The organism is Acidimicrobiales bacterium (genome assembly GCA_035533595.1).
GTDB lineage: Bacteria > Actinomycetota > Acidimicrobiia > Acidimicrobiales > Bog-793 > DATLTN01.
The window spans coordinates 1-57,671 of the sequence record DATLTN010000053.1 but is presented as its reverse complement, the minus strand read 5'-3'; the positions used below and the strand labels follow the sequence as shown (position 1 = coordinate 57,671).

The following is a 57,671-nucleotide window of genomic DNA, read 5'->3' as shown; positions in this document are numbered from 1 at the left end:
TCGGCCGAGCGCTGATGACCGAGCCGACGCTGCTCTTGCTCGATGAGCCGACCTCCAACCTGTCGCCAAACCTCGTGGATGAACTGCTCTTCGAAACGGTCCCGCAGCTCGCAAGCGAAGGGCGCACCATCGTCATCGTCGAGCAGAGCGTGGAAGCGGCGCTCAGTGTGGCCGACACTGCGTGCCTCATCGGTGGGGGCCGCATGCTCCGGGCCGGCGATGCGAAACACATGCTCGAGCTGGTGCGAACGCACGGCCTGCTCGCCGAATCGGTCGGCGTCGATCCCATGATCTCCGATGAGCCCCTCGAGGGCGGTACCCCGTAAGCGCGCTTGGTGGAGGTTGGTCCAGCGACCGAATCCCGCGTGCCGGCCGTCGGGTTCGGTGGGATTCGGGTTCACGCGGCCAGTGGGAGCGGCGTTGCGGTGACAGGCTGAGCGAGCCGTGCGGGCCTCCGTGGTGGAAGGGGATGCGCAACCACCGAAAGTCCTGCGGCGCCGGCGTCGCGGACACCCCGAAACCGCTCCTCACCCACTCCATGGAGTTTCTCAAGCGAAGGGGTAAGGTGGCTCGACGCTGGCACGACGCGCGAGCTACCCGGCCCCGGCCGCCCCGCAACGAGCGGGTGCGGAGGAGCCCCGACGCCCGCTCGTAGCGCCTCGGTCCTGGAGATCCAATCGAGGAAAGCGAGGCGCGGATGACCAGTGCCTACGAAGAAAAGGTGATTCCGGCACAGGAGCTCCTCGACGTCGCGCGGGCGGCAGCGAGCACCCCCGAGCGGCAGCGGACCTTCGTCCGGGAGCTCTCGGGCAAGTACTCCGACATCTACAAGAAGCTGATCGACGCGCCGCGCGTCATCCCGGCGAGCAGCAAACCCTGGGCCGGCGGCCCCCAGATGTACGGCAAGACCCTCATCGACCCGGACTCGGTCGACTTCACCCAGCTCTTCCACTGCCACTTCGAGCTGCTCGCGCCGGGCGCGAAGAGCCAGAAGCACGGCCACATGAACACCGCGGCCTTCTACATCCTCGAGGGCGACGGCTACGACGTCCACGACGGGAAGAAGTACCCCTGGCAGGCGGGCGACGTGTGCATCGTCGAGCCGGGCTGCGTGCACCAGCACTTCAACGCCGACGACGCCAACCCGGCGAAGATGCTGATCATGAAGTCCAAGCCGGTGTACCTCTTCGCCAACCTCGGCTTCCAGGGCTTCGTCGAGCGCGCCCCGAAGGAGCCGCTCCCCGGTTTCGAGGACTGGCTGCCCCAGGAAGTGATCGACCAGGGCGGGCCCGTGGACCACGGCTACTCGGGCGGCTGATCGCCACCGACGCAGCGATCAGGGGGCCGGGCAGCCCGGAAGGACTCGCGAAAGGGAATGCCGTGAAAGAAGGGGATCGATTCGACGGGACCGGACGCCAGGGGAGCGTCCACTATCAGCGGGCGCTCGCCGAGGCCGAGCTGATGAAGGTGCAGCGCCCGTCGTTGCAGAGCATCGTGCGCCCGGAGGACCAGGAGTGGGAGGACAGCCCGCAGGGCCGCCTCAAGCACCTGATCAACGACCACATGGGGACGACCGAGTACGCGCTCGACATGTACATCCAGGTGATCGAGCCCGGGGAGCACTCCGGCAAGCACCGTCACTTCTCCGAGGAGGTGATCTACGTGCTCGAAGGGGAGGGCTACGACCTGCACTGGGACCCCTCCTTCACCGTCGACGTGGACTACACCTGGAGCTGGGCGGACGAGCCGAAGAAGCTCGAGTGGAAAGCGGACGACTTCATCTGGATCCCGCCGTACGTGAACCACCAGCACTTCGCGGGGCCGAACGGGCGGGTGCGCTTCATCACCGCGACCGCGCGCTTCATCAAGGCCCTCGGCTTCGACGGACTGGAGCAGATCGAGTCCGTCTGAACGAGCCTTTCGACAAAGATGCGCGCGTCCGGACCGCGACATGTGGGTGAAGCGTCCGCGCGCTAGTCGTGAAGTGCCTGTCACAACTTTCACGCGATATCTGACCATTCACGCAGTGCCACCAGATGGTGGCCGAGATGCTCGACCTCGGCGGCCTCGACATGCTGCGTCACGGCAACCGCTTCCCCCGCGAGCTCTCCGGTGGGCAGTGCCAGCGGGTCGCGATCGCGCGGGTCCTCGTCGCCTCGCCGGCCATCGTGATCTGCGACGAGCCGGTGACGGCGCTCGATGTCTCGATCCAGGCGCAGATCCTCAACCTGCTCGCGGAGCTGCGGGAGCGGCTGCATCTCACCTACCTGTTGATCGCGCACGACCTGATGGTCGTGAAGACGCTCTCCCAGCGGGTGGGGACGATGTACCTCGGGCGGCTCTGCGAGGTCGCGCCGACCGCGACGATGTTCGAACGCTCCGCGCACCCCTACACCGCAGCGCTCCTCTCGGCGATCCCGCCGCGGCCGGGGATACCGACGACCGTCGGCCGCATCCGGCTGCAGGGGGAGCCCCCCTCACCGCTCGACCCGCCGAGCGGCTGCCGCTTCCGGACCCGCTGCCCGCTCGCCGCGCCGGTCTGCGCCGAGGTGACGCCCGCGCTCACCGACGTGGGGGAGGGGCACTCCGTGGCCTGTCACTTCCCCTTCGCGATCAACGAGCACGCGAAGGTGGCTCCGGCGCCCGCGGCGAGGAGCTGAGCGCCCCGCCCGCGGGCGCGCCCGGCTTCAGCCGCCGGTGAGGGCGCGCCAGAGCTTCGCGTACATCTCCTCCATGTCGTGGATGCCGTTCCAGCGGCTCCCGACCGCCGAGTGCGGGGTGAGCAGCACGTTCGGCCGGCCGAGCAGGGCATCGTCGGGGGCAGCCGGCTCCTCGTAGCCGACGTCGAGGGCGAAGCCCCCGAGGTGGCCGGAGTCGAGCGCCTCGAGCAGGGCGACGCGGTCGACGAGTTCGGCCCGCGCCACGTTCACGAGGACCGCGCCCGGCTTCATCGACGCGAGCGCGCGGGCGCCGATGAAGCCGCGCGTCGCAGGCGTGAGGGGGAGGTTCAGCGAGACGTAGTCCGCCGTCGGGAGGATCTCCTCGAGCGAGCCGTAGCTCGCGTGCAACGCCCACTCCTCGACGGCCTCCACGCGGTGGCGCTGGAAGTAGCGCACCCGCATCTCGAAGGCCGCCGCCCGGCGGGCGATCTCGCGGCCGATCTCGCCGAGGCCGACGATCGCGAGGGTGGCGCCGGCGAGGGTGCCGAGGCCGGGGATGCGGGCGAAGTTCGAGTTGCCGGTGTAGCGGCGGTCAAAGGGCGTCGGGTCGAAGCCCGCCGCGACGAGGCCCGCGGCGGTGACCACCCCACCGACCTCGGGGAGTCGCTTCGCGAGGGCGAGCATGAACGCCATCGCGTGCTCGGCGACAGCGACGTTCACGTGACGGCGCTGCACCTCGACGCGCACGCCGGCGCGCTGGCAGGCGACGAGGTCGACGTTGCTCGGCAGCGCGCCGAACTTGAGGACCGCCCGCAGCCGCGGCGCGACGGCGAGCTCGGCTTCCCCGACGAGGAGGCTCTCGACGACGATGGCGTCGGCGCGGGGGACCTTTTCTGCGAAGTCCTCCTGCCCCAAGGCGAAGAGCACCTCGGCGGGGAACAGGCCCGACAGGCGCGCCCGCAGGCCGTCGCGCCAGGCGAGGAAGTCGCGCACGTCGTGGCGGTACCACTCGACGACCGCGGCCTCGTGCTCGGCGCTCGTCGCCGGGTCGAGGATCACCGGCACCGTGCGCAGGATCGGGTCTTCCTCGACGACGATGCAGACGCTCACCGGTCTCCCCCCTGGCCTCGGGGGAGATCGTGCCCCGTGACGGTGGTCACGTGCGAGCCGGTGCCGCTTTGGAACGCCTCGGTAGGCTGGCCGTACTGCGCAGGCTACGACCCGAACCGTCGCGAGCGTGTCCGCCAGCGGGGAGGAAACACGTGACCGACGAGAACTGCGCTGAGGTCCTCGCACGCTCGCTCGTGACGGCGGGGGTGACGACGATGTTCGGTTACCCCGGGGACCCGACCATCGAGCTCATGGAACAGGCGCGCCGGCAGGGGATCGACGTCGTGCTCGCCCGCCGAGAGGGGACAGCGGCCTTCATGGCCGAGGGTCAGGCCGCGCTCACCGGCTCCCTCGGCGTCGCCTTCTCAACGCTCGGGCCGGGCTCGACGGCGCTCGTGAACGGGGTCGCCGCCGCGCAGCTCGACCGCGTCCCGATGCTCGCCCTCTCCGGTCAGATCGAGAGCGGCAGTGAGCAGTTCTTCACCCACCAGGTCGTCGATCACAAACTGCTCTTCTCGCCGATCACGAAGTGGTCGGGGCGTCTCGAGCCGCGCTCGGCGGCGACGGTGATCCGCAAGGCGATCCGCACCGCGACGGCCGAGCGGCCGGGCGCCGTCCACCTCACCTGCCCGAACGACTCCCTGACGGCCACCGCCCTCGACGGCGAGGTGCTGGCGGTCCCCCTCGGACGTGAGCGCCAGGCGACGGTCGTCGTCGAGCGCGCCGCAGGCGCGGCAGGCCCCCTCGAGCTCCTCGGAGGGGCGCGCCGCCCGATCGTGCTCGCCGGCATCTCCGCAGCCCGCGCCGAGGCGTCCGCGTCGCTCGTCGCCTTCGCCGAGGCGCTCGGCGCGCCCGTCGTGGTCGCGCCGATGGCCAAGGGCGTCTTTCCCGAGAGCCACCCGCTCTTCGCTGGCGTCAGCGACGTCGCCTGCAACAAGGTCGTGAAGGAGTTCATGGACGGTGCCGACCTGATCGTGGCCGTCGGCTTCGACCCGGTCGAGCTCGTGAAGCCCTGGACCTTCAAGGCGCCGGTGCTGCACCTCGACTCGACCCCGAACACCGATCAGATCTACGCCGCCCCCTGCGAGGTGACCGGCGACATCGCCGCGGTGCTCGACTGGTTGACGGCGGGTTGGCGCGGCGAGCCGCGCTGGAGCGACGGGGAGGTAGCGGCGCACCGCGAGCGCCTGCGGGCCGCGTACTACGCGGGGCGCACCAGTGGTCGCCTCAACCCGAGCGACGTCGTCGACCTCGTGCAGTCCGCCCTGCCGGCCGACACCGTGGTCACGACCGACGTCGGCTCGCACAAGTTCCTCGTCGCGCAGGGTTGGCGCACCGAGCGGCCGCGTTCGGTGCTCATGTCGAACGGCCTCTCGGCGATGGGCTTCGGCCTCCCGGCCGCGATCGCGGCGGCGATGACGGTGCCCGGGCACCAGGTCGTGGCGATGATCGGCGACGGCGGCTTCGCGATGACGGCCACCGAGCTGCGCCTCGCCGCCCGCCTCGGCCTCGGCCTCGTCTGCGTGGTCTTCACGGACGGGAGCCTCAACCGCATCGAGCTGAAGCAGATGGCGATCGGCTACCCGAGCACCGCGACCCAGCTCGAGGAGATGGACCTCGTCGCGCTCGCGGGTGGCCTCGCCTGCGACGGCGTGCGGGTCGACTCCGAGGGCGACCTCGAGAAGGTCCTCGGCGACCTCGGGGGGCTGACGCGCCCCCTCATCATCGAGGCCCAGATCGACCCCGCGCAGTACCTCGCGCAGTTTTGATCTGTCGCTCGAGTCGTTCCCGTAGCGAAAACTGCCAGCGTGTCCGCGATGCTTGCGGCGCCGCCGTTGCCCGTCTCGCCCGAGCCGCTGAGCGAGGTCCAACGCCTCGACCGCTCGACGTCGACTCCGCGCCGCGCAGGTCCTCCAGCGGCGCCACTCGAGGTTCACCAGGCATGCCGTCGCCGCCCCAAAGCAGAGCCTGGGCGAGTCGGGAGCGACGAACCGCACACGGTTAGGCAAGTTCATTTAGAATCTCCACGAATCATCACCTCGCGTGGTTGAACTGACGATGATCTCCTTCGGGAGGTTGACGACCGGGGTGGTGGACCCCGGGGCGATCACCCCAACACCGAGCTCTTCGAAGAGTCCGCCAGTACTCGGGCGGAGCGAAAGGAAGATCCATGAAGGACGGTTTCAAGGTCTTCGACGCGGACACCCACTGCTCGCTTCCGGCCGAGCAGCTCGAGCCGTACCTCTCACCGCGGGTGCGCGAGCTCGTGCCCGACCTCGACGGCCACCTCCGTGAGGTGAAGATTGGCCACGCCGGTGAGGTCTTCGAGGCGCCATTCCGGCACCGCTACAGCTTCAGCCGCACCGTCGGTGGATGGGGTGGCAGCAAGCCGCGCGTCCTCGGCGAGGGCGAGCCCCGCGAGCAGGAGCGCCATTTCCAGACCTTCATGGGCTCGCGCTTCCCGAGCTTCGGCGGCAACGAGTGGGCGGACATCCGCATCAAGGACATGGACGAGGAGGGTGTCGACGTCCACATGATGGTCGGCAACGGGGCAAACAACGCGGAGAACCCTGAGGTCGAGATGGAGTTCATCCGCGCCAACCACCGCTGCCTGAACGACATGTGCGGCCAGTACCCGAACCGCCTGAAGACGATGATCGTCGTCACCGCCCGCTCCATTAAGGAGTCAGTCGAAGAGATCGAGAAGTGGGGCGACGCGCCCTGGGCGGTGGCGATCCAGCCGCACATGCCGCTCGACTACCCGATCGACCACCCCGACATGGAGCCGCTGTGGAAGGCCGCCGAGGAGGCAGGCCTCGCCGTCGTGCACCACAGCTTCGCGACGGGCTACCCGGGCTACCGGGACCTGTGGGAGAGCCCCTTCATCGGCCGCAGCGCGAGCCACCCGTGGGCGGCGATGCGCTTCGTCGCCGCCGTGACGGGCTCGGGGATGATGGACCGCTACCCGAACCTCAACTTCGCGATCCTCGAGTCCGGCTTCGGTTGGCTCCCCTTCTGGAGCAAGCGCCTCGACGACCAGATGATCTACGTCGGCTACGTGAACGAGCAGCTGAAGATGAAGCCCAGCGAGTACCTGACGAGCGGTCGCTTCTTCGCGAGCATCGAGATGCACGAGGGCCCCGAGATGGCCAAGCACGTCATCGACCAGCTGGGCGAAGACGTGCTAATGCTCGGCACCGACTACCCGCACGCCGAATCCCGCTTCCCGGAGTCGACCTCGATCGTCCTCGGCTGGCAGGAGCAGGGCATCGCGGGCCCCGCGATGCGCAAGCTGATGTGGGACAACGCGGTCCGCTGCTTCGGCGAGCCGTGACCCGAGCGCGGTAGACGAACAGCCGGTGTCCGGCACCCATGCTGTTCGCTTGCCCGGGTGCGGGCCCCGCAGTTGAGGCAAGATCAGTCGTCGCAAAGGAGCGCGCACATGGCAGATTCCCCGGATCGCAAAGAGCTCATCGAGAAGGTCGCCCGCTCGTGCCGGATCCTCGGCAAGCTGGAGCTCACCCACGCCGCCCTCGGCCATGTGAGCTACCGGATGAGCGAGGACACCCTGCTTATCAAGGGCAAGGGACCCGACGAGGTCGGCCTCCGCTACACCACACCGGACGACGTCATCGAGGTCAACTTCAACGGCGACAAGGTCGCCGGGCCCGACGGCCTGCAACCGCCCTCGGAGAGCTTCATCCACATCTGGCTGATGAAGAAGAACCCGGACGTGAAATCCGTCATCCATGTGCACCCCGAGCACGCGGTGCTGCTCACGATCTGTGAAAAGGAGATCTTTCCGATCTACGCCGCCTATGGCTCAGGGGCGCGCCTCGCAATTGACGGCGTGCGCACCTACCAGCGGAGCATCACGATCTCCAACGACGCGCTCGGCGAGGACTTTGCGAGCTTCATGGGCGCCAGCAAGGTGGCACTGATGCGCGGTCACGGCGTGAGCGTCGTTGGCGACGGCGTGGAGGACGCAACGGTTCGCACCCTTGCGCTCAACGAACTCGTGACGATGATGTACAAGGCCTACCTGCTCGGTGACCCGCAGCCGATCCCCGCGCAGGACCTCGCGCTGATGAAGGAGCGCCAGAACGACACCGGCCCGCGCACGCGGGGTTCCGCGGGTGGCGAGGCGGGCATGCTCGCAGCGTTTCGCTACTACCGCAGCCTCGCCGGCGAGGATCTGGACTAGTTTTTGCGGATCACGAATTAAGTCCTGGCGTGGGAGCGAGAGGAAAAAAGCATCCCGGTAGACGGAGTCTCGCCACAGTTTCCGGACGGCCGAAGTTGGTCAGCTGAGTTGTAGGCCCGGTAATTGCGGTACCCGTGTATCGCGTTTGGAGCGCCAACGGTCACTCAACGGTGTCGCCACCGAGTGGGAGGAGAGCAATGGTCACGGCTTCAGAGAACGAGCGCCTCACACGTGTCGGCGCGGGGACACCGCTCGGCGAATTGATGCGGCGGTACTGGCAGCCCATCGCTCCCACGGCGATGCTCGACGATGACCCGGTGCGTAAGGTAAAGCTGCTCGGCGAGGAGCTTGTGCTCTACCGCGACCGCTCGGGCACGTTCGGGCTCATTAAGCCGCGGTGTGGGCACCGTCTTGTCCACATGCGCTTCGGAATTCCCGAGGAACATGGTCTCCGGTGTCCCTACCACGGCTGGTGCTATGACGAGTCCGGCCAATGCACGGAGACGCCACTTGAATCGCCGGGTAGCCGCCTCAAGGAACGGGTGAACATCGGTGGTTACCCAGTGCAAGAGCTCGGCGGACTGATTTTCGCATACCTCGGGCCGCTCCCGGCGCCGGTGCTCCCACGGTGGGACTTCCTTGTGTGGCCGAACGCAATCCGTCAGATCGGCCTCACGATCATCCCGTGCAACTGGCTGCAGTGTCACGAGAACTCCGCCGACCCCTACCACAATCCCTATCTACACGGCCATTTCTTCAAGTACATTCTTGAGCGCGAAGGAGCGCTTGAGGGCCGAGCACAGGACAGCGCTACACATCGTGCATACACGAGCATCCGTGGGGTCGAGGGCCATGATCACGTCGTGGTAGAGCGAGACCGTTACGGGTTTCGAAAGGGGATCCAGTTCACCGTGGAGAAGGGCGCGGAGAGCGATCGGGTCCAGTGGTTTCCTTACAACATCTTCCCTCACTACTCGCGCGGAGCTGGCGGTCTACGCACTCAAGTGAATATGCGAATTCCGCTCGACGACGAGCGGACCTACCACATTTCCTATGTGCTGTACCACGCGCCGGGAGTGCAGGCCCCGGTGCAGGACACCGTGCCGTATTATTGGCATCCGATCCACGACGAACACGGTAAGCCTGTGCTGGACTACGTCCTCGCTCAGGACATTGCGGCATGGTGGTCGCAGGGGCCGATCACTGATCGATCAAGAGAGAATCTTGGCGCGACCGACCTCGCGATCATCGAGTTTCGACGCCTCATCTCTGAGCAGATCGAGGCAGTGGAGCAAGGGCGCGATCCGCTCAACGTTTTTCGTGACGCCTCGAGTGTTCCGGACTGCATAGAGCTCGAGCCGCGCATCGGCTCCGCGAACGCGCCTCGCAACTCGCAGGTTGCCGGCTACCGGAACCAGTTTCACAGGGGGTACTACCGTGACGACGTGGATCGCTACGGCCCCGCGACCGAGCTCGCCTCACAGCTGATGCGTGCCGCGGAGGGATCACCCGTGCCCGCGACGCCCTGAGGCCCGTCCCCGAGCGGTGCGCTTCGCCCCGGACGGGGTCGGTGGCTTGCAATACGGTTGTCCTTCGATAAGGCTGCGATATTGTAACGATCTACCTACGATGTATCACTTCAAGGAGGGGGTTGCTGGTGTTCTCACGGCAGAGGAAGGATTCAAGCGGCGGGCCGCGCCTGCGGCGACAGGCCGTCATGGCACTCGGGGTTGGTGCTATGGCCGCCGCGATGCTCGCTGCGCCAATCGGCGCCGGCGCATCGGTGAGGCATTCGAAGCTGACGCCGCTACAGCAGGGAATGAAGTTCTACAAGGGCAAGACCATCACCTTGATCGAGCCCGGATCGACCGGGGGACCGTTCGACCTGTATGCCCGGGCCCTCGCTCCGTACCTCGGTGCCTACCTCCACGCGACGGTGAACGTCGAAGACATCACGACCGGCAACACGATCACCGGTCAGGACGCGATGGCTGCCGCTAAGCCTGACGGTCTGACGATCGGTATGCTCAACGTGCTGAATGACATCTCTCTGTCGGTCACCCACACCGCCGGTCTGAACTTCAACCCGGCACGACTAGCGTTTATCGCCCAAGCGGGGCAGAGCACGTCGGTCCTCGTCGCGAACCCGAGCTCGTCATTCAAGACCTTTTCCCAGGTGAAGAGCTCCGGTTCTCCGGTTTCGATCCTGACGGAGAACTCGGGGACCGACAACCTGATTCTCAGGGTCTGGATGGGCGTGCTCGGCGTGAAGACGAACTTTGTCTCGGGCTACATCAAGCTGACCGACCTTGTGCAGGGCTTCCTCCGCGGTGACGCGCCGGTTTCGCTGATCTCGCTGAGCAACTCGGGGGCGCTCATCGCCGCGCAGAAGGCGGTCCCGCTGGCTGTGACCGTCCAGCCGGCACCCGGCACCTTGTACCGAAGCAGCCTCACGCACTTGCCGACGTTGGCGTCGCTGCTCGCGCAGTATCCAGCGAAGAGCAAGCTGGCCACGTCACAGTACGACGCGATGCTCGCGATGAGCAAGGCGGGCGGCACTCCGCTCGTCACTCAGACCCGCGTGCCCAACGCCGAGGTTGTCGCCCTGCGGGCAGCCGCCAAGTTCACGTTCAAGGCGGGCGGCTTCAAGGCGCAGATGTTGAAGGACGGTCTGAACCCGACGTACAACGACCCGGTAACGGCGAAGCAGGCGTACATCACGAGCCTCGCCAAGGGCTCGACCATCGCGTGCTTCATCACGGCTAGCTGCTAGGTGCTGCAGAATCACGGGAGCTGAAGCCCCCGAGCACTGAGATGGAGGGCCGGAGCACCGCGTGATCGTGGTGTCCCGGCCCTCCGCATCTGTTACAACGCCGCTCAGCACGCTGCATCTCGTGGCACGCTGCAGGAACCGGTGATTAACTTGCATGGGCAATCGCCCAAGACCCGTCCCAGCTGAGCTGAGCTGGATTAGGGCCGTGTTCGAGCATCTGGGGAAGGCGTCTGCGGTATTCGCCGTCCCGACGTCAGGGCAAAGGGGATCCGAATCAACGTGCTGCACAACCTGATTAACGGTCTCACGGCGCTCGGAACCGGGCCCGGCGTTGCCTATCTCGTCGCCGGATCCCTGCTGGGCATGTTCCTCGGAGTCATTCCCGGTCTCGGCGGTCCCGTCGTCCTGAGCATCGTACTCGCGTTCATTTATCACATCGACCTCACGGGGACGCTCTCGCTGTTCCTGGCCACACAGGCTGGAAGTTACTTCAGCGCCTCAATTACCTCGATCCTGCTCAACACGCCCGCGCACCCAGAGGCTTTCGCCGTAACGTTCGACGGCTTTCCCATGGCTCAGCGGGGGGAGGCCGGCCGTGCTCTCGGAATCTCGGCGACCTCCACCTGCATCGGAGGGTTGATCGGTTGTGCGGTCCTTGTCGGCTTCATTCCTATTATCGACCAACTTCCGCTGCTCTTTCATCCGCCTGAGTACGTCGCACTGATCTCGATAGCACTGCTGCTCGTCGGGACCCTAGGTACCGACGCGGCGAGTAAGGCGCTGATCTCGGCCGGTATCGGGCTCTTACTCTCGACGATTGGCCCCGATCCTGTAACCGGCATTAATCGCTACACCTTCGGAATGGTCGGCCTATTTGGTGGCGTCGCCCTTGTCGCACTCTTTCTCGGACTGTTCGCAATTCCGCAGATGATGCTCGTTTTCGGAACTGCGACGACGATCGCCCGCCAGGACATGATGGGTCAGGAGATTGACAGTGCTGCGCCCGTCGAGCTGACGAAGGGGTTTGGCAAACAGGTGGTCCAGGGGATCATCGAGACGTTGCACCACCGTCTCGCGTTGCTTCGCGCGGCACTGATCGGGGTCATTACCGGCATCATTCCCGGGATCGGAGGCTTCGCAGCGAACTTCATGTCGTACGGCATTGCCCAGCAATCGAGTAAGAAGCGGGAGCTTTTCGGGACCGGCATTCCTGAGGGCATTATCGCGCCAGAAGGGTCCTCGCTCGCCAAGGAAGCGGGCGGGATGGTGCCGGTCCTCGGTCTGGGGATACCTGGCGGAGTGGGGAATGCGCTCTTTCTCGCCGCGCTGACCATCAAAGGGGTGAAGGTCGGGTACGGCTTCACCGCGAGCTATCCCACCCTCGCGTACGAGACCGTGTGGGTGATCGCCCTTGGCGGTCTCATCGGAACGATCGCGGGAGTGCTCACCGCGCCGCAGCTCGCGAAGGTGACCCGGGTCCCCGGTCCGGCACTAGTGCCGTTCATCATGTCGATCGCGATCGTCGGCGTTTATGTGGCCGACGTCTCGTTTTTCTCGGTGATGGAGGTGATGGTGTTCGCCGTCATCGGCTTCGGTCTACGGCGGCTCCGCTATTCGCTCGCCGCCTTCGGCATCGGTCTCATTCTCGGCCCCAGCCTCGAGACGAATGTCTACCTAACCCACAAGGTCTTTCCGGGGGCGCACTTCCTTGAGCGGCCCTTCGCCGATGTGTTGTTCGCGATCGGCATCGGCGTGCTCGCGCTGAAGACCGTGCAGCTACGACGAGAGGCCAAGCGGGCTGATCAGCCGTTCGACGAAGACGATGTGCTCTTGCGTGCAGAGGAGCTCCGCCGGCGGGAGCGCAGGCGTCACCCCTACCCGTTGCTCGCACTGATCGCGACGAGTGCGATTCTCGTTGTCACCGTCACCGCCGTCGTCTACGCCGCGCTGCAGTACAACCTCACGACGGCGCTGATGCCAGAAATCGGCGGCGGCGCGGCCGCGCTCGCAGCTCTCTGGCGGATGCCGTTCGAAATCCACGCCTACGTCCGTTATCGGCGCGACCGCCGCGGCTCGTTCGAGGTACTAAGCGATCGCTCTCTCCCCGCACCGGTGGCCCTCGTCGGCGCTGCAGCTGCGGAGCACTCAACTGCTGCCGACATCATCGAGGCGATGGGTCCTGCGCCCGCAAGCATCGGCAGCGCGAGCGAGTTTGAACCGGTCCAGGACAAGAGCTGGGGAATTCACGGGCAGTACACCCGCGAGGTGGTGGCGTTCTTGTGGTTCGCGGTCCTCGTCGGGGCCTGCTGGCTGTTCGATTTCACGGTCGGAGTGCCGCTCTTTTGCCTCCTGTACGGCCTCGCCGCCACCCGCCGAATACTGCCCACATGGCCGGGTCGTGTGATCTTCGCGGTCGCCTCGGCGGCGACGATGGGCGGGACGACGTATGAGATTCAACATCTACTGCACGTGGCCTTCACGCCAGTCGTCCACTTCTAATGGCTCGTCGCTAGATTCGCCGGCATGACTGGACGCGTCGCCCTTGGTTGCGAGAACCGCCTGACCTCGCGCCTGGTGGTCGCCCGAACCGAGCCACCTGCTCGCAAACGTTGACCAACACGAAATGTGGGTCCTGCATCGGATGGCGCTTGGCGCACGTGAGCCCGGCACGTGATCGCCCTTGCGCGAAACGATCGCGGTGTTGTTGTCCCCACGACAGCGCAGGCGCCTCATTGCTTAGCCGCGGCGAGAGGGGCTCCCTCTGTGGAGTGAACCGGCTGGTCGCGCTACGATCGCCGGGTCCCAGACCTGCTCACAAGATCGTGCGTCGCTCCCCACAGGGCCGGGAATTGAGGCGTGGCTTGGAGGCACCGACCGATGCTCGGCTGCCCGGCCGCACACCCTTTCTTGCCGCTTCGGTGCCACTCGCTTGCCGAAGCCGTGAAGGGAGTCATCGAGTCGCTCGAGGCGCTCTCGCGAACCACACTCGGGGCGCCGCGCGCGTCTGGCGAACGCCAGGCGCGCTCGGTGCCGTTGGCGGCACGCCGATCCGCCGTCGAGTTGGGGACCGATGCCTAGCGCCAGCGCTGCTCGCTCGGGCACGCCGTTCCAGAGGCGCTTCGTGCGAAGCTCTCGGAAAAGGGGCTCTCTGCGATGGTGCGCGGCTCCGCACACCATCGGCTCCGGCCGTACTGGGACACGAAGACGAGGGTCACCGCAGGCGTGCTGCGCGGTCTCGTCCTGCTCGGGCAGATCGCGCCGGTGACGACACCGACGCCTTGAAAGGACTTCTTCCTTCTCTTGTAGGGGACCCGCGGCCACTCGCCTCACCAGAGGCGGTGGGTACCCGCCGACCGGCCGCTGAGGCGGCTTGCCCCCGCGGCGGCTCGCCATCCACCACACTGGGCGGCGATCGGTACTGAGTGCGTGAACGAGTCACAAGGATCGGCGCCGATCTGCCGTTAGTACCTTCGCGATGGGTGAGAGCCGGGACGAGACGAACCTCTTTGGCAGGAGCGAGATGAGTATCGACCGTACGAGGACAGGTCGCGCCGAGCGGCGCCGCGCGCCCCGCCCGTTGCCCGCCACCGAGGCCGCGACCGCGCCGATGACCAAGGCGACCCTCTCGGTGATCACCGGCGCCCTGCAACAGGTCTTCGCCTCCTCGCTCGGAGTGAGCGTGGCGAAGGGCTTCGACCCCGCCGCCCCGCCACTCACCTTCGCGTTCTTCCAGCGCCACGCCTACTTCTCCGCCGCGGCGGCCCGTTTCGGCGCGTACCAGGCCGTCGGCGTGACGACGATCGTCGGTTTCCCCGGCGAGGCGGTGCCCGAGGCGGGCATCGATCCCCTCGACCTCACCGGCCGCCCGGAGATCGACGACGCCTGGGTGCTCGGAGTCTTCGACGGCGCCCTCGCCGGCGTCGTCGTCGCCGTCGACGACAAGGGGCTGATGCCCGGCCCGACGCTCGAGGCCTCCCGGCGCTTCATCGTCCGCTGGACCGTCGACCCGGTCGAGGCGGTCGCCGCCGCCCGCCAGCTGCTGGCACCGATCCGCCCCCGCCTCGACCGGCGCACCCTCGCGCTCGCGGAGGGGGCGCTGCGGCGGTCGGAGGAGACCGACCCCGGCGAGGCGGCGCCGCACTACCTCTCGCTCCTACAGGCGCTCGCCCCGCTCGCCGCGCTCCCCACCGAGCTGCCGGGGCGCGACGACATCGCGGAGCGGGACCTCCTCACGGGTCTGCACAACCGCCGCTTCCTCGAGCACTACCTGCCGGAGGCGGGGGAGTCGGGGGCGACGGTGGCGGCGCTGCTCGTCGATGTCGACGACCTCGGCGCGCTGAACGAGCGCCTCGGGGTGGCGGCGGGTGACGCGGCCCTCGTCGCGGTGGCGGGTGTGCTCGCAGCCGAGCACCGAGCCGGTGATGTCCTCGTCCGTTACGGCGAGGACGAGTTCCTCCTCCTCGCGGGGGTGGACGGCCCCGACGGCGCGGTGGCGATCGCCGAGCGGATCGTCGTCGCGACCCGCGCCGCGCGCCTCGACTACCCCTTCGAGGCCGAGACGGTGACGGTCTCGGTGGGGGTGATCACCGCCGACCCCGCGGACCTCCCCTACGAGCGCCTGAACGACGCGCTCGGGCTCGCGAAGCTGCTCGGGAAGAACGTCGCCCGCCTCGCGGACTGAGCGGGCGCCCGCTCTGGGCCTCAGATGCGCAGGGCGCCGAGGGTGCGGCGCAGCGTCTGCAGTGCCACCGCCTCGATCTGGCAGACACGGGAGTTGCTCACGCCGAGCATCGCCCCGATCTGCTCCTGGGTGAGGCCCCCGAGGAGATGCAGTGAGACGACGGTCCGCTGCCGCTCGGGGAGGGCGAGGACCGCCTCGCGCAGCTGCGCGCGCTCCTCCTCGGCGAGGAGGTGCTGGTCGGGGGCGGAGTCGGGCGCCTCGACAGCCTCGGCGAAGGTGGCGACATCGCCGCGCCCGCCGTCGACGGGGGCGTCGAGCTGGGCGAGCTGCGCGCTCTGCACCTCGCGCAGGATCTGGTGGCCGCTCACGGGCTCGGCGCCCATCTCGGCGAGGACCTCGCGGCTCGCAGGGGTGCGGCCGAGCTCGGAGGAGAGCGCCTCGGCGGTCGAGCGGTAGGTGATCACCCGCCGGCGCACGGTGCGCGGCAGCCAGTCGAGGCGGCGCAGCTCGTCGAAGATCGCGCCACGGATGCGGCTCGTCGCGTAGCTCGGGAAGCGGTTGACGATCGAGCCCTCCTCGAAGCGCTCGATCGCCTCGACGAGGCCGAGGGTGGCGAAGCTCGCGAGGTCGTCGGAATCCCAGTGGAGGCGGATCGCGCTCGGCAGGCGGCCGACGGCCTGGCCCGTGAGGTGCTGGTAGCAGAGGAGGAGTTCGTTGCGCAGGCTGCGGTCGCGTTCGGCCCAGTAGCGCAGCCAGAGCGACTCCTCGTCGACTGCGGGGAGTGCCCTCGCGCCAGTGGCGCGTGTGCGGGATACCGGCAGGGTTGCGTGCTGGAGGGTCATCGACGTCGCTCTCTGGCCACCTGTGTTCTCCACCGGCGGGTCTCGGTCCCACCGGCGTGCGGGGTCGGGTTCTCCGCCAACCCTTTGCCGCCAGGAGCGCTACCGCACACGGCGCACTCCTGTGTTGTTCGGTCACCGTAGTGAACCAACTTCACTCTCGCAACCCCCAACTTCGCGTGCCCCAGCAGTGTGCAATGGGCAGCGGGTGTTGCAGTGCAGTTGCGGGATTGCGTGACCGCGTCGCGTGGCGCGCGACTCTCGGCGACCGCTGCCAATACCAGTGCTGAGCTGGCGGTCGCCCCGGCCGGGGGTGTTTGCTCGCGGTGGGGCGCGATCTTCGATACAGGCTGTGCGGGCCGCGCGATAAAGGCTGCCGGGCGAGGGTGCCGCGACCGCGGGGGAGCGCCGGCTAGGGCTTCTCGGTGGTCAACGCGGCGAGGTCCTCCGCGCTCCATTCGCCCGCCGCTGCGGCGTTCGCCGCCTGCATTTGCTCCCAGAGCTCGGCGCGATTCACCCGGATCTCCGGCGGCGCGCTCACCCCGATACGGGCGTCGACCGAGGAGACGTCGACGATCGAGAGGGTGATCGGCGCCCCGAGGCCCTGCGCGGTGAGCTCGAGGTAGAGGCGCTCCTTCTCGATCGAGGTGAGCGAGAAGTTGAGACCGGCGACCTCGATCGCCTCGCCCGGCCGGCGGGTGAGCGTGACCACCGCTTCGAGCTCCGGCTCCCCGTCGGCTGTGAGCTCGAGGGTCGTCAGCGGGCCACGGCGCGAAAGCGCCCGCACCCCGCGGAAGGAGAGCTCCGCCGCCTTCAGCGCGTTCGCCGGCACCGCGACCTCGACGCGGCCCGGCGTCGTGGCGGTCGTGAAGCACAGCCAGGCGACACCGCCGGTGACCTGGAGCAGCGTGAGGGTGAGGCCCCCGTCGATCACGATCGCCTCGTTCGGGCGCCGCCGCAGTACGAGCACCGCGCGCTCCCTCCTCGGTCGGGTCAAAAGCGGGGGACGACGGAGTGAATCTAGCGCCCACCGCCCTTCCGATCGGGTTCATCACTGCTCCTGCTCGGCCCGCGCCTCGGCGGCGAGGCGTGCGCGCGCCTCGGCGAGGGTGCCCAGGTGGCGAGCCATCTCCCGGCGCCTGGTCTCGCGCGCGTAGGTGTCGACGACGCGCTCGACGATCGCCCCCCCCGCCCAGCAGAGAGCGAGCGCGAGGGTGAGCCGGATGAGCAGTGCCGCCGCGCCCACCCCGCCGGCGAAGGCCTGCAGGAGCGTCGGGAGCGAGACGACGAGCGTCGCGATGAGGATCAGCTCGACGTTGCGGACGCCGGGCACGTCAGTCGCCCTCGCCCCTCACCCGGCGGTCGAGGGTCGCCTCGACGTGGCGGACCCAGCAGGCCGGGTCGGCCGGCTCACCGTCGAGGGAGCGCACCGGCAGCTCGGCGGCGAGGATCTCGGCGGGGGTCATCGTCTGGGAGAGGTGGTCGACGAGCAGCGCGTCCACACCACCGAGGCCGTCGGCGAGGTAGGCGACGTCGGCGGCCTTCCAGGCCGCCTCGGTGGCGAGGAGCGTCACCGAGGGGCGGAGCGCGCGCAGCATCGCCCGCCCGCGCGTCGCAGCCTCGAGCGAGGAGGGGAGCTCAACGGCGACGATGCCGACGCGGTCGCGGCGCCATCCGGGGGAGAGGGCGGCGGCCTGCTCGGGGCTCTCGACGTAGAGGTCGGGGGCGAGGCTGTCGCGCACCGCCTGCTCTTCCTCGCTGCGCTTCACCCGCCGGCTGTGGCGGCCGGCAGCCGCAGAGCACTCGGTCGTGCGCGCGAGGGCGATCTCGCCGTCACTGAGGCCGATCTCGCCGGCGATCCGCCGGGCGTGACCGAGCGCCGCCTCCTCGCTGCCGACCACGGCGATGAGGCTGCCGGGGACGTGGGGGAGGGGGCGCGGCGCCGGCAGGGTGCCGAAGACCTCCTCGACGCCGAAGCCGGTCGGCAGGCGCCCCGCGGCCGAGGCGAGGAGCTGGGTCGGGAAGGCGACGCTCGACAGGGCGGCGACGACGCGCCCGGAGCCGGCGCGCAGGCCGTCCGCGAGCAAGGGGCGGGGGACAGCGGCAGGGGGCGAGAGCCGCGGCGCCGGCGCTTTCTCGGGCGGTGCGGGCTCGCCCGTCGTGGGGAGCGCGGCGAGGCCGGCGGGAGCGCCGAGGTCGACGGGCTCATGAGCGGCGGCTTCGTCGGCCGTCGCCTCGTCGGTGGTGAGCTCCTCGGTGGGGGTGAAGACCCCACCGCTCAGCTCGTCGCGGCGCAGGCGGGCGACGAGGCTCTCGAAGGCGTCCCCACCGGTGGCGGCGCCGGGCGCCTCGGGGCCGATCGCCCCGGCGGCGCGCGCCAGCGCCTCCTCGAAGGTCGGGGCCGCGACGGGGCCGTGCGCGGTGGACGTCTCGAGCTCCGGGGCGCGCTCGGGGGCCACCGGGGCGGCGGGCGCGGCCGCCTCGTAGGACACGTCGGGGCTCTCCGCGAGCAGCCGTTCGAGCACCGTGTCGGCCGGCTCGGCCGCGGGCGAGGTGGCGCGCGCCGTCGGGCGGGGGCCACCCGGGCCGCGCTCGGCGGCGTGCACCTGTACGCGGTACGAGCGCTTCGCGAAGAAGCCGAACATCCCGCCCTCGCGGACCTCCTCGGGCTCGCTCAGCTGGACCTCTGGTCCGTAGGCCGAGCAGGCGTCGAGGATCACCGCCTCGGGCGTCGGACCTTCAAACACCAACCGTTGCGCTGGCATGCGCGACCCCAATCCGGTCCAGCTGGACCTGCTTGCCGAGTTCGGTCACTGCGAGGACGCCGAGGCGCGCGAGCGCCGGGGCGAGGAGGCGGGCGATCGAGGCGCGCAGCGGCGCGGCAACGACGAGGACCGGGTCGCGGCCCTGGCGCAGGCCCTCCTCGTAGATGCCGCGCACCTCGGCGATGAGGTACTCGGCGGCCGCCGGCTCCAAGGTGAGGAGCGTCCCGTTGTCGTTCGAGCGCAACCCGTTCAGCAGCCCCTGCTCGAAGACGGCGTCGAGGGTGATCACCGCGAGGCGCCCGTCACGGGCGCGGTCGGCGGTGATGCGCGCCCCGACGGCGGCGCGCGCCGCCTCGACGAGTGCCTCGTTGGTCTTGCTCCCGAGGCGGGCGCGGGCGGTCACCGCCTCGACGATCCGCACCACGTCGGTGATCGGCACCGCCTCCTCGATGAGTGAGACGAGCACGCGGTGCAGGTCCATCACCGAGACCTGGGCGAGCTTCATCTCTTCGATGACCGCCGGGTCGGTGGCCTTCATCGCGTCGAGGAGGACGTTCACCTGCTGGGAGGAGAGCAGGTCGGCGCCGTGCGCGTAGATGATCTCGGCGAGGTGGGTGATCATCGCCGAGGAGGGGTCGATGGGCGCGATCCCGAGGCCGAGGGCCTGCTCGCGCAGCTCGGCGGGGATCCACTTCGCCGGCAGCCGGAAGGCGGGCTCGATGACCGCCTCACCGGGGAGGCGGTCGATCCCGAGGCCGATCGCGAGGAGCCGGCCCGGGAAGACCTTGGCGCGGGCCACCTCGACGCCGTTCACCCGCACCGCGTAGGTGTCGGCGGGGAGCGCGACATTGTCGTGCATCCGCACCGTCGGGACGACGAGGCCGCGCTCGAGGGCGATCTTGCGGCGCAGCGCCCGCACGCGGTCGGGGAGGTCGCCGCCGTGGCTCTGGTCGGCGAGCGGGGTGAGGTTGGCGGCGAGCTCGAGCTCGAGGCGCTCGACGCGCATCTGCGCGGCGAGGGCGGCGGGGGTGTCGCCCGTCTCCTCGGCGGGCCCCTCGGCGGCGAGGGCGTCGGCGGCGGTGCGCGCCTCGGCGTTGCCACGGAGCTTCGCGGCGCCGACCCAGAGCACGATGCCGATCGCGATGAACGGCACGTGCGGCAGCCCCGGCACGAGGGCGAGGACGCCCATCGCAGCGCCCGCGATCTGCAACGCCCGGTGCTGCGCGTGGATCTGGCTGAGGATGTCGCCACCGAAGTCGGAGTCGTCGCTCTTGGCCCGCGTCACGATGAGGCCGGTCGAGATCGAGAGCAAAAGGGCGGGGATCTGCGAGACGAGGCCGTCACCGATCGACAGCACCGAGTAGGTGTGCACGGCGACCGACAGCGAGAGGTGGCGCTGCACGACGCCGATCATGAAGCCGCCGATGAGGTTGATCATCGTGATCACGACCGCTGCGATCGCGTCACCGCGCACGAACTTCGAGGCGCCATCCATGTTCCCGTAGAACTCGGAGTTCTGGTCGATGTCGCGGCGCCGGCGGCGCGCCTCGTCCTCGTCGATGAGGCCGCTGTTCAGCTCGCCGTCGATCGCCACGAGCTTGGGGGCCATCGCGTCGAGGGAGAAGCGGGCGGCCACCTCGGCGACGCGCCCCGCACCGCTCGTCACGACCACGAACTGGATGAGGATGAGGATGAGGAAGACGATCATGCCGACGATGATCTGGCCGCCGATGACGAAGTTCCCGAAGCTCTGGACGACCGCACCGGCGTAGCCGTGCAGCAGCACGAGGCGGGTGACGCTGACGTTCAGCGCGAGGCGAAACATCGTCGCCACCAGCAGGAGCGACGGGAAGACCGAGAAGTCACGGGCCTTCTCGACGTGCATCGTCGTCAAAAGGATGACGAGCGCGCCGGCGAGGTTGATCGAGATCAGGAGGTCGAGCAGGAACGACGGCAGCGGAACGACGAGCATGATGACGATCACCACGACCGCCGCAGGGACTCCGAAGAGCCCGATTCGCTGCCTCGTATTCATGTACCGCTCCACGCCGTGGCGCCCGGTCGAACCGGCCGCGATCGATTCGGTGTGGGCGCATCAAGCCTCGCCCTCCTTCGCCCTTACGGTCGGCGGGCGCGGGAACTTGAGGCATTTTTCGCACAAAATGTCCGTGCGGTTTGGCGCTCTGTGACGGGCGCTCCCCGCGGCGTCAGGCGGCGGGGCGTGCCCGCCAGAAACGGGCCGCGAGCAGGCGCAGCGCCTCATGGTCGCGGCTGGAAAAGGCGGCGAGCGCGGGGAAGCGCGCGTCCGGGCCGTCGCCGAGTAACGCGAGGGCCTCGTCGCCGAGGGCCTGCTCGAAGTCGGCGTCGGCGACCGGCGGCAGCTTGACGACGACCCTCGGCCCCTCCTCGAGGTCAAAGGCGACGCGCGCCGCCGCTGCGGCGAGCTCCTCCACGTAGGCCGCCGGCTCTTCGCCGGGGCCGTAGAGGGCGAGGACCGCCTCGTCCGCGGCGGTGAACGCCGCGCTCCAGGCGGCGAGGAGCATCGGGTCTTGAAGGACGGCGCGCGCCGAGCAGAGGGCGACAAAGAGGCTGCCCTCGAGGGGGGCGCGCCGGGTGGTCCCGCCGCCGCCCTCCGCGGCGAGCGGCGCGACCCGCCCGCTCAACACCTCGCTCGAGACGAAGCCGAGGCGTGCGGCGCGCCGGGCGAGCTCGACGTCCGGGTCCCGTGCGGGATCCTCGTCGAAGCGGCCGACGCTCGAGAAGGTGGAGGCCCGCAGCAGCCGCAGCGCCGCCCCGCCGTCGGTGACCTCGAAGAGGCGCGGCTCGGCGCTCAGCGCCTCGTAGGAGGGCTCCCACCACCTCGCCAGGAGCTCGCTCCCCGCCCTCACCAGCCCCACCGCGTCGAGCTCGCCGGAGAGTGCGGCGAGGGCGCGGTTGCGCGCCGCGCCGGCGCAGAGCCCCTCGCTCGGCACGGCGAGGGTCGCCCCGCAACCGGCGAGCCCCGCAGCGGTGCCGACGGCGACGACCTGGGTGGGCACCTCGGCGTGCTCGCTGGCGCTCGCCACGCTGCGCCGCAGCCCGGCCGCGTCCCCGGTGCCGAGCACGATCACGCCGAGGCGGGGGCTGCTCCCGCCCGGTTGGCGCAGGCCCGGCGGCAGCAGCGCGCGGGGGGCCGCCGCGGCGGCTGCTTCGGCGACGGCCGCGGCGAGGAGCGCCGGGTCGGCGCGCCACCCGTGGGGAGGTGCGACGACGGCATCGGCCCTCGAGAGCGCGAGCTCCTCCATCGCCCGCAGCAGCGCGCCCTCGGGGTCGACGCGCGCCGACGTCGCCTTGGCGCCGGGGACATCCTCGGCGAACACGAGGAGGGGGGCGAGGGCGCCGGGATGGAGGGTGAGGGCCTCGGCGCGACGCTCGGGGGCGAGGACGGCGTCGAAGTGCACGAGCAGGTCGACCTCGTCGAAGGCGTCCGAAGCGGCGCGCGCCCAGCGGCGCGCTGCGGCGAAGGGCTCGTCGGCCGCGCCTCCCTCGACCGGGTGCACGGTGAGACCACCGTGGCGCTCGAGTGCGACGCGTGCCGGGGTGCGGCGGGTGATCACATGCACCGCCGTCCCCGAGGCGGCGACGGCCTCGGCGAGCGCGGCGTGCTCGGGCGGGAACTCCCCGCTCACCAGGCACAGGGCGCGCATCATGCGACCTTGCGCGCCGCCGGGCGGCGCGCGGCGAGCTCCTGGTAGCGGGCGCTGATCGCCCTCGCCGAGCGCTCGACGGAGTGCGTGCGGCGGATGTCCCGCCGCGCGCAGCGGCCGAGCGCAGCGGCCATCTCCGGCTCGGCGACGACCGAGCGCATCGCCGCCGCGGCGGCGTCGAGGTCCGGCTCCGCCCAGCGGCCGTGCTCGGGGTAGACGGCCCACACCTCGCGGGGCACCTCGACCATCGTGTAGGGGATGAGGAGGCTGTTCTCCTCGGTCATGAAGTCGAGGTTGCCCGAATACCCGGTGGCGATCACCGGCCGTCCCCAGGCCATCGCCTCCGCGGGGGTGAGGCCGAAGCCCTCTGATCGGTGCAGCGAGACGAAGCAGTCGGCGCGCCCGATCATCTCCGAGATCGTCTCGTCGCTCACGTAGCCGTCGAGGAGCACGATGTCGCGCCGGTGGCCGGTGCAGCGCTCGAGCTCGGCGCGGCCGGCGGGGTCGAGGGCGGCGTTCAGCGTCTTCAGCACGAGCACCGGCCCCTCGTCCTCGGTGAAGGCGCGGCAGAAGGCCTCGACCACCCCGAGGCCGTTCTTGCGGACCGCGAGCGAGCCGAAGTCGAAGATCGTGAGGAAGGTGAACTCCTCGGGGAGGCCGAGCTCGGCCTTCTCGTGCGCGGGGAGCCCCTCGCGGCGGCGCACCGGGAGGGGGATCCGCCGCACCGGCTTGTCTGTCACCGCCGTGAAGGCCTCCTCGAGGAAGGCCGAGGAGACCCACAGCTCGTTCACGAGCGGGAGCGCCTCGAGGTGGCGGTCGGCCAGCGCCTCGAGCTCCCAGAACCAGACCCCGATCGTGTAGCGACCCCGCCACAGCTCGCTGCCGGCGAGCACCGCGAAGGTGCGCAGCGTCTCCGGGTTCAAGACGACGAGGTTGGTGTCGTGGGCGAAACGCCCCCCGCCGTGGTGCTCGTAGGCGTGCTCCGGGGAGCCGTGGCCGTGGTAGGCGAAGGTGCCGTACGCGAGGCCGCTCTTCGCGAGCGCCTCGGTGTAGCGCCGCGCCGCGTCCCCGATCCCGCAGGCCGCCTCGAGGAGGCCGACGACGTTCACGCCGCGCTTCGGCGTGGCAGCGACGGGCACGGGCTCCCAGGCCAGGCGGCCGAAATCGTGCCGCGGCGCATCCCAGCTACGGGGCCAGCTGCGGTGCGGCGGCGCGACGAGCGGCGCGACTGCCTGCTCCCGCCAGCCCGCGCGCGCCAGCTCAGCGAGGATCGCAGGGGGCAGCACCGCGCCGCCGTTGTCCGCGCCGACGAGCGCCGCCGGCCCTCCCACCGAGTCGAGGGCGTTGCGCCGGAGCGCCACCGCGAGCGCCTGTGCCCGCCCCCCGGCGGTGACGGCACCGAGACCGGGGTCGTCGGCGAAGGGCGCCGTGAGCTCGTCGAGGAGGCCGTGCGGGGGGGTAGCGCGCGCCGTGAGGAAGACGAGCAGCTGGCCGCGGGCGGCCTGCGCCGCGACGGCGGCTGCGGCGTCGGAGCCGAAGGTGTAGACGCGGTGGACGACCCGCACGCGGTCCGCGCTCGCGGCGAGGGCCTTTCGCACGCCGTCGGGCGCACCGTCGTCGACGACGACCACCTCGACCTCGTCCGAGGCCTGCGCCGCGGCCCACTCGAGGGCCTCGGGGTGACGATCGTCGCCGAGGCCGACGGTGAGGAGGAGGCTGACGCTCGGCGTGCTGCGCAGGCCGCGCGGTCGCTCGAGGTTGCGGGAGCGGCTCGGGGCAGCCGTCATGCGGCACGTCCTTGCTCGTGGCCGCGCCTTTCGGCGGCGCTGAGGAGGGCGGCGATGCGCCCGGCGGCGATCTCCGCGGCGTGGCTCCAGGTGAACTGCGCGGCGATGCGCTCGGCGCCCGCGCGGCCGCGCCGCTCGCGGCCAGCCTGGTCCGCGCACGCTTCGCGCAGCGCCGCCGCAAGGCCGTCGCGGCTCGGCTCGAGCCACCACGAGCCGCCGGCGACGGGGGTCCACTCGCTCGGGCGGATCGGGACCCTCCGGGTGGGGATCATCCAGGCGACCTCCTCGTCGCAGAAGTCGAGGCAGGCGCCGTCGTCGGGGACGACCACCGGGAGGCCGCAGGCCATCGCCTCGGCGATCGGCATCCCGAAGCCCTCCCCGCGGTAGGGGTGGACGAGCACGTCGCAGGCCCGGTAGAGCGCCGCCATCTCCGCGGCCGTGAGGTCGTCGTCGACGAACTCGATCTCCGGCCCGCCGCCGCTCGCGAGGCGTCGGACGTCGCCCTCGAGGGTCGAGTCGCGGTACACCGTCGCCGAGCCGAAGGGCTTCAGCACCAGGCAGACGTCGTCGACGGCGGTGAAGGTGCTGCAGTACGTCTCGAGGAGTGCGTCGACGCCCTTGCGCTCGATCAGCCCGCCGACGAACAGCAGCTTCAGCGACTTGCCGGTGCGCAGCGCACGCCGGGGGCCCTCGGGGGAGAAGGTGCGGGGGTCGACGCCGTTCGGCACGACGACGACCTGTGCCGGGTCGACGCCACTGTCGATCGCCGCCTGGCGAACGTAGTGCGTCGGCACCCACAGCTCGTCGACCACGTCGCGCAGCGGGCCGACCCACTCCGCAGGGAGGCAGCCGAACTCCCACGGCTGGATGAGCACGAGGGGATGCGGTGTCGGGGTGAACAGCGGGGGGAAGGCGTGGCGGATCTCGAGGGCGACATCCCCGCGAGGCAGCTCACGATGCAGCGCGATGTCCGAGAGGCGCCGCCCCTCGGCAGCCGTCGGCTCCTCGGCCGTGAGCGCCGAGACGGCAGTCCCCCGCTCGCGGAGCGCGACGAGCAGCTCGCGGTTGACTGTCGAGAGGCTGTCGTGGCCGAAGACGCCCCCCCGGAGCACCACGGTGGAGCCGTGGCGATGGACACGCCGCGGCTCGGGGGGGCCGAGCGGGCCGAGCGGATCGGCCGAACCGGTCACCCGCGTCGCGGCCGTCGCGGCTCCGCCGCCGAGCGCCGCTGCCAGCTGCTCGCAGAGCTCCTCGGCGCCGCGCCGGAGGGCGACCTCGACGGCGGGCGTCGCTGCGTGGGCGGCGAGCGCCCGCCACGCGGTGACCTCGGTTCCCGGAAAGACGAGGGTGGCGCGCGCCGCGCGCAGCCACGGGAGCGGGTCGGCGAGGGGGCCGAGGCGGAGGACCTCGGGCAGCGCGGTGGCGAGCTCGCCGAGGTCGCGGTCGCCGAGGAGCGCGATCGGCATCTCGACCTCGGCGGCGACCGCCTCGAGGAGCGCAGTGGCGAGCTCTCGCTCCGCCGGTGCCTCGCCGAGGACGAGCAGGCCGTGGCGTGCCTCGGAGGGCGTCGTGAGCGGCTCGCCGAAGAGCTCCTCCCAGTGCGGCTCGCCGAGCAACCAGCGAGGCGGCTGGTGTTCCACCGCGAGCGGACGGAGGAAGCTGCTCGCCGCCTCCTGCTCGAACGAGAGCAACGCCGCGAGGGGGGCGAGCGCCCGCAGGCCGGTCACGGTCGTCTCCCTCGTGCCAGCGAGCACGACCGTGTCGTAGGCGGCCGTGGCGGTGAGCTGCGCGGCGAGGGCGAGAAGCCCGGGACCGGCACCGTCGGTGGCGAAGCCGTGCACGCGCACCTGATGCGGCGCGAGGAGCGCCTCGGCGGGTGCCGCCGGCTGCGGTTGCATGAGGGTGACCGCGTGGCCGTGCACCCGCAGCTCACGGGCGAGCGCGTAGGCCGAAGGCGCCGGCGCCCGCTCGCTGACGAGGAGCACGCTGCGGCGGCCGTTGCCGCCGGAGGGGAGGTCACAGGGCGCTGCCGCCGTCGGTAGCAGGCGCGCCGCGAGGGCCGCCACGCCGCCGTCGAGCTGGCCGAGCGCCGCGAGGAGCTCCTCGCGGGCCGCCAGCGGGGTGCCGAGCACCGAGGCGACGAAGGCCATCGCCGCGGTCTCGTCACCGAAGGCGAGCTGGGCGACCGCGGCACCGAGGGCACGCGTCGCCGGGTCGAGGCCGCTCTCGGCCGCACCGAGGACGAGGGGGCAGGAGCCGCCGAGGCCGTGCGCGCGCAGGCGCGTCGACCAGGCGAGCTGGCGGGCGACCGGCAGACGGGGGCCGAGGCGGCCGGCAGCTGCGAGCACCGCGAGGTCGTCGGGGCGTCGCTCGATCCACGCCTCGAGGACCCGGTCGGCCGCGTCGGGCTGCAGCTGGAGGAGCTGCGGCACGAAGGCGCGCGAGCGCCCCTCGGGGATCGCGTCCGCGACCTCGCCGAGCGGGCGCTCCGCCTCGCTCAGGCACTCGACGAGCAGCCCGAGGTGGGCGTCGATGCCCCCCTGCTCGCGCAGGCAGCCGAGCAGCACGTCGGCCGCGGCACCGTGCCGACCGAGGGCGGCGAGGCACTCCGCCTTCGGCGCTGCGACGAAGCTCGGGTCGTAGTCGAAGCCGTCGTCGTCGGTCCCGGCACGCACGGACTCGAAGGCGACGAGCGCCTCTTCGTGCCTTTCGAGCGCGAGGAGGGCCGCGCCGGCGTGCGCGTTGGCGATCGTCGGGACCTGCTGCATGGACGCCAGTGCTGCGCACTCCTCGAGCGCCTCCTCGAAGGCGCCGAGCGCGAGCAGCCCCTCGATGAGGGCGCGGCGCGCGAGGCGCTCGGTGCTCGGGCGCCCGGCGGCCGCGCTCACCGCCCGCCGCGTGATCTCGATTCCTTCCTCGAGGCGGCTCGCCATCAGATAGGAGCGGCCGAGGCTCGTGAGCCGCTCACCGGGGTCGAGCTCCGAGCCGCCGGCGAGGTCCCCGAAGGCGGTGCGCACGTTGCGCGCCCCCTTGTCGCGCCCGGCGAGCGCCGCCTGCACATAGCCCCAGTGGGTGAGGCGGCAGAGGTCGATCGCCGCGAGCGAGAGGTCGCGACTGCCGGCGCGGGCGACCACCTGCTCGTGGATGCGACCGTCCCAGTGGCCGGCGGCGCGACGGAACAGGCGACAGGCCGGATGCGAGAGGACGGTCGCGGTGTCGGTGCCGCGCAGGTTGTCGATCGTCACGAGGAAGCCCTCGGTCGCCGTCGGCGCGGCGGCGAGGAACGACCGCAACGCGCCGGGGTCGGGCGCGACGAGCGCCTCGTCCGCGTCGATCGACAGCACCCACTCGCCGCGACAGTGCGCGAGGGCGGCGTTGCGCGCCCGCGAGAAGTCGTCGTCCCAGTAGCCCGCGTGCACCGCGGCGCCCGCCTCCTCGGCGAGCTCGACGGTACCGTCCGCGGAGCCGGTGTCGTAGACGACGATCTCGTCGACCGCCCCGTCGAGCGAGGCGAGGCAGCGGCCGATGTTCGCCTCCTCGTCCTTCACGATGAGACAGGCCGAGACGAGCGGCCCGGCGGGGGAGTGGGCACGCCCGCCGGGGTGGTGGACAAAGGCACGAGCGGCGACGACGAGCGAGCCGTCGGCCTCCTCGCTGCGCGCCTCGCGCCAGCGGTCGGGCGCGGCGGCGAGGCCGCTCACGCCTCCGTGGGCGGCGAGCACGTCGGCCCGGCGGGCGAGGGTCGGCCCCGCGAGGTGGGTGACGGGCAGGGCAGCGGCGCGCCCCTCCGCGAAGCTCGCGAGGAAGGCATCGCGCTCGGCGCTCTCGGTGGGGCGGTAGGGGAGGCCGAGGAAAAGCTCCTCGCCCGTGGCGCGGTTGGTGAAGGGGGCGGCGCCCGCGACGCGGGGATCGAGGAAGCACGCGACGAGCTCTTCGAGCCAGTCCCGCGAGCCGACCATCTGCTCGTCCACCACGACGACGATCTCCCGGGGGGAGGGGAGGCGGTCGGGGTGGACGACGCCGCCGCTGCGCGGGACGAACCAGCGCCGGGGGTTGCGCTCGGCATCGCCCTGCAGGAGGACGAGGTTGTCGTGGGGACCGAGCGCGGCGGTGAGCGCGGCGAGGCCGCCCCGGGCGCGTGCCGGGGCGGCGCCGGGCACGACCGCGATCGTGGCGGGTGGGCGGTGCGGCATCGGGTGCGGGTCGCTCCTGTCGTAGGGCCGTCGCCTCTCCTTACGACGGCCGCCGCGGCGCGCTAAAGGGATTTGCCCGGCGCTCCGATCAGCTGGCGAGGAATTCCCACGGAGCCCTCAAGGTCCCGCCCCTGTCGGTCGATATATCCCATGGCTCCATCTGGGGCCAAGGGTGTGCGACCCGCAAGACGTGGGCCGCCAAGCGAAAAGTGAGGAAATGGATGTCTTCTCTCGTCGTTGACACGAACCTGTCCGCCATCTCGGCGTACAACAACCTGAACTCCACCGACAACGCGGAGACCAAGGCCATCGGGGAGCTCTCCTCGGGTCTTGCGATCCAGACGGCTGCGGACGGCCCCGCCGCCTACGTCACGAGCCAGGCGCTCGAGTCGCAGGCCAACGGCTACTCCGTCGCCATCTCCAACGCACAGAACGGTGTCTCGCTCGTGCAGACCGCGTCGGGCGCGCTGAACCAGATCTCGTCGATTCTCCAGACGATGAACCAGCTCGCGCTCTCCTCGGCCAACGGTGCCACCAACGACTCCACGTCGCTCGGTGCCAACCAGCAGGAGTTCCAGGCGCTGCAGGCCGACATCGACCAGATCGCCAACACCACCAGCTACGGCAAGACGAACCTCCTCGACGGGACGTTCACCAGCCAGGTGCTGCAGGTGGGCGCGTTCAACCTGACCAACCAGCAGGTCTCGGTGAGCATCTCGGCGGCGACTTCGGGTGCGCTCGGCGTCACCACCGGCTCGGTGGGCGTCGGCTCCGCGAGCTCCGCTCAGGCGGCGATCAGCGCGGTGCAGTCGGCCATCTCGACCGTCGACAACATCGAGGCGAGCGTCGGCGCTATCCAGAACGAGCTGCAGTCGATCGCCGCGAACCTGACCGTCGGCCAGCAGAACCTCTCTGCTGCTGACAGCCAGCTCGTCGACGTGAACATGGCCCAGGAGATGACCACCTTCTCCACGGACCAGATCCTGATGCAGACCGGCACGTCGATGTTGGCGCAGGCCCAGCAGGCGCCTTCGCTCGTGCTGAAGCTCGTCTGAGCTTGACGGACCCCCGGTCCCGGCTCCCGGCGCCGAAGTGGCGCCTGGGGACGGGGCCTCGGGACGGCAGTAGCGGTGCTTCGCCTTGTCCTCGGACGGGACGAAGCAGCGCGTAGGGCCGAGCGGCGGCCGAGGTGAGGGAGGTGAGGCGATGACCAACGTGGCGGGCACCACCTCGAGCGCCGCCGCGCCCCTCCTCGTGAACGGCATCGTCTCGGGGATCAACACCACCCAGGTGATCCAGGCGCTGCTGCAGGCCTACCAAGCGCCGATCACCAACCTGCAGAACGAGCAGACCAGCCTCTCCAACCAGTCGGGCGACTACCGCACGCTGAACTCGGACTTCCAGTCGCTGCAGACCGCCGCCGGCGCGCTGAACACCGCCTCGGCGTGGAACCTCATGACGGCGACCTCGCAGAACACCGCGGTCGCAACCGCCACCGCCTCGGCCGGCGCCACGCCGGCCACCCTCGGCTTCACCGTGAGCGCGCTCGCGCAGGGAAACGTCCTGCTCTCGAGCGGCAGTGTCACGAGCCCCGCTGCCACCGTCTCGAGCGGCGCCTCCGTGCTCGCCGCGACCGGTGGAGCGGCCCTCGGCTTCAGTGGCCTCGCCGGCGCAGGAGCGCTCACGATCGGCAGCCACACGATCACCGTCAGCCAGTCCTCGGCGGCGGCGACGCTCCTCGGCGGCGTGCCCGGCGCGAGCACCACGATCACGGGCGGCACCAACGACACGCTGACCCTCGACGTCGGGGGCGCACCGAAGACCCTCACCCTCGCGGCGGGCAGCTACAGCGCGAGCGGCCTCGTCGCAGCGGTGAACGCCGCCGCCGCGAGCGCCGGCGCCGCGGTCACCGCCTCGCTCTCGGAGAACGGCAGCCTGCAGCTCTCGACCGACGAGCAGGGGAGCGCGGCCACGCTCGGGGCCACCGGCGGCAATGGCCTCTCGACCCTCGGCCTCACGAGCGGCGCCAGCGCCACCGGCTCGGACGCGGTCGTCGCGGTCGACGGGACCTCGACGACGCTCAGCGCGATCAACCCCGGGGGCACCGTGACCCTGAACGCCCCGAGTGGGACGATCAGCGCCGCGGTCGCCACGCAGCCGGGGGTCTCGGGGGCGCTCGTCTCGGCCGGGAAGGCGCAGGCGGCGCTCGTGAGCACGGGGAACGGGAGCCTCTCCTCGCTCGTCTCCAACCTGAACGCCGCGGGCCTCGGCCTCACCGCGACCGCGGTCCAGGAGGCCTCGGGCCATTACCGCCTGCAGGTGACCTCGGACGCGACCGGTCTCGGCGGTGCGGTGAGCGTCGACTCGGCGCCGCTGTCGGGCGGCTCGCTCGGCTCGCTCTCCACGATCACCGCCGCGGCGGACGCCGCGGTGACCGTCGGCGGCGTCAACGGCTACACGCTCCAGTCCTCGACGAACACCTTCACCAACCTCCTGCAGGGGGCCTCGGTGACGGTCGCCTCGCTCGGCACCACGACGGTCACCGTGGCCCCCGACGCGAGCGGCGAGGCGAACTCGGTGTCGACCCTCGTGAGCGCCGCCAACCAGGCGCTGTCGGACATCTCGACCCTCGCCGGCTACAACGCGACGACCAAGACCGGGGGCCCCCTGATGGGCTCGGCGGTGGTCTCCGCCCTCCAGCAGTCGATCCTCTCCACCTTCGCGACCGCTGCGGGAACCTCCGGCCTCGGCTCGGCGACCGCGGTGGGAATCACCCTCACCCAGACCGGGACGATCACGTTCGACCAGAACGCCTTCGAGAAGGCCTACGCCCAGAACCCCTCGGCCGTGGCGGCGCTCTTCACCGCCGGGGGCACCTTCAGCCCCGCCTCGCCCTCCAACGCCGGGCAGGTGAGCCTCGTCTACGGGGACCCCTCGACCGCGACCGGCACCTACGCCGTCTCGCTCACCCAGTCGGCGGCGCCCGCGAGCGACCTCGGGGCGGTGCTCTCGGGGGGAACCGTCACCGCCGGCGAGAACCTGACGGTCACCGCCAACGGCGCGAGCGCCCAGTACTCGGTGAGCGCCGGGCAGTCCCTCGACCAGGTCGCGACGGGCCTCAACCAGCTGTTCGCGGCGAACGGCCTCTCCCTCTCGGCCTTCGTGAGCGGCGGTGACCAGCTGCAAGTGCAGAGCGCCGGCTTCGGGTCGGGGGCGACCTTCTCGGTGACGAGCGACTCGACCGCCCCGGGTACGACCGGCCTCGGCGGAGCGACGGCGAACACTCCGGCGACCTTCACCGGGACCGACGTCGCGGGATCGATCAACGGAGTCCTCGCCACGGGCACGGGCCAGGAGCTGATCTCGCCCTCCAAGGACCCGACGCTGCACGGCCTCACCCTGCAGGTCACGACCACGGGGGTGAGCTCCCCGACCGCCCTCGGCAACTTCACCTACACGCCCGGCCTCGCGCAGCAGCTGCTCACGATCTCCAAGAGCGCCTCGGACGCGGCGACGGGCTCGCTCTCCGACGCGATCAAGGGCCTCTCGGACCAGTCGACCGGCCTCAACAGCCAGATCGCCAACTACCAGCGCCTCGAGCAGGAGCAGCAGACCCTGCTCACGAAGCAGTTCGCGCAGATGGAGCAGACCCTCGGATCGGTGAAGAACGAGGGTGCCGCGCTCACCAGCCAGATCAGCAAACTGACGGGCTTCTGAAGATGACGACGACCGAAGGGCACTTCGAGCTCCTCCAGGCCGAGGCCTACCGCGCCCGCTACCTGGCCGACCAGATCGAGACGGCGACGCCCGAGCAGCGTCTCCTGATGCTCTTCGACAAGCTGCTCCGCGACCTCGACGACGCGGCCGAGGGTCTCGCGCACCGCCTGATCGAACAGACGAGCGAGGCGCTCGTGCACGCTCAGGAGATCCTCTACGCACTGCGCGACCCCCTCGACCGCGAGACCGCGCTCGGCGCGGCGCTCGCGGGCACCTACACCTTCTGCCTCAACCGGCTGGTGCAGGCGAACCTCACCAAGGACGCAGTCCACCTGCGCGGCGTGCGCGAGATGATCGAGGCGATCGCCAACGCGAACCGCCAGGCGGCCGCCTCGCTGGCGGTGCGCGGCAGCACCGGGGTCTTCGAGGGCGTGGCGTGACGGCGGGCGGGCGCTGGGACGAGGCGCTCGACGCCCTCGCGGCGCGCCTCGCCGAGCACCGCGCCGTCCTCGGCGGGGCGCCGGCGGCGCCGACCTACGAGCTCCCGGGCGACCTCGGCCCCTTCCCCCCGGCGCTCCTCGGCCGCGCCCAGGAGCTCCTCGGCGAGCTCGCGGAGCTCGAGGCCGAACTGGGGGCGCGACTCGCGGTGGTGGCCGGGCGCCTGCTCCGTCGCCCGGACCCTGTCCCGGTCCCGATCTACCTCGACGCCCGCGCCTGAGGCGACAAGCCGCGCGGGACGGGCCGCGGCGAGGCGGCAGCCGTTGCATGATGGCTTGGTGATCTCGGCGGTCGTCTTCGATCTCTTCGGCACCCTGACGGGCTCGGAGGCGAGCCGGGGGCAGCAGATCGTCGAGCTCGCCGAGGTCCTCGGCGCCGCCCCCGACGCACTGCGCGACGCGCTGCGCGAGACCTACGACGAGCGGGCCCGCGGTTCGCTCGGTGACGTCCGCGAACAGCTCGTGGCCCTCTCCGCGCGCGCCGGTGGCTCGCTGCTCCCCGAGGTCATCGACCGCGCCCTCGTGCTGCGCATGTCGGGACAGCAGGCGATGCTCGCCCCGCGGCCGGGCGCGATCGAAGTGCTGGCGGCGCTGCGGGAGCGGCGTCTCGCCATCGGCGTGCTCTCGGACTGCACCGACGAGATCCCGATCCTCTGGTCGGGGTCGGAGTACGCGCCCTTGGTCGACTGCGCCGTCTTCTCTTGTGAGATGGGAATGCGCAAGCCCGACCCGAGGATGTACCAGGTGGTCCTCGAGGGCCTCGGTACCCGGCCGGCGGACGCGCTCTACGTGGGCGACGGCGGGAGCTCGGAGCTGACCGGCGCGCTCGCCGCCGGGCTGCGGTCGGTGCTGTTCAGGAGCCGTGGGGACGCGTACTTCCGCTACGACGAGGAGAAGGATTGGCGGGGCGAGACGATCGAGGAGCTCGGAGCGGTGCTCGCCCTGCTCTACTGAGGGCCCCGACGTCGCCGCCCGGCCCCGGACCGGGCCCTCACTGCCCACCGCCCGCAGCGCTGATGCCGACGTTGTCGGGCTGATAGGCCCCGCAGGCTCTGTCTGCTGCCTGGAACTGCGGCGAGGTAGGCGCCAGGCCGGCGGAGCGGATGGACTGAATTCCGATCAGGCCGTTGCTGGCGGGATCGGGGAAGTTCGCGAGGCCGTGGGCGCGCATGCAGTGCGCCCACAAGAGCGCCTGCGCCTGGTCGTGCTGTCGCGCGGCCGGCGTGACGCGGCCGCCGTTCGGGAGCAGGTACCGACAGGTCGTGTTCGCGGCGGCGTAGCGCGGATCGCCGGGGTTGAGATCACTGCCCCCGCCGGGTGGAGGGCCTTCAGGTCGAAGTTGCCGCTGTTGTCGGGATCGGGCATGTCGGTGATGCCGTGGGAGCGCATGCACTTCGCGTAGGCGACCGCCCGGTCGTACGGCGACGCGCTGGCGGAGGGGTTGCGCGCTGCGGTGGTCGCCTCGGGCCGCCCCCGGTGCGCGCGACGCCGTGTGCCGGCGGCCCGCCACCGCACGCCGAGAGGCCGAACGCGAGCGCGGCCGACACCGCGGTGAGCACCACGGGCCGCCGGAGGCGGAGCGCCCGGCGGCGCCGTGCCGCCCGGCCTGGGCGTTGGGTGGCCCGAGCGCGCTCCTCATTGCTTCTCATACGGGCGGCCTCCAAGGTCGAGCGGTGCCGGCACCGTTCTACGAAGGGGGACGTCGCGCGTCGGCCGTGCCTGTGACGTGGGTGTGACCTGCTGGCAGGATCAGCGAGGTGGCGACGCGGGCCCGCAGGGACGCGGGCGCGCAGGTCTGCGGCGTTGCCGAGCAACCCATCGCGGCGGTGTCCGCGTCGTCCCCCGCCGTCGGGGACCGGGCCTCGGTCGTGGTCGTCGCCGAGCCGGCGTTCGCGACGCCGGGGGAGGCGCGCCCGCCGCCACAGGCGGCAAGGATCAGCCCCACCGTGACGAGCACCGTCGTCGCGACGAACGCGTCCCGCTGTCGTCTCGGCGACCTCCCGGTCGCGTGCCCGCTCTCCCCGGCTCCAGCATCTGAAGGCCAGTTCTAGGTCGCGGGGGGCCGGCGCCCGGCGACACTTGTGACCTCGATGTGGCCGGCTCGTCGTTGCGGGGAGATGCCGGGCCGGCTGGGTTCAGACGTCCCGGTGCCCCAACGACCACAGGGCCGCTCCGAGGGCGACGGCGGTCCAGGCGCCGAGCACGGCGATGCCGGTCCACGGCGAGAGCGGGTAGTAGCCGTTGCCCATCGTGTAGTCGCCGGCGACCTGGGCGAACCGGGGCAGGGTGCCCTGGATCGAGAAGCCGGCGACGGGGGTGAACCACAGCAACGAGTCGGCGCCCGAACGGAGCGATTCGGAAAGGACGATGAACGGCAGCGCGAAGGCGACGACGCCGGTGACGACCGCCCCCGAGCCACGGCGGGTCACGCTGGCGAGCGCCAGGGCGCCGATCGCGACCAGGGCGAAGAGGAGCCCGCTCCCGAGGACGACCCGTACCTCGGTGGCCGTGCGGAGCGGGAAGAGATACGTCCCGTCGGTTGCGAGCGCGGGGGCGCCCCGTTGCTTCGTGAGATGCTCTCGGCCGCCCGAACCGGATCACGAGCACAGGAGGACGAGACGATGGCGCGCAACGAGATCGCCGAGCAGTTGGACTTCAGCGGCAAGGTCGCCGTCGTCACCGGCGGCACCGCCGGCATCGGCGCCGGCATCGCGGGCGCGCTCGGCGCGGCCGGCGCGCGCGTCGTCGTCTGCTCGCGCAGCGAGGAGAACTGCGCCAACGCGCAGGCCGCGCTGGAGGCCGAGGGCGTCGAGGCCGCCGGCGTCGCGGTCGACGTGCGGGACGAGGCGTCGGTCGCCCGCCTGTTCGCCGCGACGGTCGAGCGCTTCGGCCGGGTCGACCACCTCGTCAACTCGGCGGGGGGAAGCTTCTCGGACACCTTCACGCGCGGACCGCTCGAGTCGCTCTCCGGCGAGGACTTCATCGAGTCCTACCGGTTGAACGTCGTCGGTGCCTTCCTCTGCAGCAAGACGGCCCTCCCGTACCTGCGCGAGGCGGGGGGAGGGGCGATCGTGCACGTGAGCTCGCTCTCCGGGCGATCCCCGAGCGCCGGGCTGATGGGCGCCTACGGGGCGAGCAAGGCGGCGCTCAACAACCTCACCAAGACCATGGGACGGGAGTTCGCACCGCAGGTGCGGGTGAACGCGGTCGCGCCGGGCCACATCGACACGCCCCGCACGAGCGCGAGCCGAGCGCCCGAGCGCCTCGCGGCGGTGATGAAGCAGATCTCGCTCGGGCGCGTCGGCACCCCGGAGGACGTCGCGAGCCTCGTCCTGTTCCTGCTCTCGCCCGCCGCGTCGTGGATCACCGCCGGCGTCTTCGACATCGACGGTGGTGACACGGGCATCGGCTGACTGTGAGGATCCATGCCACAACGGGCAGGGGCCGCTAGCGCACCGCGCAGCGGACGAGGTAGCCACGGCCGAAGAGGTCGCCGAGGCGCAACGCGGCCTGCTCGGCGAGCTGCTGCGGCGTGGCGCCGACCGGCGCCCCCCACGCCCGCGCCGCCGCTGCGGCGATGGTGCGCTCGCCGTCGAGCGCCGCGACGAGCGCCGCGGTCACGGGGTCGAGCGGCATCGCCGGGAGGCCGGCGCCCGCGAGGCTGGCCTGCCCCCCGGCCCGGCCCGTCGTGACGCCCGGGGCCGGCGCGAGCACGTCGCGCGAGAGGAGGGCACCGGGGGGGCCGAGGACGCGCGTTGCGCCGCCGCCCGTCACGCGGCGGCCGCGGATCGCCGCCGTGCACACCCCGGTGACGCCCCGCGAGCGCAGCGTCGCCTCGAAACGGGCGGCGAGGGCGCGCGGCTCCACGGCCGAGCCGTGGCGCACCAGCCGACCGCTGAGCTCGGCGAGGTAGGGCTGCAGCGGGTGGCGGTCGAAAAGGACGAGCTGCACCGCGAGCTCGGGGGCGAGCTCGGCGAGCTCGCGCTCGAGGAGCGGGCCGTCGTCGTCGCACTGCAGCTGCGCGAGGGCGACGAGCTCGCCACCGGGGTTGAGCGCCTCGCCCGCCCCGGCGAGCAGGCGGCGGATGAAGGTGAGGCCGTCGAGGCCACCGGCGGCGGTCACCGACACGCCCGCCTCGGGGAAGCTCGGCAGGTAGGGGGGGAGGACGGCGATGACGTCGACCCGCTCTCCGGCGAGGGGGGCGTAGAGGTCGCCCTCGCCGAGCAGCACCGGGTGCTCGACGGCGTTCAGCGCCCAGTTGAGCGCCGAGACCCTGAGTGAGAAGGCGTCGATGTCGGTGAGCACGGCGCGCGCCGCGCCGCGCGCCGTGAGCAGCCCCTGCGCCCCGCAGCCCGCCCCGAGGTCGAGGAAGGAGCGCCCCTGCAGCGGGCCGAGGAGCTTCGCGAGGAGCAGTGAGTCGCTCCCGAGGTAGGCGAGGGCGCCGACGCTCCCGCCCGAGATGTAGGTGGAGGGGGTGCCCATGATCACCTCGCCACCGAGCGCGGGGGCGACCACCCAGCCAGTCGTGCGCAGCGCGCCGCCGCCGCGGGTGAGGAGGCCGGCGTCGAGGAGCGCGGCCTCGGCGGCGCGGCTCTCGGGGGGCGCGCCGTCGTCGGGGACGGGGAGGCCGAGGCCGAGCAGGCGCAGCAGGCGACGGGGGAGCGCGGGGAGCTCCTCGACGGCCGCGAGGGCGCGCGCCGGCTCGGCGGCGAAGGGCTCGCCGTGGCCGACGTAGAGGTGCAGGTGCGGCCACGAGCACTCGTCGAGCAGCGCGCGCAGCTGCAGCGTCGCCGCGAGCTCGCGCGGCCCGGGCGCCGGCGGCGCGAGCGCGCCGCGGGGCGCCGCCGCTGCGGGCGGGGAGGTGGGGGCGGGGAGCAGCTGGGTCACGGGGTGCCTCCTCGTGTGCCCGCCCCGACGAGGTCCTCGTCATCGGGTCGCGGGCCGTCGGCGGGGTCGTAGGGGACGTGCGAGTGGGGGAAGGAGTGGATCGCCCCGCCGGTGAAGGTCGGCGGCAGCGAGTAGATGAAGGCGAGCAGGCGGGCGACGGCGACGTAGATCTCGGCGGGGACCGCACGGCCCGCCTCGGTCGTCGCGAAGAGGTAGCGGGCGAGCGGCGGGTCCTCGACGACGGGGATCAGGCAGCGCGCCGCCTCGGCCTTGATCCGCAGCGCCAGTGACCCCTCGCCCTTCGCGAGCACGACGGGCGCCGCGGCGCGCGCCTTGTCGTAGCGGAGGGCGACGGCGTAGTGGGTGGGGTTGGCGACGACCACGTCGGCGCCGCGCACCGCGGCGAGGGTGCGCGAACGGGCGATCGCGTAGGCGCGGCGGCGGAGGTCCGCCTTCACCGCCGGGTCGCCCTCGCGCTGGCGGGCCTCGTCCTTCACCTCCTGCTTGGTCATCTTCAAGGTGTCGAGGAGGTGTTTGCGCTGGTAGAGGAAATCGGCGATGCCGAGGGCGACGCCGAGGGTGGCGACGATGCGGATGAAGCCGAGGAGGTGGCTGGCGCCGATCCCGACGGTCGCGATCAGCGGCTCGGGGGAGCCGGCGGGGACGGCGTGCAGCAGCGTGGTGATCACCGAGGTGGTGAGCGCCCCGAGGAGCGCGACCTTCGCGAGCTGCTTCGCGAGGTTGACCCCGTTCGCCGCGGAGAAGAGGCGCTTCAGGCCCCCTTTCGGGCTGATGCGCGAGAACTGCGGGGCGAGCCCCTTCCCCGAGAGGTGCAGCCCCACCTGTGCGAGGTTGGCGACGCAACCGAGGAGGGCGAGGCCGCCGGCGAGGGGGACGATCACCTGGAGCACGGCCATCAGGCCGTGGCCGAAGACCGTCTCGGCCCCCTGCGGGCTCGGGTTGCGGGCGACGTTCATCGCCTCGTCCACGAGGTTGAGGACCTTGCCGCGCGCCGAGGAGAACAGCGCCGGCAGCAGCGTCGACGCGCCGAGCAGGCCGGCGAAGGCGGTGATGTCCGCGGAGCGGGCGACCTTGCCCTTGTCGCGCGCCTCCTTCTTGCGCTTCGGGGTCGGCTTCTCGGTGCGTGCGTGCTTGTCCGAGGTGGGCATCAGTGGGCACCGAAGAGCGCGCCGACGTCGTTCACCGCGTGGCTCACGGCCCCGGTCAGATAGGCGGGGAAGACGGTGATCGCGACGGCGACGAGGGAGAGGGTGAGGAAGATCTGCAGCGGCATGCCGAGCTGCCAGACGTTGAGCTGCGGGGCGGCGCGCGAGAGCAGCGCCAACGCGACCTGCGTCGTGAACAGCACGAGGAGCACCGGCCCGGCCATCTCGAGCGCCGAGGTCCACAGCGTCGCGAGGTCGGCGGTGAGCACGACCGCGAGCAGGTGCAGCGAGCCGAGGTCGAAGCTCTGCAGCTTGAACGAGTGCAGGAAGCCGGCGACGATCTCCAGGTAGCCCCCGGTGCCGAAGAGCAACAGCAGCGCGACCTGCTGGTAGAACTGGCCGACCATCGGCGTCTGGTTGGTGGAGAGCGGGTCGACCGCACCGGGCAGGTTGAGGCCCCCCGCGAGGTCAAGGACGCTCCCCGCGGCCGTGAAGGCCTGCAGGATGAGGTTGACGACGAAGCCCATCGCCGCCCCGGTGAGCGCCTGCAGGAGGATCGCGCCGATCAGCCCGGGGGTGTCGACGGGGAGCGCCGAGGCGGGGATCGTGGGGGCGGCGAGGATCGCGAGCCCCGCCGCCGAGCAGGCGACGGCGATCGGCGGGATCACCTTGATGTCCGAGAAGGCCGGCATCGCGATCATCCACGCCCCGGCGCGCACGAAGGCGAGGAGGAAGGCGATCAGCCAGGTCGCGTTGACCGAGAGCCCCACGGCTAACCGCCGGCGAGGAGCTGCGGGATGCTGTTGAAGAGGTTGTCGACGTAACCGATGTAGGTCGAGAGCATCCAGTGGCCGGCGGTCGTGAAGACGATGCCGACGGCGATCAGCTTCGGCACGAAGGTGAGCGTCATCTCCTGGATCTGGGTCACCGACTGGAAGATCGAGACGAGCAGGCCGACGGCCATCGCCGAGAGGACGATCGGCGCGGCGAGCTTCGCGGCCGTCGCCATCGCGTTGGCGGCGAGCGAGAGGGCGATCTGCTCGGTCACCGGAAGCTCGTCACGAGAGAGCCGACGACGAGGGACCAGCCGTTCACGAGGACGAAGAGCAACAGCTTGAACGGCAGCGAGACGAGGGTCGGTGGCAGCATCACGATGCCCATCGACATCAACGTCGCCGAGACGATCAGGTCGATGATGAGGAACGGCACGAAGATCACGAAGCCGATGATGAAGGCCGACTTCAGCTGGCTGAGCAGGAAGGCGGGGATGATCGCCTGCAGCGGCGCCTCGGCGGGCTGCGCGGGGGAGGCGCCCGCGAACTTGTCGGTCATGTTCAGCTCGTCGGTGCCGGTCTGCTTGAGCAGCCACGTCTTGAGCGGCACCTCGGCCTTGCCGAAGGCCTGCCCGGCGTTGATCCGGCCGTGCAGGTAGGGCTGCAGCGCGTCGTGGTTCATCGCCGAGAGGGTCGGCGTCATGATGAACAGCGAGAGGAACAGCGCGAGGCCGGCGATCACCTGGTTCGGCGGCGTCGTCTGCAGACCGAGCGCCTGGCGGGTGAGGCCGAGGACGATCGTGATGCGGACGAAGCCGGTGAGCAGGATGAACAGCGAGGGCGCGACGGAGAGCACCGTGACGGTGAGCAGGATGAGCAGGCTCGACGTCGGCTTCGCGAGACTGTTCCCGAAGTTCAACGTCACCGACGACGCGGCGAACAAGGTGGGCACGGGGTCGGCTCGCGCTAGCGGGTAGTCGCGTCGCGGAGGCGGTCGAGGAAGCTCGCCGCAGTGCCGCTCCCGCCGCCGAGGCCGGCGAGGGCGCGTCCCTGCTGCAGCCCAGCGCCGCGGCCGGTGAGGCCGGCGAGCGCCCCCGCGAGGCCGCTCGCCGCGACGGGTGCGCTCGCCTCGGGCCCACCGGCCCCGAGGAGGGCGAGCTCGCCCTCCAAGGTGGCGGCCGTCGGCTCGTGGAAGGAGATCTGCTGGCCGGCGATCCCGACGAGGACCTCGCGGCCGTTGAAGCGCACCACCGCGAGCTGCAGCCCTTTGCCGAGGCTCTGCCGCGAGAGGACCTCGAGGCCGCCGGTGGCGGCGCGGCGCGGCGCGGTGCCCTTGCGCAGGTACTGGAGGACCTTCGAGACGACGAGAATCGACACGATCACCCCGCCGAGGCCGAGGACCATCTTCATGAGCGAGGCGCCGATCGAGGGGTCGGTCGCCGTCTGCAACGCCGAGGGGTGCGCCGCCGCGAGGAGGAGGGCGCTCACGCCGACCGCCCGGGGGCGACGAAGGTGGTCTCGAGGATCTCGAGGACGCGCACGCCGAGGTTGGTCTCGTCGATCACCACGATCTCGCCGAGGGCGAAGGGCTTGGAGTTCACGAGGATCTCGACGGGGCTGTTGCGCTGGCGGTCGAGCTCGATCGTCTGGCTCGGGCGGATGCTGAGCAGCTCCTGCAGGGTGCAGCGGGCACGCCCGAGGACGACGTCGACGCGCAGCTCGACGTCGCCGAGCATCGCGATCTTCGGCGAGAAGACGGCCTCCGCTACGGCGCTGCTCTCGGGGACGCTCGACACGACGTGCAGCCCCTCGGCGGGGTTGAGCTCGTCGTTCGGCGCGGTCTGCGGGGTCGCGGCCTCGGTCATTGGGTCCTCTCTTCGATGGTGGTGACGCTGACGGCGAGGTTCCGCCCGTCCTCGACGAGGACGCCGTGCGCGTAGCAGGCGTCGCCGACGAGCAGCTCGAGGACGTCGGGGCCGTCGTCGAAGCGCGGGCGGAGGGGGAGGACGTCGCCGGGGTGCAGCCCGACGAGCTCGGAGGGGGTGAAGCGCACGGAGGGATACGAGACGAGGAGCTCGACGGGGACGAGCTGCAGGCGGCGCTCGACCTGCGCGACGGTCGCCTCGTTGGCATCGGTGGCCTCGCCGGACTGGGCGCGCTCGACGCTCTCGATCACCGGGTTCACCGCCGAGACCGGCATCGCGAGCGCCACGGTGTAGGGCTCGGAGTCGGCGAGGGTCACTCCCAGCTCGGCGATCAGACAGATTTCGCCGGGGCGGCCGACCTGCACGAAGATCGGGCTGTTGGAGGTCTGCACCGAGGAGACGCCGAGTTCGAGGAAGCTCGACAGCGCGGGGACGATCGAGTCCCGCCAGAGGTCGGTGACGAGCGGGCGGAGCAGCGCCCGCTCGATGTCGGTGAGGTCCTCGCGCTCCGGCTGCACGAGGCCGTCGCCGCCGAGGCTGTAGTCGACGATGAGGAAGGCGAGGCCGACGGGGAGGTGCAGGACGAAGCGCCGCTCGGCGGGGGAGATGATCGCCGTCGAGACGTACGTCGGGTCGGGAAGCGTCGGCGCGTAGTCCTCCCAGGAGCTCTGCACGAGCTCGTCGGGGAGGGTGACGTGCACAACCTGGCGGACGTCGGAGGAGAGGGTCGAGGTGACCCGTCCGGCGACGGCCTCGAGCATCGGCCGCAGCAGGCGCAGGCGGCCGCGCTCGATCGTCTCTTGGCGGGAGAAGTCGAAGAGGCGGATGCGCGTCGAGTCGTCCTCCAGCACCGCGGCGCCGGCGCGGGCGCCGTGCTCCTCGCTCACGCCGCGCTCTCGAGCGACTGGATCACCTGCTGGGAGGTGGTGAGGACCTTGGTGTTGGCGTCGTAGGACTCCTGTGCGTTGATGAGGTTGGTGAGCTCGGTGCCGAGGTTGACGTTCGACTGCTCGAGCTCGCCGCCGAGGAGCTCACCGCGCCCGCCCGTGCCGGCGGTGCCGACGGAGGGCTGGCCGGAGTTCGGGGTCACCTGGTAGGTGCCGTTGCCGGCGTCGGTGAGGCCGCTCGGATTGGTGAACGAGGCGAGGGCGATCTCACCGAGGGCGAGCGTCGTGCCGTCGGAGAACGAGCCGGTGATGGTGCCGTCGCCGCCGATCGAGAAGCTCTCGAGGCTGCCGGCGGAGTGGCCGTCCTGGGTCTGCAGGCCGACCGTCTGTTGGCCGGCGAACTGGGTCACCGCGGAGGAGGAGTTCGGCGGCGGGAAGTTGATCTTCCAGTTGTCCCCGGCGGGGAAGGTGTAGCCGGCGGGCATCGTTCCGACGGGGAGGGCGATCGAGCCGTCGGTGCCCGGCGCGACCGGGGTGCCGCCGACCGTGACCGCCGAGACCTGGCCGTTGGCTGGGTTGAAGGCGACGTTCGGGTTGGTGGCCCAGAGGTTGTCGGTCGTGCCGTTCGGCGCGAGCACCGAGCCCGAGACCGTCCAGTTGTTGGCCGAACCCGCTACGCCGGTGAAGGTGAGGGTCACCGCGACCGCGTTGCCGAGCGAGTCGTAGGCGTTCAAGGTGGTGGTCGCCGTCGGCTGGGTGCCGACACCGCTCCAGGCGGGGAGGTTGCCGCCGAGGGTGAGCTCGGTCGTCGCCTGCGCCGGGATCGTCTCGCCGGCGGGGATGCGGATCGCCGAGGTCGGGGCGTTGGTGTTCACGGTGCCCGCCCCGTTCGCCTGCCAGCCCTGCACGAGCCCCCCGTACTGGGTGGCGAGGTTGCCGTTGCCGTCGATCGTCAGGCTGCCGTCGCGGGTGTAGCCGATCTGGCCGTTGGTGTCGGTGACGAGGTAGCCGGCGCCCTGGATCGCGACGTCGGTCGCCTGCCCGGTGGCCTCGAGGGAGCCCTCGGAGAGGTCGACGGTGTTCGCGCCCACGCGCACACCCGAGCCGATGCTCACCGGGTTGATGCCGGCGCCGCCCGTGGTGGGAGCGGCGCCGCCGGAGATCTGCTCGGCGAGGAGGTCCTGGAACTGGACGTTCTCGGACTTGAAGCCGACGGTGTCGGCGTTGGCGATGTCGTTGGCGACGCTGTCCAGGTAGGTCTGGTTGGCGTCGATGCCGGAGACGGCGGCGAGGATCGAACGTTCGGCCATGGTGGGGGTCCTTTCTGAAGGTCGCGCTCAGGCGACTTGCGTGATGTCGGAGAGGGAGACCGGCGCCGAGGCGCCGCTCACGGTGAGGGTCGGTTGCCCGGTCGCGGAGAGGTTGATCGCCGAGACGGTCCCGACGAGGGGGGTCCCCCCGGCTCCCCCGGACTTGACGGTGACGGTGTGTCCGAGAAGGCCCGTCGCCTGCACGTCGCTCATCTGGCCCGTCATCGAGTTCATCGCCTCGACGTTGGAGAGCTCGGAGGTCTGCTGCAGGATCGCGGAGGGGTCCATCGGGTTCGTGGGGTTCTGGTTCTGCAGCTCCGCGATCAGCAGCTTCAGGAAGAGCTGGGGGTTAGAGAGCTGGGAGACCTCCGCGGAGGAGGTGCTCGGCGACGAGGAGGAACCGCTCGCGGCGGCACCGCTCGTCTGGGAGTCCACGGTAGGGATCGTCATCGGCGTCCTTTCTCCTAGAGCCGCAGGTCGAGGAGGCTGGAGCGGCCTCCGGAAGGTATGGTCGTGTGGCTGGCCGGCGCGGCGGTCGCCTGACCCGGGGCCGGCGAGGCGCCCGCCGGGCGGGAAGCCGGCGCGGCGTCGGGGGCTCGCTGGCCGTCGAAGGCGCCGCTTCCGCCGCCGCTGGCCGCGCCGCCGCCGCCCCCGGAGGTGCCGCTCTGCAGCACCACGACAGCGGGGCGCGCGCTGTCGCCGTTCAGCCCGCTGTGCAGGTCGGGGAGCGCGGCGCGGATCGCCGACTCACCCGCCGCCGAGGTAGGTGCGAGGCGCACGACGAGCTGGTCGTTGTCGACGGTCACCGTCGCCCGCACCGTCCCGAGGCCCTCGGGGTGGAGGGCGATCGTGAGCGACTGGGTGCCGTCGGTGCCGTGGCGGACGGGGCTGAGCACGCTCATCAACTGGCTCGCGACCCCCGGCAGCTCGTTCGTGCCGGCGGCGGCGCCGGTCGCCGGGGCGGACGTCGTCGGTGATGGCGCACCCGCCTCGAGCCGGGTCGCGGGGGGCGCCGGGGTCCCAGGTACGGCCCCCGCGCCCGCCGTCGGGGCGCTCGGCGCGGCGCTCGTCGCGGTGCTCGCGGCGGCGGCATGGGTCGGGCTCACGGGGTGTGCCGCCGTCACCGCGGGAGCTGTGTCGACGGGCGTGGCGCCGGGCGCCGCAGGCGAGGGGGCGGGTGCGCCGGAGGGCTGCGCTGCGGGCACGCGGCCAGTCGACGGCACCGCGGCCGCGCCGGAGGTGTCGGCAGTCGGGGGACGGCTGGCTCCGGGTGCGCTGTCGGGTAGGCCGCGGGTCACGCGTGTCGTCGGGAGCGTGCCGCTCGTCACGGCTGGGCTGCGGCCCGCGCCGGTCGCGGTGGCCGCGGTCGCCGCCGAGAGGGCGGGAACGACGCGCGCACCGGTCGCGCCGGGCGCGGCCCGTGCAGCCGGCGGCGTCGCGGGGGCGGCGGCGTTCGCGGCCACGGAGGCGCCCGCGACGGCAACGGTGAGGGCGACGGCTGTCTCGCCGGCCGGTGCGGGAGCCCCGGTGGCGTCGGCTGCTGTGCGGTGGCCGCGCTTGTCGACGGTGGGGGTCGTCGCCGGCGCACGGCCGGTGGGAGCGCTCGGCGCTGGGAGTGGCGTGGGGTCGGCCGGTGCGGACGTCGGGGCGGCGGTCGCGCTCGCGGCGGCACCCTCGGCACCGCCGCGGCCCGCCGGCCCGCCGCGCCCGGCGTCGCCGGCCGGCACCTGCGGCGCGGAGCCGTCGCCTGCGTCCGGGGTGCTGGCGTGCTCGAGGAGCTTTGAGAAGGGGCTCGGCGCGCTGGCCGCGCCCTCGGCCGCGCCCTGCTCGTGGGCGGTGGGCACCGGTCGCTCGCTGGCGGCGTCGTTCAGGGGGAGCACGATCATGAGAGCTGGCCTCCGATCAGACCGAGGATGTTTGAGACGTAGGCCTGGGTCTCGGGGATCTGCGGAACGGTGTTACCCGCGGTGGCGACCGCGGCCGGCCCGGCGTTGTAGGCGGCGAGGGCGAGCGGCACCGACTGGTACTGGCTGAGGTAGCCGGAGAGCAGTTGCGCGGCGCCGTTGATCGCCTGCGCGGGGTCGAGGGGGTCGACCCCGAGCCCGGAGGCCGTCGAGGGCATCAGCTGCATCAGGCCCTCGGCGCCGGCCGCGCTCTGCGCGTTGGGGTCGAAGCCCGACTCCTCGTAGGCGACGGCGGTCAGCAGCTGCACCGGCACGTGGTGGGTGGCGGCGGCCTGCAGGAAGTCGGGGGCGAGGGCGGCGGGGACCTGGTAGCCGCCCGCCGCGGCGCCGGTCGTCGCGGGGGCGCCCGCGGCGGCCGTCGCGGTGGCGGGCAGGACGCGACGGATCGCGACCGGGTCGCCGACGGGCTGCACGCGCACGACGTCCCCGGTCTGTGGGGCGTCGATCATCTGGCCGTTGCCGACGTAGATGCCGACGTGGCCCGGGGCGGTGGTGGTGCCGTCGTCGCCGGGGAAGAAGACAAGGTCGCCCGGCTGGGCGTCGGCGAGGCTGTCGACGGGGGTGCCGACGGTGGCCTGCTCCTGGCTGGTGCGGGGCAGGGTGACGCCGAGCTGGCCGTAGACGTACTGCACGAGGCCCGAGCAGTCGAAGCCCTGCGGGCTCGTCCCGCCCCACTGGTAGGGCACGCCGAGGAACTGCGCCGCCGCGCCGACGACCTGCTCGCCGTCGGGGGGAGTGCCCTCGGTCGTCGCGGGGGCGGCAGGGGTGGTCGCCGCGGCCGGGGGGGCGAGGGGGCCGCCTGAGAACTCGGCCTGCACGCCGGCAAGCACCGAGGCGAAGTCGCCCGACGGCGCCGCCTGCTGGAGGACGCCCGGGAGGGTGTCGAGGTTGCTCTGCAGCTGGGTCATCCAGCTCTGCAGCGCGTCGAGGGTGTCGGTCATCAGGCGACGCTCCCCTCGGCGTGCTCGCGGACGAAGGCCACCGTCGCGAGCTCGTCGAGCTCGAGGCGCTCGAGGCGGGCGGACTCGAGGCTCCACTCCTCGCGCCGCCGCTCGTCGAGGCGCTCGAGGGCGGCGACGTTGCGGTGGGCGCCCGCCCAGGTGATGCGGGCGAGCGCCGCTTCGGCGGCGGCGACGTTGACGCGCGCCGCGGCGGCGAGCTGACCGGCGGCGGCGTGCTCGGTCGCCTGCCGGCCGGCGAGGAAGTCCTCCCTGGTATGGCCAGTCGGTGCCGACCCGAGTGCCCGGCAGCGCGCCGTCGCCGCGTCCCGCTCCGCGATCAGGCTGCGCAGCAGCGCGTTCGAGCGCTCGAGGGCAATCGCCGCCTGGTCGTACTCGGCGCGGCGCAGCCGCAGCACGCCGGCGAGGCGGAACTCGTAGCGGGTGGCCATCAGGCGGCCTCGCTCGCCGGCGCGAGCAGCGCTTCGAGCATCGCCCAGGAGTTGTCGAGGTCGGCGGTGAGGCCCCGGTCCTGACGGAGGAAGGCCTCGATGAACGGGCGGAGCTCGATGGCGCGGTCGGTGAGGGCGTTCGCGCCCACCGAGTAGGCGCCGATCTCGATGAGGTCCTTGTTGTCCCGGTAGGCGGCGAGCAGGCGCCGCAGCTCGATCACGAGCGCCCGCTGCTCGTTGGTGAGGATCACCGACTCGAGGCGGGAGATCGAATCGAGGATCTCGATGCTCGGGAAGTGCCCGGCGGTCGCGAGGCGGCGGGAGAGCACGAGGTGGCCGTCGAGGATCGAGCGGGCAGCGTCGGCGATCGGCTCGTTCATGTCGTCGCCCTCGACGAGCACGGTGTAGAGGCCGGTGATGCTGCCGCGCTCTGCGGCCCCCGCCCGCTCGAGGAGCTGGGGGAGGAGCGAGAAGACCGACGGTGGGTAGCCGCGCGTCGCCGGCGGCTCGCCGGCGGAGAGGCCGACCTCGCGCTGGGCCATCGCGAAGCGGGTGAGGCTGTCCATCATCAACACGACGTCGTGGCCCTGGTCGCGGAACCACTCGGCGATGCGCGTCGCGGTGAATGAGGCCTTGATGCGCACGAGCGCCGGCTGGTCCGAGGTGGCGACGACGACGACCGAACGGGCGAGGCCCTCCTCGCCGAGGTCGCGCTGGATGAACTCGCTGACCTCCCGGCCGCGCTCGCCGATGAGGGCGAGGACGCAGACCGGCGCCGTCGTGCCGCGCACGATCATCGAGAGCAGGCTCGATTTGCCGACGCCCGAGCCGGCGAAGATCCCGAGGCGCTGCCCCCGGCCGCAGGGGATCGCGGTGTCGATCGCCCGCACGCCGAGCGGCAGCTGGGTGTCGACTAGCTCGCGGCGCAGCGGGTGGGGGGGCGCGGTGACCACGCTCACCTCGGCGAAGTTGCGCAGCGGCGGGCCGTCGTCGATCGGCACGCCGAGGCCGTCGACGACGCGGCCAAGCAGCCCCGAGCCGACGCGCACCGCGAGCGGGCCGCCGCAGGAGTCGACGCGGTCGCCGAAGCGCACGCCGCGCAGCTCGCCGAGCGGCATGCAGGCGAGGCTCTGGCCCTGCACGGCGACGACCTCCGCGGGGAGGAGGCTGCCGTCGGGGCGGCGGATCATCACCGCGTCCGAGACGGCGGCCTCGAGGCCCTCCACCTCGACGCGCAGCCCGATGACGCGGCTCACCCGGCCGCTCCGCTGCGGGCGGACGGCGGCGCGCAGCAGGTCGTCGAGGGCGGCCGAGGAGAACAGGCTCATCCGACCTCCTCGAAGTCGCGCCCGGCGTGCAGGTGCAGGAGGGCGTCGCGCAGGCGCTCGAGGGCGGGCGCGATCTGCGCGTCGATCGTCGCCGCGCCGACCTCGAGGATGCACCCCTCGGGCTCGACGCGGTCGTCCTCGACGACGCGGATCCGCCGCCCGGCGACGAGGGACTCGAGCTCCCAGGCGGCGATCTCCGCGCTCGGGTGGAGGCGGACGACGAGGTCGGTGTCGGGGGGCGCGAAGCGCAGCGCCCGCTTGATGGCGCTGCGGGCGGGCTCTTCGTGCAGCGCCAGCTCGGCGCCGATGAGCTCGCGGACGAGGGCGAGGACGAGCTCGCTGATCTCGGAGAGGAGCTCGTCGAGCATCGCCTCGCGGCTCGTCGACAGCGCCTGGGCGCTCTGGATCAGGCTCGTCGTGAGCTTGGCGAGGGCGGCCTCGTGGCGCAGCGACGCGGCCTGCGCGCTCTCGGCCTCGGCCTCGGCGCGGCCGGCGGCGAGGCCCTTCGCGTAGGCGGCGGCGGCCGCGTCAACGGCGGGGGCGGGCGTGTCGTGGTGGGCGGGAACGGCGTCGGGGAACGAGAGGGTGACCTCGCTCAAGGGCGTCGTGACGGCGGCGCGCGCGAGGCACGCCGCGTCGCCGCCGCGCAGCACCCGGGACGCGGAGCGGAGACTAGGCGACGAGCTCATCGTCACCCCGTTCGATGTTGATGTCGCCGGCCTCGGCGAGCGAGCGCGCCTGGCGGATGAGCTCGGCCTCGGCGTGCTCGACGAGCGACTGACGCTGGGCGCCGAGGGTCTCGAAGTCCTCCTGCAGGTCCATCGCGTTGCGCTCGGAGAGGTTCGTCTTGAAGCGCTCGATGATCGAGGGGTCCTTCCCCTTCAACGAGAGGGCGATCGTCTTCACCGGCACGCTGCGCAAGATGAGCTGCAGGTCGGGGTCGGTGAGGGCGAGGAGGTCGTCGAAGACGAACATCTCGTGACGGATCGCCTCGGCGATCTCGGGGTCCTTGCCCTCGAGGTCGGCGAGGATCTGCTTCTCGGTCGCGCGGTCGGTGTTGTTGAGGATCCCGACCATGCGCTGGATGCCGCCGACCTCCTGGGTGGCGACACCGCCGCCGCGCACGAACGAGGAGAGGCGGCTCTCGAGCTCGGCGGCGACCTTCAGCACGACCGAGGGGGGGAGCGCGGCCATCTTCGCGACCCGGCGGGCGACCTCGGCACGCAGCTGGTCGGCGAGACGCTCCATCAGCCGGGCGGCGTTGTCCGGCTCGAGGTGGGCGATGATGATCGCGATCGTCTGCGGGTGCTCCTCGGCGATGTAGCCGATCACCTGCAGCGGGTCGATCTGGTTCATGAAGGCGAGCGGGTGATCGATCGCGATGCGGTCGAGGTCGGCGAGGATCTCCTCGGCGCGGGCGTTGCCGAGGCGGTCGCGCAGCAGCCGCGCCGCCGCGTCGAGGCCGCCCTGGCGGACCTGGAGGAGGGACTCGGTGGTCTCGCCGAGCTCTCCGATCACCGCCGCCACGACGCTCTCGGTCATCGTCGGCAGGCGCGCCACCTCCTGCATGAGCAGCGTCACCTCCGCCTCGCTCATGTTGCGCAGCACGAGGTTCGCCCGCGAGTCGTCGAGCTGCACGAGGACGACGGCGGCCTTCTGGGCCATCGTGAGCACCGCGTTCATCGGTTCCGCTGCCCGAGCCATCCGGTGAGGACGCGGGCGACCTCCTCGGGCTGGTTGTCGACGATCTCCTGCAGCGAGGTCATGCTGCGCGCCGGCAGGCCGGCGGTGCGCACCGAGGGGAGCTCGCCGGTCGGGAGCTCCTGGGGGAGCGCGTAGTACTGCTCGAAGGCCGAGGCGTCGACCATCGGGTCGGCGTTGGCGGCGTTGCGCCGTGCCCGCTTGGACGCCCGCAAGAGGAGGAAGAGCGCGATCACGAGGAGGAGGAAAGCGGCGCCCGGCTTGGCGAAGGTGGCGAGCGGGCTCGCCTTCACGGCCTTCGCGGCCGGCGCGATCGCGAAGGGGGCGGAGGAGAAGCTGAGGACGTCGCCGCGACTCGTGGTGATGCCGGACGCGGCGGCGACCCCCTGCCGCAAGGTGGCGAGCGAGAGGCCGTGGGGGAGCGCGTGGGAGTTCACGAGGACGGCGACGGCCTGCTGCTTCACCGTGCCCGGCGCCTGGGTGACCGTCGAGGTCTGGCTGCCGGTCTCACAGGTCTGCTGCTTCTGGGTCTGGGTGTAGTTGCCGCTCCCCGAGGTCGAGGTGCTGAGCGAGCTGCCGGGCGGCGTGCCGCTGCCGGTGTACTTCGTCGTCGTGCTCTGGGTGCTGCTGCAGCTCGTGAGGGGCTTGCCGTTGGCGCCGGCGACGAGGCTCTGGGTGCTCGTCTGCACCTGGTCGAAGTCGAGCTGCGCGTTCACCTGCACGTCCGCGTTCCCCGAGCCGACGACGCCGGTGAGGTAGGCCTCGACCTTGGCGGCCGTGGCGTCGTCGTAGGCGGCCTCGGCGTTGGTCTGCTGGCCGCCGTTGTCGCTCACCCCGGGGCCGGCGAGGAGGTTGCCGCTCGAGTCGGCGACGGTGACGTTGCCGGCGGTGAGCCCGGGCACCGCCGAGGCGACGAGCGAGGTGATCGCCTGCACCTGGTTGTAGGTGAGGGCGTGGTTGGGGGAGAGGTCGATGAGCACCGAGGCGCCCGTCGGGTTGGTGTTGCCGAGGACGAAGGTCTGGTTGGCGGCCATCGCGATCGAGACCTGGGAGCCCTGCACGCCCTGGATCGAGTTGATCGTCTGTTCGAGCTCGCCCTGCAGCGCCCGCAGGTAGTCCGCCTGCTGGGTGAGCTCGGAGGTCGTGAGGCCCTCCTTGTCGAGGAGCGAGAGGCCGACGGTGCTCTGCGCCGGCAGGCCGGCCTGGGCCGCCGCGAGGCGCTCCTGGTCGACGGCGTTCTGCGGCACGAGGATCGTGCTGCCGCCGCTCTGCAGCTGGTAGGGGACGTGGTCGGCGCTCAGCTGCTGGGTGATCGCGCCGGCGTCGGAGGCCTGCAGGTTGGTGAACAGGATCGAGTAGGTCGGCTTCCCCGAGAGCGACATGAAGACGATCCCGATGAGGCCGACGACCGCGAGCGCGCCGAGGGTGACCGCCTTCTGCCCGCGGGTGAAGCCCGAGGCGAAGCGCCGGGCGCTGTCGCGCATCTGGTCGAAGTTGGAGGCGGGGACGATCGCCATCGGCTCAGAAGCTCATGTTCACGATCGCGTTGTACGCGGTCGTGGCCTGGTTGAGGAGCGAGGTCGTGACCTCGGTGTCGAGTGAGGCCTGGCTGGCGGCGATCATCGTGTCGGCGAGGTTCCCCTGGCCTGCGGCCGCCTGCGCCTCGGCGTTCGAGGCCGTGCTCTGCACCTTCTGCAGCTCGTCGACGGCGTTCGACACTGCGTTCTGGAAGCCGTCGCCGCCCGCCGGCGCGGTCGCGCTGGCGCCGAGCGCGCTCGGGTCGGGGGCGGCCGCGACAGTCGGTGGGGTGGTCGGGACGAGCGGTGGGAGCGAGGCGAGGGCCCCGATCGGTGCGATCGCCATCAGCCGCCGATCCCGATGCCGGACTGGTAGGCCGAGATCGCCCGGGTGATCGCCGAGGTGTCGGCCTGGTAGCCCTCCTGGGCCTGGATGAGGCCGACCAGCTGGTCGCCGAGCGAGATGTCGGGGACGACGACGTCACCGTTCTTGTCGGCGAGTGGGTTTCCGGGAGACCGCTCGACGACACCGCGGTTGGTCGCCGCCGAGATGCTCACCGCGACGCCACCGGGGGTGCCGTCCGCACCGGCGCTCGCCGGGGTGAGGTGCGCGACCTCGGCCTCGTAGGGGGTGGTGCCGGGGGCGACGGTGTCGTCGGCGTTCGCGACGTTGCCGGCGTTGGCGTCGATCCAGGTCTGCATCGCCTGCACGCCGCTGCCGGAGACGTCGATCGCGCCGAAGAGACTCACTGCCAGCTCCCGCCGACGACGCCGCGGATCAGGCGGAACTGCGAGTCGAGGGACTGGGAGAGCTGCTGGTACTCGAGGGCGCCCTTCTCGCTCGCGACGAGCTCGCTGCCGAGGTCGACGTTGTTGCCGTTGCTCCCCGCGGGTGCCGGGTCAGGGGTGGTCGTCTCGGTCGCGGTCGCGGTGCCGCTCGTCGTGATCGCCTTCTCGAGGCTCTGCTGGAAGTTCACGTCGCTCGCCGTGAAGCCGGGGCTCTCGGCGTTTGCGAGGTTGTTCGCGGTCGCGTTCGTCTGATCGGTGACGCCATCGATTGCGAACTGCAAGACGTCGACGATTCCGCCGTCCATCGCGGGCCCTCTCGGATTGTCTCCCACCCGTCCTGGGCCACGCCATGGGGGGCGGTCCTCGCCCCGTCGGTGGGTGCTACGGCAGGTCCGGCGCAAACCTTGAGGAAGATCGCGGGATCTATTCGTTGCATCTCATCACTCAACGAACGGGCGATTCGCGCCGTTCTTTCCTACGAAGCACGGGGAGCGAGGACCGCTCCGTCGAGCCGGACCCGTCGTGGCCGCCGCTGGCGACGCGCAGGGCCCGGCGAAACGCCGAGACCAGGAGGGTGATGGCGATGCAGGTACACGAGGAGACGCGCGCGGCCGCCCAGCCCCGCAGCGAGGAGCTCGAGGCACTCTGGGCGCGCTGGCGGGAGCGCGGCGACGTCGAGACCCGCAACCGCCTGGCGACGCTCTACTACCCGCTGGTGCGCAACATCGCCCGCATGATGGCCCGCTCGCTCGCGGGCCGCGCCGACCTCGGGGACCTCGAGAGCTTCGGCGCCGAGGGCCTGCTCGGGGCGCTCGACCGCTTCGACCCGGGACGGGGCTTCGACTTCTCGAGCTTCGCCGCCTACCGCATCCGCTACGCGATCCTCGACGGCGTACGCGGTGCGGACTGGGTGCCGCGCAGTGTGCGCGACCACGAGCGGCGGCTGCGGGGCGTCGAGGAGGAGAGCTTCGCCCGCCTCGGACGTGCGCCGAGCAGCGCCGAGCAGGCGGACGAGCTCGGCCTCTCCCTCGACGAGCTTGACCGGGTGCGGGTCCTCACCCAGCGCAGCGTCGTCACCTCGATCTCCCCGCACAGCGACGACGGTGAGGAGCGCCCGGCGCGCGAGCTCGTCTCGGAGCTCCTCGACCCCTCGGCGGCCGCCGAGCGGGGCGAGGTGATGGCGGCGGTGCGCGAGGGCCTCTCGCGCCTCCCCGAGCGTCAGCGGACGGTGATCGTGCTCAGCCTCGACGGCGGCGAGACCCTCGCCGAGATCGGCCGCCGCCTCGGCGTGACCGAGAGCCGCGCCTGCCAGATCCGCAGCACGGGGATGCGCAATCTCCGCAGCTACCTGACCGAACGCGGCCTCGCGTCGGCCTGACCCAGAGGCTCGTTCGCGACACTACAGATGGCCCTCTCCCGTGCCGATAGGACTAGCGGGACGCGCTGCGTCTCTTCCCCGACGCCGGGCGCCGGGGAAGGTCGCTGGAAAGAGGCGGAGGGATGAGGGTGCTCGTGATCCACGACACGCGAGCGATGCGCCTGATCGTGCGCCGGGCACTCCACCACCTCGAAGGGATCGACGACGTGCTGCAGGCCGAGAGCGCCGAGTCGGCGATCGACACCCTGCAGAACGAGCCGGTCGACCTCGTGCTCTGTGACTGGAACCTCGGGGGGATGACCGGGATCGAGCTCCTCGAGGCCTTGCGCAACGCCCAGTGGGAAGTCCCCTTCGGCTTCATCACCGCGGAGCGTGACGAGAAGATCCGCCGCCGCGCCCTCGAATCGGGCGCCTCGTTCCTGCTCTCCAAGCCCTTCAGCGAGGCCGAGCTCGCCGACGAGCTGGTCGCCATCGGGGCGATCCTCCCCTACGACCCCGACCCCGACCCCGACCCCGAGTTCGGCCCCTTCGCCCCGCCGCCCCTCGAGGTCGCGGCCGCCGAGGATGGCCGTCTCGGTGAGGCCGCCGAGGCGGTCGTGCGCGCCGCCGAGCTCGAGGCACTCCTCGAGAAGCTCTGCAGCGCGCAGGTCACCGTGGCGCCGGCGCACGCGGGTCCAAACCTGCACTCGCCGCGCTACGTCGGCGCGTACCACGACGAGGCGGGCGAGGTCGCCGGCCTCTGCGTCTTCGCGACCTCCTTCGGCCTCGCGGTGGCCGCCTCGCTCACGCGCTGGTCCGCGTCGGCGACCCGCGAGTGGGTGGCGACCGGGATCATGCCCGCCGAGCTGCTCGGCGACCTCTTCGAGGTGGCGAACGTGCTCGCGCAGTTCGTGCGCCGCGACGGGAAGCGGATCATCATCCACCACCTCGAGGGCTACGCCCCCGGGGAGCGCTTCGAGTGGATCGCGGCGCTCGACAAGGGACAGGGCGCCGAGCACTTCGAGATCGAGGTCGCCGGATACTGCGGCGGCCTGCTCTCGGTCGTGGCGCTGTGAGCCCCGCCAACCGCAGGAGCGACTACGAGGGCGGCGAGCTGCGGGTGCAGGTGAACACCTCCTACCGCAAGGTGAGCCGCGACCCGGTGACCGGCCTTCTCAACCCGCACGCGCTGCTCGCGATCCTCGACTACAGCCTCGAGCGGGGGGTGCGCGCCGGGACCGACACGGCGCTGTTGTTCATCTGGCTCCCCGAGCCGACGCGCGACCTCCTCGGCGACGAGCGCCTCTTCCAGCTGGTGGCGCGCTTCCTGCGCAAGATGGTGCGCGGCGAGGACGCCCTCGGTCGCATCGGCAACGGCTTCCTCGTGCTCCTCCCTGACACCGGCGCCGGGGGCGCCGACGTCGTCGCTTGCCGTATCGCGGAGGGCCTCTGGCAGAACCTCGGCCTCGCGATCGCCGGCCGCTGGGTGGTGCGCGTCGCGGTGAGCACCCCCGACGATGTCGGGCGCGAGCTCATCGAGCGGGCGACCGAGGCCGTCCCCGGCCTCGCGGTCGCGTCGCTCCCGAAGGAGCGCAGGCCACTCCTTCGCCTCCGCCGGGACTGAGGGCGGGACTTCGTCCCGACGCGCACAAACGCCGGTTGCGGCGGCGTAGTCCCAGCTCACAGAGCTGCCGGGACCGCCGCGGCGCCTCAAGGAATTTCCCCTCAATTCCGATGAATAGGGAGTCGTTAGAGCGTCCCTCTCTCGGAAGACTGCGATGATCATCCTCCACACGATCAAGGGCCAAGAGTTCGCCATCAACGGTGGCCTCATTGAGCGGGTCGAGCAGGACAACGAGACCCACGTGACCCTCGCCACCGGGACGAGCTACCTCGTGCGCGAGCCGCTCATCGAGGTCGTGCGCCTCCACCGTCAGGACCGCGCCAAGGTACGCGTGCTCGCCACCGAGCTCGTCCGTTACGAGGAGGAGGACGGCGACGACGGGGTCGACCCGCAGTCGCTCTCGACGATCGTGCAGTTCCCTGGCTCGGAGAGCAACACCCACGGGAGACGGCAGTCGTGAAGGACAACTGGACCACGATCGGCATCGGCGGCGCGCTCACCTGCGTGCTGCTCTCGTTCGTCATGGACGGGGGCAACCCGGCGGTGCTGTTGAAGCCGGCACCGCTCATCCTCGTCTTCGGCGGCACCTTCTTCGCCGGCACCGCCGGCTACATGAAAAGTGACGTGAAGTCCTTCTCCAAGCTCTTGAAGGTCGCCACCCAGGCGAGCGTCTTCGACGCCGAGATCACGATCCAGGAGCTCTCGCGGCTCGCGGGCATCGCCAAGCGCAAGGGCGTCCTCGAGCTCGAGAAGGAGGCGAAGAACCTCGACGACCCGTTCATCCGCCGGGCCTGTGAGCTCGCCGCCGACGGCACGAGCTCCGATGAGATCCGCGAGGTGCTGGAGGCAGAGGTCGACGGGATCGAGAGCCGCCACCAGATGGGGGCGAAGCTCTTCGCGGACTTCGGCGGCTTCGCCCCCACGCTCGGCATCATCGGCACCGTCGTCGGGCTGGTGCACGTCCTCGGCAACCTCTCGGACCCCTCCTCCCTCGGCCCGGCGATCGCCTCGGCCTTCACGGCCACGCTGTGGGGCGTCCTCTCGGCGAACCTCATCTGGCTGCCGATCTCCAACAAGCTGAAGCGCTCGCACCACCTCGAGATCGAGGTGAAGCACATGGTGATCGAAGGGATGCTCTCGCTGCAGTCGGGGGCGACGAGCCGGGTGGTGCGCACGAAGATGGAGGCCTTCCTCGCCCCGGAGATGCGCGGCGCTAGCGAGGAGGTCGCGGCGTGAGCGCCCGCGCCAAGCGCCGTGGCGGCGGGGGCCACGAGGAGGGCAACAACGAACGCTGGCTCCTCACCTACGCCGACATGATCACCCTCTTGCTGGCGCTGTTCATCGTGCTCTTCTCCTTCAGCTCGATCGACGTGAAGAAGTTCCTCGAGCTGCGCCTCGGCCTCACCGCGGCCTTCAACCCCTCGGCGGTGAACCTCTCGGGCGGGTCGGGGCTGCTCAACCAGACGAGCCTCGTGAACTCGCCGGGGACCAACTCCTCCAAGGCCCCGGTCCTCGTCGCCGAGCAGGGCAACCAGTCCCAGGGCAACAGCGAGGGCACGAAGATCGGCGGTCCCTCGAGCCAGCAGATCATGGACGAGATCCAGCGCGCGCTCGTGCAGGCCAAGGTCGTGAAGGACGCCCAGGTGAGCACCGACTACCGCGGCGTCGTGGTGCACCTCCTCGCCGACAAGGTCTTCTACGCGAGCGACTCGGCCGCGCTCGGCCCGACGGGGCGCACGATCGTGAACATCGTGGCGAACATCGTCCGCCCCGACCCGAACGGCCTCATCGTCGAGGGCTACACCGACAACGTCCCGGTGACCGGGGGCCCCTTCACCTCCAACTGGGAGCTCTCGGCGGTGCGCGCCGCGAACGTCGTCGAGCAGCTGAACGGCGTCGACGGCATCCCCGAGCTCCGTCTCTCCTCGCAGGGCTACGGGGCGACCGACCCGATCGCCTCGAACAACACCGCCCCGGGGCGCGCCGCCAACCGGCGCATCGACGTCGTCGTGCTCCGTGCGACCGGCGCCGCCGGCAACAGCGGGAGCGCCACCAACACCTGACCCACACCATCGTGCCGGCGAGGAACGCCGGCGCCTGACCGAGATGAGGAGGGCACGATGTCTGAGACCATGACCCCG

At 71.5% G+C, this 57,671-nt stretch carries 53 protein-coding genes (1 of these 53 running past the window's edge); 23 read left to right on the top strand and 30 right to left on the bottom strand.

The window, feature by feature from the left end; all coding sequences use genetic code 11:
- The 4 genes from VNF07_10240 to VNF07_10225 form a co-directional block, all read left to right on the top strand.
- Positions 1-326 carry the 3' portion of an ATP-binding cassette domain-containing protein gene (locus VNF07_10240; GenBank protein ID HVB06610.1) on the top strand. The gene continues 463 nt to the left of window position 1, outside the view, so 326 of the gene's 789 nt are visible here — the last part of the coding sequence; its start codon lies beyond the left edge, outside the window; the stop codon is at positions 324-326.
- Positions 327-697: 371 nt separating this feature from the next.
- Positions 698-1,318, top strand: coding sequence for a cupin domain-containing protein (locus VNF07_10235; protein HVB06609.1), 621 nt, complete (start codon positions 698-700; stop codon positions 1,316-1,318).
- A 62-nt stretch (positions 1,319-1,380) separates the two neighbouring features.
- Positions 1,381-1,911, top strand: a complete 531-nt coding sequence (locus VNF07_10230; protein HVB06608.1) for a hypothetical protein — start codon at positions 1,381-1,383, stop codon at positions 1,909-1,911.
- A 125-nt stretch (positions 1,912-2,036) separates the two neighbouring features.
- Positions 2,037-2,660: an ABC transporter ATP-binding protein gene (locus VNF07_10225; protein HVB06607.1), complete on the top strand. Its 624-nt coding sequence runs from the start codon at positions 2,037-2,039 to the stop codon at positions 2,658-2,660.
- A 27-nt stretch (positions 2,661-2,687) separates the two neighbouring features.
- Here VNF07_10225 and VNF07_10220 read toward each other — a convergent pair whose 3' ends face one another.
- On the bottom strand, positions 2,688-3,770 hold the full coding sequence (locus VNF07_10220; protein HVB06606.1) for an NAD(P)-dependent oxidoreductase: 1,083 nt from the start codon (positions 3,768-3,770) through the stop codon (positions 2,688-2,690).
- A gap of 152 nt (positions 3,771-3,922) precedes the next feature.
- Here VNF07_10220 and VNF07_10215 point away from each other — a divergent pair, with 152 nt between their 5' ends.
- The 7 genes from VNF07_10215 (at position 3,923) to VNF07_10185 (ending at position 15,428) form a co-directional block, all read left to right on the top strand.
- Positions 3,923-5,539, top strand: a complete 1,617-nt coding sequence (locus VNF07_10215) for a thiamine pyrophosphate-binding protein (GenBank protein ID HVB06605.1) — start codon at positions 3,923-3,925, stop codon at positions 5,537-5,539.
- Between the two features lie 401 nt (positions 5,540-5,940).
- The gene (locus VNF07_10210) at positions 5,941-7,104 is read left to right on the top strand and encodes an amidohydrolase family protein (GenBank protein HVB06604.1); all 1,164 of its coding nucleotides are present in this window, start codon (positions 5,941-5,943) and stop codon (positions 7,102-7,104) included.
- Between the two features lie 57 nt (positions 7,105-7,161).
- The gene (locus VNF07_10205; protein HVB06603.1) at positions 7,162-7,974 is read left to right on the top strand and encodes a class II aldolase/adducin family protein; all 813 of its coding nucleotides are present in this window, start codon (positions 7,162-7,164) and stop codon (positions 7,972-7,974) included.
- Positions 7,975-8,171: 197 nt separating this feature from the next.
- Positions 8,172-9,503, top strand: a complete 1,332-nt coding sequence (locus VNF07_10200; GenBank protein ID HVB06602.1) for a Rieske 2Fe-2S domain-containing protein — start codon at positions 8,172-8,174, stop codon at positions 9,501-9,503.
- Positions 9,504-9,625: 122 nt separating this feature from the next.
- Positions 9,626-10,747 (top strand): hypothetical protein, encoded by a 1,122-nt coding sequence (locus tag VNF07_10195; GenBank protein ID HVB06601.1) that lies wholly within the window; start codon positions 9,626-9,628, stop codon positions 10,745-10,747.
- 279 nt (positions 10,748-11,026) lie between these two features.
- Complete coding sequence (locus VNF07_10190) at positions 11,027-13,246, top strand: tripartite tricarboxylate transporter permease (protein HVB06600.1); 2,220 nt, start codon at positions 11,027-11,029, stop codon at positions 13,244-13,246.
- A gap of 1,021 nt (positions 13,247-14,267) precedes the next feature.
- Positions 14,268-15,428, top strand: a complete 1,161-nt coding sequence (locus tag VNF07_10185) for a GGDEF domain-containing protein (GenBank protein HVB06599.1) — start codon at positions 14,268-14,270, stop codon at positions 15,426-15,428.
- A gap of 20 nt (positions 15,429-15,448) precedes the next feature.
- Here VNF07_10185 and VNF07_10180 read toward each other — a convergent pair whose 3' ends face one another.
- The 8 genes from VNF07_10180 to VNF07_10145 form a co-directional block, all read right to left on the bottom strand.
- Entirely contained in the window at positions 15,449-16,270 is an 822-nt protein-coding gene (locus VNF07_10180) for a sigma-70 family RNA polymerase sigma factor (GenBank protein HVB06598.1), read from the bottom strand.
- Positions 16,271-16,679: 409 nt separating this feature from the next.
- Positions 16,680-17,237 (bottom strand): carbon storage regulator, encoded by a 558-nt coding sequence (locus tag VNF07_10175; GenBank protein ID HVB06597.1) that lies wholly within the window; start codon positions 17,235-17,237, stop codon positions 16,680-16,682.
- Positions 17,238-17,318: 81 nt separating this feature from the next.
- Complete coding sequence (locus VNF07_10170) at positions 17,319-17,600, bottom strand: hypothetical protein (GenBank protein ID HVB06596.1); 282 nt, start codon at positions 17,598-17,600, stop codon at positions 17,319-17,321.
- A 1-nt stretch (position 17,601) separates the two neighbouring features.
- Complete coding sequence (locus VNF07_10165; GenBank protein HVB06595.1) at positions 17,602-19,014, bottom strand: hypothetical protein; 1,413 nt, start codon at positions 19,012-19,014, stop codon at positions 17,602-17,604.
- The gene (locus VNF07_10160; GenBank protein ID HVB06594.1) at positions 19,007-21,016 is read right to left on the bottom strand and encodes a flagellar biosynthesis protein FlhA; all 2,010 of its coding nucleotides are present in this window, start codon (positions 21,014-21,016) and stop codon (positions 19,007-19,009) included. Before VNF07_10160 ends, VNF07_10165 begins: the two co-directional genes overlap by 8 nt.
- Before the next feature lie 223 nt (positions 21,017-21,239).
- Positions 21,240-22,718 (bottom strand): hypothetical protein, encoded by a 1,479-nt coding sequence (locus VNF07_10155; protein ID HVB06593.1) that lies wholly within the window; start codon positions 22,716-22,718, stop codon positions 21,240-21,242.
- Positions 22,718-24,505, bottom strand: a complete 1,788-nt coding sequence (locus VNF07_10150; GenBank protein ID HVB06592.1) for a glycosyltransferase family 4 protein — start codon at positions 24,503-24,505, stop codon at positions 22,718-22,720. The genes VNF07_10155 and VNF07_10150 overlap by 1 nt, the downstream gene beginning before the upstream one ends.
- Positions 24,502-28,698, bottom strand: a complete 4,197-nt coding sequence (locus VNF07_10145) for a glycosyltransferase (protein HVB06591.1) — start codon at positions 28,696-28,698, stop codon at positions 24,502-24,504. The genes VNF07_10150 and VNF07_10145 overlap by 4 nt, the downstream gene beginning before the upstream one ends.
- A 221-nt stretch (positions 28,699-28,919) precedes the next feature.
- Between VNF07_10145 and VNF07_10140 the strand changes: the two genes are divergently transcribed.
- The 5 genes from VNF07_10140 to VNF07_10120 all read left to right on the top strand — a co-directional run bounded on the left by VNF07_10140 (position 28,920) and on the right by VNF07_10120 (position 33,866).
- A complete protein-coding gene (locus tag VNF07_10140; GenBank protein ID HVB06590.1) occupies positions 28,920-29,753 on the top strand; it encodes a flagellin in 834 nt (277 codons plus the stop codon).
- A 151-nt stretch (positions 29,754-29,904) separates the two neighbouring features.
- Entirely contained in the window at positions 29,905-32,415 is a 2,511-nt protein-coding gene (fliD, locus tag VNF07_10135) for a flagellar filament capping protein FliD (GenBank protein HVB06589.1), read from the top strand.
- Between the two features lie 2 nt (positions 32,416-32,417).
- Entirely contained in the window at positions 32,418-32,855 is a 438-nt protein-coding gene (gene fliS, locus VNF07_10130; GenBank protein HVB06588.1) for a flagellar export chaperone FliS, read from the top strand.
- Positions 32,852-33,133 carry a hypothetical protein gene (locus tag VNF07_10125; protein ID HVB06587.1) on the top strand — a complete coding sequence of 94 codons (282 nt, stop codon included), beginning with the start codon at positions 32,852-32,854 and terminating at the stop codon, positions 33,131-33,133. The genes fliS and VNF07_10125 overlap by 4 nt, the downstream gene beginning before the upstream one ends.
- A 58-nt stretch (positions 33,134-33,191) precedes the next feature.
- Positions 33,192-33,866: an HAD family hydrolase gene (locus VNF07_10120; protein HVB06586.1), complete on the top strand. Its 675-nt coding sequence runs from the start codon at positions 33,192-33,194 to the stop codon at positions 33,864-33,866.
- A gap of 1,181 nt (positions 33,867-35,047) precedes the next feature.
- Here VNF07_10120 and VNF07_10115 read toward each other — a convergent pair.
- On the bottom strand, positions 35,048-35,341 hold the full coding sequence (locus VNF07_10115; GenBank protein HVB06585.1) for a hypothetical protein: 294 nt from the start codon (positions 35,339-35,341) through the stop codon (positions 35,048-35,050).
- 192 nt (positions 35,342-35,533) lie between these two features.
- Here VNF07_10115 and VNF07_10110 point away from each other — a divergent pair, with 192 nt between their 5' ends.
- Entirely contained in the window at positions 35,534-36,325 is a 792-nt protein-coding gene (locus VNF07_10110) for an SDR family oxidoreductase (protein HVB06584.1), read from the top strand.
- A gap of 34 nt (positions 36,326-36,359) precedes the next feature.
- Here VNF07_10110 and VNF07_10105 read toward each other — a convergent pair whose 3' ends face one another.
- Genes VNF07_10105 through VNF07_10010 form a run of 20 tightly spaced genes read right to left on the bottom strand, consistent with a single transcriptional unit; the run spans position 36,360 to position 52,854 of the window.
- On the bottom strand, positions 36,360-37,799 hold the full coding sequence (locus tag VNF07_10105; protein ID HVB06583.1) for a methyltransferase: 1,440 nt from the start codon (positions 37,797-37,799) through the stop codon (positions 36,360-36,362).
- Positions 37,796-38,968 carry an EscU/YscU/HrcU family type III secretion system export apparatus switch protein gene (locus VNF07_10100; protein ID HVB06582.1) on the bottom strand — a complete coding sequence of 391 codons (1,173 nt, stop codon included), beginning with the start codon at positions 38,966-38,968 and terminating at the stop codon, positions 37,796-37,798. The genes VNF07_10105 and VNF07_10100 overlap by 4 nt, the downstream gene beginning before the upstream one ends.
- On the bottom strand, positions 38,968-39,735 hold the full coding sequence (locus VNF07_10095; protein HVB06581.1) for a flagellar biosynthetic protein FliR: 768 nt from the start codon (positions 39,733-39,735) through the stop codon (positions 38,968-38,970). Before VNF07_10095 ends, VNF07_10100 begins: the two co-directional genes overlap by 1 nt.
- 2 nt (positions 39,736-39,737) lie before the next feature.
- On the bottom strand, positions 39,738-40,013 hold the full coding sequence (fliQ, locus tag VNF07_10090) for a flagellar biosynthesis protein FliQ (protein ID HVB06580.1): 276 nt from the start codon (positions 40,011-40,013) through the stop codon (positions 39,738-39,740).
- Positions 40,010-40,690, bottom strand: a complete 681-nt coding sequence (fliP, locus tag VNF07_10085) for a flagellar type III secretion system pore protein FliP (protein HVB06579.1) — start codon at positions 40,688-40,690, stop codon at positions 40,010-40,012. The genes fliQ and fliP overlap by 4 nt, the downstream gene beginning before the upstream one ends.
- Before the next feature lie 14 nt (positions 40,691-40,704).
- Entirely contained in the window at positions 40,705-41,226 is a 522-nt protein-coding gene (locus tag VNF07_10080; GenBank protein ID HVB06578.1) for a flagellar biosynthetic protein FliO, read from the bottom strand.
- Positions 41,223-41,603, bottom strand: coding sequence for a FliM/FliN family flagellar motor switch protein (locus VNF07_10075; protein ID HVB06577.1), 381 nt, complete (start codon positions 41,601-41,603; stop codon positions 41,223-41,225). Before VNF07_10075 ends, VNF07_10080 begins: the two co-directional genes overlap by 4 nt.
- The gene (locus VNF07_10070; GenBank protein HVB06576.1) at positions 41,600-42,550 is read right to left on the bottom strand and encodes a FliM/FliN family flagellar motor switch protein; all 951 of its coding nucleotides are present in this window, start codon (positions 42,548-42,550) and stop codon (positions 41,600-41,602) included. The genes VNF07_10075 and VNF07_10070 overlap by 4 nt, the downstream gene beginning before the upstream one ends.
- Positions 42,547-43,860, bottom strand: a complete 1,314-nt coding sequence (locus VNF07_10065) for a flagellar hook-basal body complex protein (protein ID HVB06575.1) — start codon at positions 43,858-43,860, stop codon at positions 42,547-42,549. Before VNF07_10065 ends, VNF07_10070 begins: the two co-directional genes overlap by 4 nt.
- Before the next feature lie 27 nt (positions 43,861-43,887).
- Positions 43,888-44,310 (bottom strand): flagellar hook capping FlgD N-terminal domain-containing protein, encoded by a 423-nt coding sequence (locus VNF07_10060; protein HVB06574.1) that lies wholly within the window; start codon positions 44,308-44,310, stop codon positions 43,888-43,890.
- Between the two features lie 14 nt (positions 44,311-44,324).
- Positions 44,325-45,746 carry a flagellar hook-length control protein FliK gene (locus tag VNF07_10055; protein ID HVB06573.1) on the bottom strand — a complete coding sequence of 474 codons (1,422 nt, stop codon included), beginning with the start codon at positions 45,744-45,746 and terminating at the stop codon, positions 44,325-44,327.
- The gene (locus tag VNF07_10050) at positions 45,743-46,765 is read right to left on the bottom strand and encodes an NlpC/P60 family protein (protein HVB06572.1); all 1,023 of its coding nucleotides are present in this window, start codon (positions 46,763-46,765) and stop codon (positions 45,743-45,745) included. Before VNF07_10050 ends, VNF07_10055 begins: the two co-directional genes overlap by 4 nt.
- A complete protein-coding gene (locus VNF07_10045; protein ID HVB06571.1) occupies positions 46,765-47,214 on the bottom strand; it encodes a flagellar FliJ family protein in 450 nt (149 codons plus the stop codon). Before VNF07_10045 ends, VNF07_10050 begins: the two co-directional genes overlap by 1 nt.
- On the bottom strand, positions 47,214-48,542 hold the full coding sequence (locus VNF07_10040; protein HVB06570.1) for a FliI/YscN family ATPase: 1,329 nt from the start codon (positions 48,540-48,542) through the stop codon (positions 47,214-47,216). The genes VNF07_10045 and VNF07_10040 overlap by 1 nt, the downstream gene beginning before the upstream one ends.
- Entirely contained in the window at positions 48,539-49,195 is a 657-nt protein-coding gene (locus tag VNF07_10035; protein HVB06569.1) for a FliH/SctL family protein, read from the bottom strand. Before VNF07_10035 ends, VNF07_10040 begins: the two co-directional genes overlap by 4 nt.
- 19 nt (positions 49,196-49,214) lie before the next feature.
- The gene (fliG, locus tag VNF07_10030) at positions 49,215-50,225 is read right to left on the bottom strand and encodes a flagellar motor switch protein FliG (GenBank protein ID HVB06568.1); all 1,011 of its coding nucleotides are present in this window, start codon (positions 50,223-50,225) and stop codon (positions 49,215-49,217) included.
- The gene (fliF, locus tag VNF07_10025) at positions 50,222-51,760 is read right to left on the bottom strand and encodes a flagellar basal-body MS-ring/collar protein FliF (GenBank protein ID HVB06567.1); all 1,539 of its coding nucleotides are present in this window, start codon (positions 51,758-51,760) and stop codon (positions 50,222-50,224) included. Before fliF ends, fliG begins: the two co-directional genes overlap by 4 nt.
- A gap of 4 nt (positions 51,761-51,764) precedes the next feature.
- Positions 51,765-52,106, bottom strand: a complete 342-nt coding sequence (locus VNF07_10020; GenBank protein ID HVB06566.1) for a flagellar hook-basal body complex protein FliE — start codon at positions 52,104-52,106, stop codon at positions 51,765-51,767.
- Positions 52,106-52,510 carry a hypothetical protein gene (locus VNF07_10015; protein HVB06565.1) on the bottom strand — a complete coding sequence of 135 codons (405 nt, stop codon included), beginning with the start codon at positions 52,508-52,510 and terminating at the stop codon, positions 52,106-52,108. Before VNF07_10015 ends, VNF07_10020 begins: the two co-directional genes overlap by 1 nt.
- A complete protein-coding gene (locus VNF07_10010) occupies positions 52,507-52,854 on the bottom strand; it encodes a hypothetical protein (protein ID HVB06564.1) in 348 nt (115 codons plus the stop codon). Before VNF07_10010 ends, VNF07_10015 begins: the two co-directional genes overlap by 4 nt.
- Before the next feature lie 272 nt (positions 52,855-53,126).
- Here VNF07_10010 and VNF07_10005 point away from each other — a divergent pair, with 272 nt between their 5' ends.
- From VNF07_10005 to VNF07_09980, 6 genes are all read left to right on the top strand, one after another.
- A complete protein-coding gene (locus VNF07_10005; protein ID HVB06563.1) occupies positions 53,127-53,927 on the top strand; it encodes a sigma-70 family RNA polymerase sigma factor in 801 nt (266 codons plus the stop codon).
- A 122-nt stretch (positions 53,928-54,049) separates the two neighbouring features.
- Positions 54,050-54,982: a response regulator gene (locus VNF07_10000; protein HVB06562.1), complete on the top strand. Its 933-nt coding sequence runs from the start codon at positions 54,050-54,052 to the stop codon at positions 54,980-54,982.
- A complete protein-coding gene (locus VNF07_09995; GenBank protein HVB06561.1) occupies positions 54,979-55,530 on the top strand; it encodes a diguanylate cyclase in 552 nt (183 codons plus the stop codon). The genes VNF07_10000 and VNF07_09995 overlap by 4 nt, the downstream gene beginning before the upstream one ends.
- A 154-nt stretch (positions 55,531-55,684) precedes the next feature.
- Positions 55,685-55,990 carry a flagellar FlbD family protein gene (locus VNF07_09990; protein HVB06560.1) on the top strand — a complete coding sequence of 102 codons (306 nt, stop codon included), beginning with the start codon at positions 55,685-55,687 and terminating at the stop codon, positions 55,988-55,990.
- Positions 55,987-56,766: a motility protein A gene (locus VNF07_09985; GenBank protein ID HVB06559.1), complete on the top strand. Its 780-nt coding sequence runs from the start codon at positions 55,987-55,989 to the stop codon at positions 56,764-56,766. The genes VNF07_09990 and VNF07_09985 overlap by 4 nt, the downstream gene beginning before the upstream one ends.
- Positions 56,763-57,593, top strand: coding sequence for a flagellar motor protein MotB (locus tag VNF07_09980; protein ID HVB06558.1), 831 nt, complete (start codon positions 56,763-56,765; stop codon positions 57,591-57,593). The genes VNF07_09985 and VNF07_09980 overlap by 4 nt, the downstream gene beginning before the upstream one ends.
- The last annotated feature ends 78 nt before the right edge of the window (positions 57,594-57,671 follow it).

Bases quoted from the DNA above. Each gene is read 5' to 3' on its own strand.
- VNF07_10235 (HVB06609.1), top strand. From the start codon at position 698: ATGACCAGTGCCTACGAAGAAAAGGTGATTCCGGCACAGGAGCTCCTC.
- VNF07_10225 (HVB06607.1), top strand. From the start codon at position 2,037: ATGGTGGCCGAGATGCTCGACCTCGGCGGCCTCGACATGCTGCGTCAC.
- VNF07_10210 (HVB06604.1), top strand. From the start codon at position 5,941: ATGAAGGACGGTTTCAAGGTCTTCGACGCGGACACCCACTGCTCGCTT.
- VNF07_10200 (HVB06602.1), top strand. From the start codon at position 8,172: ATGGTCACGGCTTCAGAGAACGAGCGCCTCACACGTGTCGGCGCGGGG.
- VNF07_10185 (HVB06599.1), top strand. From the start codon at position 14,268: ATGAGTATCGACCGTACGAGGACAGGTCGCGCCGAGCGGCGCCGCGCG.
- VNF07_10180 (HVB06598.1), bottom strand. From the start codon at position 16,270: ATGACCCTCCAGCACGCAACCCTGCCGGTATCCCGCACACGCGCCACT.
- VNF07_10155 (HVB06593.1), bottom strand. From the start codon at position 22,718: ATGCGCGCCCTGTGCCTGGTGAGCGGGGAGTTCCCGCCCGAGCACGCC.
- VNF07_10150 (HVB06592.1), bottom strand. From the start codon at position 24,505: ATGACGGCTGCCCCGAGCCGCTCCCGCAACCTCGAGCGACCGCGCGGC.
- VNF07_10145 (HVB06591.1), bottom strand. From the start codon at position 28,698: ATGCCGCACCGCCCACCCGCCACGATCGCGGTCGTGCCCGGCGCCGCC.
- VNF07_10140 (HVB06590.1), top strand. From the start codon at position 28,920: ATGTCTTCTCTCGTCGTTGACACGAACCTGTCCGCCATCTCGGCGTAC.
- fliD (HVB06589.1), top strand. From the start codon at position 29,905: ATGACCAACGTGGCGGGCACCACCTCGAGCGCCGCCGCGCCCCTCCTC.
- fliS (HVB06588.1), top strand. From the start codon at position 32,418: ATGACGACGACCGAAGGGCACTTCGAGCTCCTCCAGGCCGAGGCCTAC.
- VNF07_10110 (HVB06584.1), top strand. From the start codon at position 35,534: ATGGCGCGCAACGAGATCGCCGAGCAGTTGGACTTCAGCGGCAAGGTC.
- VNF07_10100 (HVB06582.1), bottom strand. From the start codon at position 38,968: ATGCCCACCTCGGACAAGCACGCACGCACCGAGAAGCCGACCCCGAAG.
- VNF07_10075 (HVB06577.1), bottom strand. From the start codon at position 41,603: ATGACCGAGGCCGCGACCCCGCAGACCGCGCCGAACGACGAGCTCAAC.
- VNF07_10065 (HVB06575.1), bottom strand. From the start codon at position 43,860: ATGGCCGAACGTTCGATCCTCGCCGCCGTCTCCGGCATCGACGCCAAC.
- VNF07_10060 (HVB06574.1), bottom strand. From the start codon at position 44,310: ATGACGATCCCTACCGTGGACTCCCAGACGAGCGGTGCCGCCGCGAGC.
- VNF07_10055 (HVB06573.1), bottom strand. From the start codon at position 45,746: ATGATCGTGCTCCCCCTGAACGACGCCGCCAGCGAGCGACCGGTGCCC.
- VNF07_10050 (HVB06572.1), bottom strand. From the start codon at position 46,765: ATGACCGACACCCTCGACGCGCTGCAGAGCTGGATGACCCAGCTGCAG.
- VNF07_10045 (HVB06571.1), bottom strand. From the start codon at position 47,214: ATGGCCACCCGCTACGAGTTCCGCCTCGCCGGCGTGCTGCGGCTGCGC.
- VNF07_10040 (HVB06570.1), bottom strand. From the start codon at position 48,542: ATGAGCCTGTTCTCCTCGGCCGCCCTCGACGACCTGCTGCGCGCCGCC.
- fliG (HVB06568.1), bottom strand. From the start codon at position 50,225: ATGAACGCGGTGCTCACGATGGCCCAGAAGGCCGCCGTCGTCCTCGTG.
- fliF (HVB06567.1), bottom strand. From the start codon at position 51,760: ATGGCGATCGTCCCCGCCTCCAACTTCGACCAGATGCGCGACAGCGCC.
- VNF07_10020 (HVB06566.1), bottom strand. From the start codon at position 52,106: ATGGCGATCGCACCGATCGGGGCCCTCGCCTCGCTCCCACCGCTCGTC.
- VNF07_10010 (HVB06564.1), bottom strand. From the start codon at position 52,854: ATGGACGGCGGAATCGTCGACGTCTTGCAGTTCGCAATCGATGGCGTC.
- VNF07_10005 (HVB06563.1), top strand. From the start codon at position 53,127: ATGGCGATGCAGGTACACGAGGAGACGCGCGCGGCCGCCCAGCCCCGC.
- VNF07_10000 (HVB06562.1), top strand. From the start codon at position 54,050: ATGAGGGTGCTCGTGATCCACGACACGCGAGCGATGCGCCTGATCGTG.
- VNF07_09990 (HVB06560.1), top strand. From the start codon at position 55,685: ATGATCATCCTCCACACGATCAAGGGCCAAGAGTTCGCCATCAACGGT.